Annotated in this window: 51 protein-coding genes (2 of these 51 running past the window's edge); 15 read left to right on the top strand and 36 right to left on the bottom strand. The window is 65.2% G+C overall.

Going from position 1 to position 56,424, the window contains the following annotated elements; translation table 11 throughout:
• The 13 genes from WN72_RS11245 to WN72_RS11185 all read right to left on the bottom strand — a co-directional run.
• Positions 1 to 64 carry the 5' end (the start) of a CHRD domain-containing protein gene (locus WN72_RS11245; RefSeq protein WP_051378071.1) on the bottom strand. 383 nt of this gene lie to the left of the window's left edge, so only the first 64 of its 447 coding nucleotides appear in the window; it begins with the start codon at positions 62 to 64; its stop codon lies off the left edge, out of view.
• Positions 65 to 207: 143 nt separating this feature from the next.
• Positions 208 to 492 (bottom strand): hypothetical protein, encoded by a 285-nt coding sequence (locus tag WN72_RS11240; RefSeq protein ID WP_027562182.1) that lies wholly within the window; start codon positions 490 to 492, stop codon positions 208 to 210.
• Between the two features lie 112 nt (positions 493 to 604).
• Positions 605 to 1,048: a hypothetical protein gene (locus WN72_RS11235; RefSeq protein WP_092217588.1), complete on the bottom strand. Its 444-nt coding sequence runs from the start codon at positions 1,046 to 1,048 to the stop codon at positions 605 to 607.
• A gap of 150 nt (positions 1,049 to 1,198) precedes the next feature.
• Positions 1,199 to 2,926: a chemotaxis protein gene (locus WN72_RS11230; RefSeq protein ID WP_092217549.1), complete on the bottom strand. Its 1,728-nt coding sequence runs from the start codon at positions 2,924 to 2,926 to the stop codon at positions 1,199 to 1,201.
• 5 nt (positions 2,927 to 2,931) lie between these two features.
• On the bottom strand, positions 2,932 to 4,023 hold the full coding sequence (locus tag WN72_RS11225; RefSeq protein ID WP_092217548.1) for a protein-glutamate methylesterase/protein-glutamine glutaminase: 1,092 nt from the start codon (positions 4,021 to 4,023) through the stop codon (positions 2,932 to 2,934).
• A 16-nt stretch (positions 4,024 to 4,039) separates the two neighbouring features.
• Positions 4,040 to 4,894 (bottom strand): CheR family methyltransferase, encoded by an 855-nt coding sequence (locus WN72_RS11220; protein WP_092217547.1) that lies wholly within the window; start codon positions 4,892 to 4,894, stop codon positions 4,040 to 4,042.
• Between the two features lie 139 nt (positions 4,895 to 5,033).
• Positions 5,034 to 6,839 carry a methyl-accepting chemotaxis protein gene (locus tag WN72_RS11215; protein ID WP_092217546.1) on the bottom strand — a complete coding sequence of 602 codons (1,806 nt, stop codon included), beginning with the start codon at positions 6,837 to 6,839 and terminating at the stop codon, positions 5,034 to 5,036.
• A gap of 60 nt (positions 6,840 to 6,899) precedes the next feature.
• Positions 6,900 to 7,376 carry a chemotaxis protein CheW gene (locus tag WN72_RS11210; protein ID WP_092217545.1) on the bottom strand — a complete coding sequence of 159 codons (477 nt, stop codon included), beginning with the start codon at positions 7,374 to 7,376 and terminating at the stop codon, positions 6,900 to 6,902.
• Between the two features lie 66 nt (positions 7,377 to 7,442).
• Positions 7,443 to 9,140, bottom strand: coding sequence for a methyl-accepting chemotaxis protein (locus WN72_RS11205; RefSeq protein WP_194483017.1), 1,698 nt, complete (start codon positions 9,138 to 9,140; stop codon positions 7,443 to 7,445).
• Positions 9,141 to 9,178: 38 nt separating this feature from the next.
• The gene (locus WN72_RS11200; protein ID WP_027562189.1) at positions 9,179 to 9,640 is read right to left on the bottom strand and encodes a chemotaxis protein CheW; all 462 of its coding nucleotides are present in this window, start codon (positions 9,638 to 9,640) and stop codon (positions 9,179 to 9,181) included.
• Complete coding sequence (locus tag WN72_RS11195; protein WP_092217543.1) at positions 9,640 to 11,733, bottom strand: chemotaxis protein CheA; 2,094 nt, start codon at positions 11,731 to 11,733, stop codon at positions 9,640 to 9,642. The genes WN72_RS11200 and WN72_RS11195 overlap by 1 nt, the downstream gene beginning before the upstream one ends.
• A complete protein-coding gene (locus WN72_RS11190) occupies positions 11,730 to 12,095 on the bottom strand; it encodes a response regulator (RefSeq protein ID WP_027562191.1) in 366 nt (121 codons plus the stop codon). Before WN72_RS11190 ends, WN72_RS11195 begins: the two co-directional genes overlap by 4 nt.
• Entirely contained in the window at positions 12,095 to 12,418 is a 324-nt protein-coding gene (locus WN72_RS11185; protein WP_027562192.1) for an STAS domain-containing protein, read from the bottom strand. The genes WN72_RS11190 and WN72_RS11185 overlap by 1 nt, the downstream gene beginning before the upstream one ends.
• Before the next feature lie 285 nt (positions 12,419 to 12,703).
• Between WN72_RS11185 and WN72_RS11180 the strand changes: the two genes are divergently transcribed.
• The 3 genes from WN72_RS11180 to WN72_RS11170 all read left to right on the top strand — a co-directional run bounded on the left by WN72_RS11180 (position 12,704) and on the right by WN72_RS11170 (position 16,848).
• Positions 12,704 to 13,822, top strand: coding sequence for an HD domain-containing phosphohydrolase (locus WN72_RS11180; RefSeq protein ID WP_092217542.1), 1,119 nt, complete (start codon positions 12,704 to 12,706; stop codon positions 13,820 to 13,822).
• 187 nt (positions 13,823 to 14,009) lie between these two features.
• Positions 14,010 to 14,678 (top strand): hypothetical protein, encoded by a 669-nt coding sequence (locus WN72_RS11175; protein WP_027562194.1) that lies wholly within the window; start codon positions 14,010 to 14,012, stop codon positions 14,676 to 14,678.
• 19 nt (positions 14,679 to 14,697) lie between these two features.
• Complete coding sequence (locus WN72_RS11170) at positions 14,698 to 16,848, top strand: adenylate/guanylate cyclase domain-containing protein (protein ID WP_092217540.1); 2,151 nt, start codon at positions 14,698 to 14,700, stop codon at positions 16,846 to 16,848.
• A gap of 473 nt (positions 16,849 to 17,321) precedes the next feature.
• Here the strand turns inward: WN72_RS11170 and pobA are convergent, their stop codons facing one another.
• Positions 17,322 to 18,494, bottom strand: coding sequence for a 4-hydroxybenzoate 3-monooxygenase (gene pobA / locus WN72_RS11165; protein WP_092217539.1), 1,173 nt, complete (start codon positions 18,492 to 18,494; stop codon positions 17,322 to 17,324).
• A 50-nt stretch (positions 18,495 to 18,544) separates the two neighbouring features.
• Between pobA and WN72_RS11160 the strand changes: the two genes are divergently transcribed.
• On the top strand, positions 18,545 to 19,450 hold the full coding sequence (locus tag WN72_RS11160) for a helix-turn-helix domain-containing protein (protein WP_092217538.1): 906 nt from the start codon (positions 18,545 to 18,547) through the stop codon (positions 19,448 to 19,450).
• A 16-nt stretch (positions 19,451 to 19,466) separates the two neighbouring features.
• On the opposite strand, the gene WN72_RS11155 is transcribed toward WN72_RS11160, so the two are convergent.
• Positions 19,467 to 19,850 (bottom strand): SPW repeat protein, encoded by a 384-nt coding sequence (locus tag WN72_RS11155; protein ID WP_027562198.1) that lies wholly within the window; start codon positions 19,848 to 19,850, stop codon positions 19,467 to 19,469.
• 537 nt (positions 19,851 to 20,387) lie between these two features.
• Here WN72_RS11155 and WN72_RS11150 point away from each other — a divergent pair.
• Positions 20,388 to 20,993, top strand: a complete 606-nt coding sequence (locus tag WN72_RS11150; RefSeq protein ID WP_027562199.1) for a LabA-like NYN domain-containing protein — start codon at positions 20,388 to 20,390, stop codon at positions 20,991 to 20,993.
• Positions 20,994 to 21,017: 24 nt separating this feature from the next.
• On the opposite strand, the gene pcaG is transcribed toward WN72_RS11150, so the two are convergent.
• Positions 21,018 to 21,644, bottom strand: coding sequence for a protocatechuate 3,4-dioxygenase subunit alpha (gene pcaG, locus WN72_RS11145; RefSeq protein WP_092217537.1), 627 nt, complete (start codon positions 21,642 to 21,644; stop codon positions 21,018 to 21,020).
• Between the two features lie 4 nt (positions 21,645 to 21,648).
• Positions 21,649 to 22,437: a protocatechuate 3,4-dioxygenase subunit beta gene (gene pcaH, locus WN72_RS11140; RefSeq protein ID WP_027562201.1), complete on the bottom strand. Its 789-nt coding sequence runs from the start codon at positions 22,435 to 22,437 to the stop codon at positions 21,649 to 21,651.
• Between the two features lie 104 nt (positions 22,438 to 22,541).
• Between pcaH and WN72_RS11135 the strand changes: the two genes are divergently transcribed.
• From WN72_RS11135 to WN72_RS11125, 3 genes are all read left to right on the top strand, one after another.
• Positions 22,542 to 23,462 (top strand): LysR family transcriptional regulator, encoded by a 921-nt coding sequence (locus WN72_RS11135; RefSeq protein ID WP_167380970.1) that lies wholly within the window; start codon positions 22,542 to 22,544, stop codon positions 23,460 to 23,462.
• 124 nt (positions 23,463 to 23,586) lie between these two features.
• Entirely contained in the window at positions 23,587 to 24,891 is a 1,305-nt protein-coding gene (gene pncB / locus WN72_RS11130; RefSeq protein WP_092217535.1) for a nicotinate phosphoribosyltransferase, read from the top strand.
• 235 nt (positions 24,892 to 25,126) lie between these two features.
• Positions 25,127 to 26,434: a GGDEF domain-containing protein gene (locus WN72_RS11125; RefSeq protein WP_092217534.1), complete on the top strand. Its 1,308-nt coding sequence runs from the start codon at positions 25,127 to 25,129 to the stop codon at positions 26,432 to 26,434.
• A 6-nt stretch (positions 26,435 to 26,440) separates the two neighbouring features.
• Here the strand turns inward: WN72_RS11125 and WN72_RS11120 are convergent, their stop codons facing one another.
• The gene (locus WN72_RS11120; protein ID WP_194483043.1) at positions 26,441 to 27,061 is read right to left on the bottom strand and encodes a TetR/AcrR family transcriptional regulator; all 621 of its coding nucleotides are present in this window, start codon (positions 27,059 to 27,061) and stop codon (positions 26,441 to 26,443) included.
• A gap of 665 nt (positions 27,062 to 27,726) precedes the next feature.
• On the opposite strand from WN72_RS11120, the gene WN72_RS11115 reads away from it, so the two are divergent.
• Complete coding sequence (locus tag WN72_RS11115) at positions 27,727 to 31,131, top strand: acyl-[ACP]--phospholipid O-acyltransferase (RefSeq protein ID WP_027562207.1); 3,405 nt, start codon at positions 27,727 to 27,729, stop codon at positions 31,129 to 31,131.
• Between the two features lie 45 nt (positions 31,132 to 31,176).
• Here WN72_RS11115 and WN72_RS11110 read toward each other — a convergent pair whose 3' ends face one another.
• The 5 genes from WN72_RS11110 to tcuA form a co-directional block, all read right to left on the bottom strand.
• Entirely contained in the window at positions 31,177 to 31,743 is a 567-nt protein-coding gene (locus WN72_RS11110; RefSeq protein WP_035730115.1) for a disulfide bond formation protein B, read from the bottom strand.
• Between the two features lie 10 nt (positions 31,744 to 31,753).
• On the bottom strand, positions 31,754 to 31,912 hold the full coding sequence (locus WN72_RS11105; protein ID WP_027562209.1) for a DUF5993 family protein: 159 nt from the start codon (positions 31,910 to 31,912) through the stop codon (positions 31,754 to 31,756).
• A gap of 71 nt (positions 31,913 to 31,983) precedes the next feature.
• Positions 31,984 to 33,090, bottom strand: a complete 1,107-nt coding sequence (gene tcuB, locus WN72_RS11100) for a tricarballylate utilization 4Fe-4S protein TcuB (protein ID WP_027562210.1) — start codon at positions 33,088 to 33,090, stop codon at positions 31,984 to 31,986.
• Between the two features lie 4 nt (positions 33,091 to 33,094).
• Entirely contained in the window at positions 33,095 to 34,123 is a 1,029-nt protein-coding gene (locus WN72_RS11095) for an alpha/beta hydrolase (protein WP_027562211.1), read from the bottom strand.
• Between the two features lie 27 nt (positions 34,124 to 34,150).
• Complete coding sequence (tcuA, locus tag WN72_RS11090) at positions 34,151 to 35,542, bottom strand: FAD-dependent tricarballylate dehydrogenase TcuA (RefSeq protein WP_027562212.1); 1,392 nt, start codon at positions 35,540 to 35,542, stop codon at positions 34,151 to 34,153.
• A 149-nt stretch (positions 35,543 to 35,691) separates the two neighbouring features.
• On the opposite strand from tcuA, the gene WN72_RS11085 reads away from it, so the two are divergent.
• Positions 35,692 to 36,375, top strand: coding sequence for a GntR family transcriptional regulator (locus WN72_RS11085; RefSeq protein WP_027562213.1), 684 nt, complete (start codon positions 35,692 to 35,694; stop codon positions 36,373 to 36,375).
• A 9-nt stretch (positions 36,376 to 36,384) separates the two neighbouring features.
• Here WN72_RS11085 and ybaK read toward each other — a convergent pair whose 3' ends face one another.
• The 8 genes from ybaK to mobB all read right to left on the bottom strand — a co-directional run bounded on the left by ybaK (position 36,385) and on the right by mobB (position 46,232).
• Positions 36,385 to 36,858 (bottom strand): Cys-tRNA(Pro) deacylase, encoded by a 474-nt coding sequence (gene ybaK / locus WN72_RS11080; RefSeq protein WP_027562214.1) that lies wholly within the window; start codon positions 36,856 to 36,858, stop codon positions 36,385 to 36,387.
• A gap of 201 nt (positions 36,859 to 37,059) precedes the next feature.
• Positions 37,060 to 39,828 (bottom strand): formate dehydrogenase subunit alpha, encoded by a 2,769-nt coding sequence (gene fdhF / locus WN72_RS11075; RefSeq protein WP_027562215.1) that lies wholly within the window; start codon positions 39,826 to 39,828, stop codon positions 37,060 to 37,062.
• On the bottom strand, positions 39,825 to 41,534 hold the full coding sequence (locus WN72_RS11070; protein ID WP_092217531.1) for an NADH-ubiquinone oxidoreductase-F iron-sulfur binding region domain-containing protein: 1,710 nt from the start codon (positions 41,532 to 41,534) through the stop codon (positions 39,825 to 39,827). Before WN72_RS11070 ends, fdhF begins: the two co-directional genes overlap by 4 nt.
• A gap of 248 nt (positions 41,535 to 41,782) precedes the next feature.
• The gene (locus WN72_RS11065) at positions 41,783 to 42,067 is read right to left on the bottom strand and encodes a hypothetical protein (protein WP_027562217.1); all 285 of its coding nucleotides are present in this window, start codon (positions 42,065 to 42,067) and stop codon (positions 41,783 to 41,785) included.
• Between the two features lie 92 nt (positions 42,068 to 42,159).
• Complete coding sequence (locus WN72_RS11060) at positions 42,160 to 43,815, bottom strand: OFA family MFS transporter (RefSeq protein WP_092217530.1); 1,656 nt, start codon at positions 43,813 to 43,815, stop codon at positions 42,160 to 42,162.
• Between the two features lie 314 nt (positions 43,816 to 44,129).
• A complete protein-coding gene (locus tag WN72_RS11055; RefSeq protein ID WP_092217529.1) occupies positions 44,130 to 44,393 on the bottom strand; it encodes a sulfurtransferase TusA family protein in 264 nt (87 codons plus the stop codon).
• Between the two features lie 45 nt (positions 44,394 to 44,438).
• The gene (locus WN72_RS11050; RefSeq protein WP_092217528.1) at positions 44,439 to 45,695 is read right to left on the bottom strand and encodes a molybdopterin molybdotransferase MoeA; all 1,257 of its coding nucleotides are present in this window, start codon (positions 45,693 to 45,695) and stop codon (positions 44,439 to 44,441) included.
• A gap of 9 nt (positions 45,696 to 45,704) precedes the next feature.
• The gene (mobB, locus tag WN72_RS11045) at positions 45,705 to 46,232 is read right to left on the bottom strand and encodes a molybdopterin-guanine dinucleotide biosynthesis protein B (RefSeq protein WP_027562221.1); all 528 of its coding nucleotides are present in this window, start codon (positions 46,230 to 46,232) and stop codon (positions 45,705 to 45,707) included.
• A 93-nt stretch (positions 46,233 to 46,325) separates the two neighbouring features.
• Here mobB and fdhD point away from each other — a divergent pair, with 93 nt between their 5' ends.
• The 3 genes from fdhD (at position 46,326) to WN72_RS11030 (ending at position 48,137) form a co-directional block, all read left to right on the top strand.
• Complete coding sequence (fdhD, locus tag WN72_RS11040) at positions 46,326 to 47,216, top strand: formate dehydrogenase accessory sulfurtransferase FdhD (RefSeq protein ID WP_027562222.1); 891 nt, start codon at positions 46,326 to 46,328, stop codon at positions 47,214 to 47,216.
• The gene (mobA, locus tag WN72_RS11035) at positions 47,203 to 47,838 is read left to right on the top strand and encodes a molybdenum cofactor guanylyltransferase MobA (RefSeq protein WP_035731563.1); all 636 of its coding nucleotides are present in this window, start codon (positions 47,203 to 47,205) and stop codon (positions 47,836 to 47,838) included. The genes fdhD and mobA overlap by 14 nt, the downstream gene beginning before the upstream one ends.
• Positions 47,839 to 47,918: 80 nt before the next feature.
• Positions 47,919 to 48,137, top strand: coding sequence for a hypothetical protein (locus tag WN72_RS11030; protein ID WP_027562224.1), 219 nt, complete (start codon positions 47,919 to 47,921; stop codon positions 48,135 to 48,137).
• Here WN72_RS11030 and WN72_RS11025 read toward each other — a convergent pair.
• From WN72_RS11025 to WN72_RS11010, 4 genes are all read right to left on the bottom strand, one after another.
• Positions 48,104 to 49,234 (bottom strand): FAD-dependent monooxygenase, encoded by a 1,131-nt coding sequence (locus WN72_RS11025; protein ID WP_092217527.1) that lies wholly within the window; start codon positions 49,232 to 49,234, stop codon positions 48,104 to 48,106. The two genes, WN72_RS11030 and WN72_RS11025, sit on opposite strands and share 34 nt — an antisense overlap.
• Positions 49,235 to 49,363: 129 nt before the next feature.
• Positions 49,364 to 51,313 (bottom strand): molybdopterin biosynthesis protein, encoded by a 1,950-nt coding sequence (locus tag WN72_RS11020; RefSeq protein ID WP_092217526.1) that lies wholly within the window; start codon positions 51,311 to 51,313, stop codon positions 49,364 to 49,366.
• Between the two features lie 12 nt (positions 51,314 to 51,325).
• Positions 51,326 to 52,432, bottom strand: a complete 1,107-nt coding sequence (locus tag WN72_RS11015; RefSeq protein WP_092217525.1) for a molybdopterin-binding protein — start codon at positions 52,430 to 52,432, stop codon at positions 51,326 to 51,328.
• A gap of 54 nt (positions 52,433 to 52,486) precedes the next feature.
• Positions 52,487 to 53,320 (bottom strand): ABC transporter substrate-binding protein, encoded by an 834-nt coding sequence (locus WN72_RS11010; RefSeq protein ID WP_092217524.1) that lies wholly within the window; start codon positions 53,318 to 53,320, stop codon positions 52,487 to 52,489.
• A 394-nt stretch (positions 53,321 to 53,714) separates the two neighbouring features.
• Here WN72_RS11010 and WN72_RS11005 point away from each other — a divergent pair, with 394 nt between their 5' ends.
• Together WN72_RS11005 and WN72_RS11000 are read left to right on the top strand one after the other, a co-directional pair.
• The gene (locus WN72_RS11005; protein ID WP_027562229.1) at positions 53,715 to 54,608 is read left to right on the top strand and encodes a substrate-binding domain-containing protein; all 894 of its coding nucleotides are present in this window, start codon (positions 53,715 to 53,717) and stop codon (positions 54,606 to 54,608) included.
• Between the two features lie 99 nt (positions 54,609 to 54,707).
• Positions 54,708 to 55,922 (top strand): ABC transporter substrate-binding protein, encoded by a 1,215-nt coding sequence (locus tag WN72_RS11000; RefSeq protein ID WP_092217523.1) that lies wholly within the window; start codon positions 54,708 to 54,710, stop codon positions 55,920 to 55,922.
• Positions 55,923 to 55,993: 71 nt separating this feature from the next.
• Here WN72_RS11000 and WN72_RS10995 read toward each other — a convergent pair whose 3' ends face one another.
• On the bottom strand, positions 55,994 to 56,424 hold the 3' end of the coding sequence (locus WN72_RS10995) for a TAXI family TRAP transporter solute-binding subunit (RefSeq protein WP_092217522.1). It continues 532 nt past the right edge of the window; the window shows 431 of its 963 coding nt (coding positions 533-963); the start codon falls outside the window, past its right edge; it ends in the stop codon at positions 55,994 to 55,996.

Here is a 56,424-nt window from a genome sequence, read left to right as displayed (position 1 = left end):
TCGCCGCGCCCAACAAAGCTGTTCCCACCAGCGTCACGCACGCCCGATAAGCGGCCGTCCTCATGGCATCCTCCTGCAGGCTGTATGCCCGTGCGGGTTGAAACCCCGAGGCCCAGCCAGAAATTCCGGAGGCGAATTTATGCCTGATTCGGGGCAGCCATAGCGGGAATCTCGACGCGGATCGCAATGCCCGGTCCGGGCGATCGCTTACGCCACTCCGCGCCTGCCAAGGAACTCATGCGGTGTCAGGAGTTCGGCCATCTGCCGATGCGTGGCCTGGAGCGCTGCGATGGCTCCGTCGAGATCGAAATCAGACTCGCGGACGGAGGCGAAGAACTTGGCCGTCAACGCCAGATCCAGCTTGACGCGCGTCGTTCCGTCGCGGCTCTTGCGACGGTCAAGTGACAGGTGAATGGCTCTCATTCTGGCTTCACTGCTGTCGCAGTCGCACAGTCTTCCGAGCTCGTCATAGGTCATCCAGATCTGAGGCATGTTTCTTCTTCCACCACCGTTATCGGGCTTCAGATTTAGATTTCACGTCTAAAGGCTCGGTTGCTTCAGTCCGGCTACGGCGCCTTTTCGAGGCAACAGTGTCAATGCAGTACTAAGATGCGGGAGACCTGGGAGGTCCGGGGAAGTGGCGCGGCCGGGAACGGCTGTCGGGCCCCTTGGGCAATTTGTCATTGAGCTTCACCACCGCACATCGCGTCTCGGCGGCAGGTTGATCCTCCTGGCTGTAGATCAGCGTCGCCTCGAACATCACGTCAGGCGCTTGCCTCGCCGTTCCAGAGCAGGTCGCCATCGCGCCACTGCACACGCCAGAGAGCTCGACCTCGACCTCGTCATGCCCGAACACGGTCGGCGGCCCGTCGGCATACCGCTTGGTGGTCAGGAGGGCCGTGAAGCGCTGCTCGTCGACCCGATAGGATCCGCCATAGGTGAAGAAGCTGTCGCTGCCCGAGATCCGCCCTTCGGCCAGATGTACGACGCCGGTGCCCTGGCCACGCGGGGTCCTGAACCAGGCAGCGTATTTGCCGTCTCTCAGCATGAAAAACATCCGTCGCAATTCCATGCGTATTTGCGACCAACTCTGGGGCGCGACAATGACCGATGCGACGAGCATTTTGCAACGGTTAACGCCGTGCAAAGCCAACCCGTCAAATTGCTGTAGGCGCGCGCAAAGGCGCGGCGGCGGACGTCAGAACAATTCTATGCCGTCATCCGCTGTCTCGACCGCCTCGACCCTGCGCGTGGTGGCGATCGACGCCAGCCCGAGCGTTTGCAGGAAGTCGCGGTGGACGTCCCGCTCGCGCTCCATCGTGTAGCGCGCGAAGAGATCGTCGAGCATCGTCTGATCCTGAGCTTGCGGTTGTGGCCGCTGTGCGCCCGCACTCGCAGTCTCGAGCCGCGCGGCAACCGCAGGCAATGCCGAGGAGCTCTCGCCCAGCGAGGTCATCAGGCCCTGCGCCGAATTCATCAGCCCCTCGAATTCGGCGCCTTCATCGACGAGCCGGCTCATCAGCTTGCCGAGCCGTTCGTTGCCGGCCTCGACCTCGCGCAGCGCCTGGAGGATCTGCGGCTCGAGCTTGGCAAGCTGGGTGGGATCGCCCTGCACGCGGAGCTGTTTCAGCTCCTGCGCGGAGCGTTCGATACTGTCGAGCACCGGCCGCAGGCGCCCCGCGCCCGCCGAGACCTGATCGGCGGTCGCCTTGAGCTCGTTCGCGATCACGACGAAGGCGCTGCCGCGGCTGCCGAGATGGCTGGCCTTGAGCCCGGCATTCATGCCGATCAGGGTGATGTCGACGGTCGCCTCGGCGAGCCCGGCGATCGCCTGGCGAAATTTTGCCAGCGTGTCCTCGACGATGGCGAGCGCCTCGTCGACCGCGCGGCCGGCGCTTTCGCAGGTGCCGATCAGGGTCGAGGCATGCGCCAGGGTCTGCTTGATGCGCGCCAGGAACGACGACGAGCCGCCCTCCTCGCCGCCGAACAGCGTGCGGCCGTGGCCGACGACACTGCCCGCGTCGTGCAGGATGGCGGACAGCGCGCGCACGATCTGGCCGATGTCGCCGCCGAATTCGCGCTGAGCATCCCTGAGCAGGGCCGCCTGCAACTGGCAGATCGCGCGCGCGCCGTCCTCGCTTACGACCGCTTCGGGAACGAGGCTCGTGGACGATCCCGACGCAAGGCCAAGGCCGTGACAGACATGCTCGAGGCGCTGGCGCGTGCTGTCGCCGGCCTGAAGCGAAATGATCGCGCCGCCGACCGCCTCGGCGATCTTCCTGGTGCTGGCGCTCGCGAGGTCGGCGAGCTGTCTGCCGTTGCGGCGCTGCTCGCGCATTCCGGAATAGGCCGCACCGAGCTCGGCGCTCTCGGCCACCAGCTGCCTGGCGTAGCGGCTCTCGAATTCCTTCTGCCGGCCGGACGCCGTGGCGACGGCATCCGACAGGCGCTGCTGGTCCTTCGCGCAGCCTTCGATCGAGCCCTGCACAGCCTTGCCGAGATCGTAGGCCTCCTGCGTGAAGGCGAGAAAGCCTTCGCGATCGCCGTCGAGCGAGGCCGCCTCGATCCGCGCGCTGCGCGCGATGATGGTGATCATCTGAATGTGCTTGAACAGCGGCTTGAGCAACGACGACGCCTCCGCCGTGCTCTTGCCGATCGTCTCCAGGAGCGCGCTTTCCGCCGGCAGCGCCTCTGCGAGTTCGCTGAGCCGCGCGGCGATCTCCTGCAGGGCGGTGGCGGCGCCCTCGATCTCGGCGCCGGAGAGCTCCTCCGAGAGCGTCGCAAGGCCCTGGTTCAGCTCCTTGAACATGAGGTGGCCGCGGCCGAGATCATGACCGACGCGCGCGAAGACATCCTCGATCCGCGACGAGACATCCTCGATCGCGGCGGTCGCCTCAGTCAGTGTGTTGGCCGGAATGGCGGACATTGCGATCAACCTGCCGCCGCGACATGCCCGGCCTGGTACCAGAGCATGATCTCGCGCGGGATGTGGTGCAGCGCGACCACCTTCTCGACGCCGCCATGGGCAATGGCTTCCTTGGGCATGCCGAACACCACGCAGCTCTCTTCGTCCTGAGCGCGCGTCGAAGCACCGAGCTTGCGCATCTCCAGCATGCCGCGGGCGCCGTCGTCGCCCATGCCGGTCATGATCACGCCGAGCGCATTGGCGCCCGCGTGCTGGGCCGCCGAGCGGAACAGCACGTCAACGGAGGGACGATGCCGCGACACCGGCGGGCCGTCCTTGATCGCGATCTGGTAGCGCAAGCCGATGCGCTGAAGCAGCATGTGACGGGCACCGGGCGCGATATAGGCGCAGCCCGGCAGCACCGGCTCGCCGTCCTCGGCCTCCTTGACGCGGATCTGGCAGACGCTGTCGAGACGCCTGGCAAAGGCTGCGGTAAAGCCCGGCGGCATGTGCTGGACGATGACGATGGGCGGACAATGCGGCGGCAGCATCTCGAGGACGTCGTTGAGGGCCTCGGTCCCGCCGGTCGATGCGCCGATGCACACGATGCGTTCCGTCGTCGGCCGGACCTTGCCCTGCACCGGCGGCGGAATGATCGCATCAGCCGTCAGCTTCTTCTCGATCACCCTGCGCTCGGAGCGCGGACGCACCCGCGCGCGCGCCGCCGACTTTACGGCCTCGCGCAACCGCGTCGAGCATTCGAGCAGCGCCTGGCGCGTGTCGATCTTCGGCTTCGGCACGATGTCGACTGCGCCGGCCTCGAACGCCTCGAACATCACGTTCGAGCCCTCTTCGGTGAGCGAGGAGCAGATGATCACCGGGATCGGACGCTGTGCCATGATCTTGCGCAGGAAGGTCATGCCGTCCATCTTGGGCATCTCGATGTCGAGGATGATGACATCGGGAATCTCGTTCTGGAGGCGGCGCGCCGCCGCGAACGGGTCGGACGCGGTCCCCATCACCTCGATATCAGGGTCTTCCGAAAGGATCGTCTGCAGGATTTGGCGCACCGACGCCGAATCGTCCACGATCAGTACGCGAACTTTCTCCCTCGGCATCTGGGCGGCGCTCCGATCAGACCTTGAAAATAGTTGGCTGGACTTGCTTCAGACCCGGCACTGCACTGTGAATCATCGATTCCGAATGGCCGACCAGGAGATAGCCGCCGGGCCGCAAATGGCTGCACAATTGCTCGATCACCTTGCGCTGCGTCTCGCGCTCGAAATAGATCAGGACGTTGCGGCAGAAGATGATGTCGACGTCGCGGTCGACCGGATAGGACGAATCCATGAGATTCATCCGCATGAAATGCGTCATGCGCCGCAGCTCTGGCACCACCCGCACCTCGCCGCGCAACTTGTCCCGCGACGACAGGAAGTATCGCTTCACGAAGTTTTCCGGCACCGGAGCGAGCACGTCGCGGGTATAGATCGCGGTCTTGGCAAGGCGCAGCACCGCCGTTGAAATATCTGTCCCGAGGATTCGGTACTGGAAGCGCGATCCATTCCGGGTCATGTCGTCCAGCACCATGGCGGTGGTGTAGGCTTCCATCCCCGTGGAGCTCGCCGAGCTCCAGATCTTCAGGTTCGCATTCCGGCGTCCATGCGATTTGAGCAGGGCCGGAACCGCCACGTCACGCATGAACGTGAAGTGCTGGGGTTCGCGGAAGAAGTCGGTCTTGTTGGTCGTCACCACATCGATGAGATGGGTGAGCTCGGTGTCGAAATGCTCGGCCTCGAACAGGTTCTCGACATATTCGTTGAGGTCGGAGAAGTTAAGCGCGCGTACGCGCTTGTGCAACCGTCCCTCCAGCATCAGCCGCTTGCCCTGCGGCAGCTTGATGCCGACCTGGCCCTCGATCAAGTCGGCGATGGTCCGGAAGTGGCGGTCGGACAGATGCACCGCCGTATCCTGCATGGCGGGCATCATCGCTGCATGCCCCCAACCGGGATGGCCGCCGCCTGCACTGAATGTCGGGCCGAACGGGCCATCTTGAATCCCACGCGTTTACGCAATTGCTGACGAGAGACCGGCCCACCGGGAAGTGGGCCGATTCCCTCGGAGAGCCCTAGCGCTGGAAATCGGCGTCGCGATCGTCCTCGCCGTCGTTCATGTCGAAAGCGAAGCCGCCGCCGCCGGCCGCCTTCAGGGCGCGCGCGGGCCTCGCCTGCGGCTTCTTGGCCGGACGCTCGGCCGCCGCCATCGTGGCCGCCTTGGCACGCAGCTGATTGACCGCGCGATCGATCGGCGCCGGCGCCTGGCTCTTTGCGCCGTGGTCGATGCGGAAATAGGCGATCGTCGACTGGAGCTGCTCGGCCTGCGAGGCGAGCTCTTCGGAGGTCGAGGACACCTCCTCGGAAGCACTGGCGTTCTGCTGGCCGACCTTGTCGAGCTGCTGGATCGCCTGGTTGATCTGGGCCGAACCGACGTCCTGCTCGCGGCAGGCCGCGGTGATCTCCTCGACGAGCTCCGCTGTCCGCTTGATGTCGGGGACGAGCTTGGAGAGCATGGAGCCTGCCTCCTGCGCCACCTTGACGGTCTCGGCCGAGAGCGTGCCGATCTCGGCCGCAGCCGCCTGGCTGCGCTCGGCGAGCTTGCGCACTTCGGAGGCGACCACCGCAAAGCCCTTGCCGTGCTCGCCGGCGCGCGCGGCTTCGACCGCGGCGTTGAGCGCGAGCAGGTCGGTCTGACGTGCGATCTCCTGCACGATCGTGATCTTCTCGGCGATGGTCTGCATCGCGTTGACGGCGCGACCCACCGCGGCGCCGCTGGCTTCGGCGTCCTTGGCGGACTGCGCGGCGATCTTCTCGGTCTGGTTGGCGTTGTCGGCGTTCTGCTTCACGTTCGAGGCCATCTCCTCCATCGAGGAGGAAGCCTCTTCCGCAGACGAAGCCTGCTCGGTCGCGCCCTGCGAGAGCTGCTCGGCGCTGGCCGAGAGCTCCTGGCTGCCGGCGGAGACGTTCTGCGCCGCGGTCAGGGCTTCCGACACGATCTGGCGGAGCTTCTCCACCATGCGCTCGAGCGCGAGGCCGAGCGTGTCCTTGTCCGACAGCGGCTTGGCCTCGACCGTGAGATCGCCCTGCGCGATCTGGTTGGCGAGCGCCGCCGTCGCGTTCAGGTTCACCGTCATCGCATTCAGCGACTTGATCAGGTCGCCGATCTCGTCGTTGCTGGACGACTCGATCTTGTGGCTGAGATCGCCGATCGCCACCGCATCGGCGAGGCCGACGGCCTGCGCCAGTGCGCGGCTGATGTTGAGCGCGATCCAGGTCGCTGCAGCCGCGGCGATCAGCAGCGAGGCGATCACCAGGCTCATCAGGATCATCTCGGCGCGGGCGCCGTCCTGCTTGGCCTGTTCGGCCTGCTCGGCCATGTTCTTCCTGACGTTCTTGATGTAGCCGTCGGCCGCTTCGATCGCGTCCGCAACGACCTTGCGGCCGTCATGCATGGAACGGTCCAGCGCCTGCGGCTTGTCGGTCTTCGCGAGGCGGACCGTCTCGTCCTGATAGGCGTTCAGCTTGGCGAACGCGACATTGAAGCTCTCCATCAGCTTCTTGCCGCTCTCGCTGGCCGCCGCGTAGATCTCGTCCTTGGACTTGGCGACCGCTTCGCGGTTCTTGATCAGGTCAGCCCGGAACTGCTCGTGCTCTGCGTCGGACGCTGCGAGGATGGAATTCTTCTCCGAGCGCACGAGGAAGAGAATGCCTTCCTTCAACTCGGCGGCCTTTTCCATGCGGCCCGAACGACTGACCAGCAACTCGGTGGTGCCGACCATGTCGGCGAGCTTCATGTAGCCGACCGCACCGGCAATCATGGACAGCAGGATGACGACGCCGAAGGCGCTGGCAAGCTTGGCTTTGACGGTGAATCTCATGTCAGTCTCGTTGGTTCGAATTGGGGTGCTTACGCTTGTCCACGCTTCACTCTTGCAAACTCAGGCGGCGCGGGGCGCATCGCGCCCTTCCGGGATCTCGTCATGCGCCATCAGCTTGGCGAGGTCGAAGATGACGACGAACTTCTCGCCCTTGCGGCCGATGCCGGCGGCGTAATCGGACTGCCATTTGCCGCCGACCTCGGGGATCGGCTCGATCGCCTGCTCGTCGATGTCGGTGACCTCGAACACGCAGTCGGCGACGAAGCCGACACCGAACAGGCGGTCCTTCATCGGCACGTCGAGGATGATGATGCGGGTCGCCTCGGTGGCCGCCACGCTGGGCAGGCCGAGCTTGGTCCGGAGGTCGACGATCGGATAGCCGCTGCCGCGCACGTCGATCATGCCAAGCAGGAAATTCGGCGCATGCGGCAGGCGCGAGATCGGCCGCATGTCGAGGATTTCACGGACGTTGCGGATGCTGATGCCGAACGTCTCGCCGGCGAGCCCGAGCGTCAGATATTGCGAGGTTGCGGCCATGTTGCAGTCCAGGGATCCCAGGTTTCGTGAAGTGCGCGGTCCGGCTCGGGGCCGGACCGGCTTTGATCAGCGTTGAAACTCGGCGTCGCGGTCGTCTTCGCCGTCATGCATGTCGAACGCGAAGCCGCCACCGCCGGCGACCTTCGTCGCGCGCGCGGGCTTGCGGGCGGGCGCGGGTTTCTTCGCCCCGCGATCCGCCGCCGCCATGTGCGCGGCCTTGGCGCGGAGCTGGCCGACCGCGCGGTCGATCGGCGCGGGGGCGGCACTCTCACTGCGTCCGCCCTGCTCGATGCGGAAGAACGAGATGGTCGACTGGAGCTGCTCGGCCTGCGAGGCGAGCTCTTCCGAGGTCGAGGACACCTGCTCGGAGGCGCTGGCGTTCTGCTGGCCGACCTTGTCGAGCTGCTGGATCGCCTGGTTGATCTGGGCCGAACCGACGTCCTGCTCGCGGCAGGCCGCGGTGATCTCCTGGACCAGTTCGGCGGTCTTCATGATGTCGGGCACGAGCTTGGCCAGCATGTCGCCGGCTTCCTGCGCGACCTTCACGGTCTCGGTCGACAGCGTGCCGATGTCGGCTGCCGCCGCTTGGCTCCGTTCGGCGAGCTTGCGCACTTCGGAGGCCACCACCGCAAAGCCCTTGCCGTGCTCGCCGGCGCGCGCGGCCTCGACCGCGGCGTTGAGCGCGAGCAGGTCGGTCTGACGTGCGATCTCCTGCACGATCGTGATCTTCTCGGCGATGGTCTGCATCGCGTTGACGGCGCGGCCGACGGCAACGCCGCTGGCTTCCGCATCCTTGGCCGACTGCGCCGCGATCTTCTCGGTCTGGTTGGCGTTATCGGCGTTCTGCTTCACGTTCGAGGCCATCTCCTCCATCGAGGACGAGGCTTCCTCGGCGGACGAGGCCTGCTCGGTCGCGCCCTGCGAGAGCTGCTCGGCGCTGGCGGAGAGCTCCTGGCTGCCGGCCGAGACATTTTGCGCGGCGGTGAGAGCTTCGGCAACGATCTGCCGGAGCTTCGCGACCATCACGTTCAGCGACCTGACGAGATCGCCGATCTCGTCGTTGCTCGCGGAGGGAATGGTCTGGTTCAGATCGCCATCGGCCACCGCTCCGGCAAGGCTGACGGCGCGGCCGAGCGAGCGGCTGATCGAGATCGAAATCCACAAGGCTGCCGCGATCGCGACCATCAGCGAGACACCAAGAAGCGACAACAGCATGAACTGCGCCTGATGCCCCTCTTCCTTCGACTGGATGGCCTGGTCAGCCATCTGTTTCTTGGTGTTCTCGACATAGGCACCCATGGACTCGAGCGCCTCGTTCACGAGCTTGCGCCCCTCGTTGGTCGAGCGGTCCGTCGCCTTGGCCTTGTCGGTCTTCGCGATCCGGATCGTCTCTTCCTGATAGGCATTCATCTTGGCGTAGGACACCGCGAAGCCGTCGAGCAATTTCCTGCCGGCTTCACTGGCGAGCGCGTAGACCTCGTCCTTGGTCTTGAACGCAGCCTCACGCCGCTTGGCGGCATCGGCGGCGGCCTGCTCGACCTCGCTCTCATTGCCGATGATGGCGTTCTTTTCCGCGCGGAGCTGGAGGAGGACGTCCTTCTCGATCTGGGTCGCCTTCTCCATCCGCTTGGCGCGGAGGACCATGCTGTCGGCCGTCGCCATCATGTCGCCGAGCTTCATGTACGCCACGCCGCCGGCGACCATGGACAGGACGATGACCAGGCCGAACGCACTGGCCAGCTTTGCCTTGACCGTAAATCTCATCTTCAGCCCCTCGTCAGTCTCGCCCCCGAGACCTGCTCTCAATTCAGAATGCGTTCCATGTTGGGAACGATGACGAACTCTTCGCGCCATTTGGCGATGAAGCGAATGAACTCCGGTTTCCAATGCATGCCGACGCGCGGCGTCTGCTGCACATCGGTCTGCGAAATCTCCGTGACCTCGTAGACCTTGTCGGCAGTGACGCCGACCAGGACCGGCTCGCCGTCGAGCTGCAGCTCGATGACGACGATGCGGGTGTCGCCTGAATCGGCGAGCTGCGGCATGCCGAAACGGATGCGCAGATCGGCGAGCGGAATGACGTTGCCGCGCACGTTGATCACGCTGGGAACGAACGCGCGCGCTCCCGCGACCTTGGTCACGGGCACGGGATCGATGATCTCGCGCACGAGGCCTGCGTCGAGTGCGAACTTCTCCTCGCCGAGGCCGATCATCACGACCTGCATCGCGCCCGCCTGGTGCTCGCCGGCTTGCCCCTCGTTCATCACGCCGCCTCGCTGATGTGCTGCTTCTCGACCTTCGACTGCGCCAGCGTGACGAGCTGGGCGACGTCGAGGATCAGCGCTGCCGTGCCGTCACCCAAAATCGTCGCGCCGGAGAAGATCGTGACGTCGGAGTGCAGCTTGGAGAGCGACTTGATCACGGTCTGGTGGTTGCCGATGATCTGGTCGGCGACGAGGCCGACGCGGGTCTCGCCGGTCGAGATGATGATGGTCTTCTGGTGCCGGTCGGGCGATCCCGACGCGGTCAGCAGCTCGCGCAGGCGCAGGAACGGAACGAGATTACCGCGTACGTTGAGGAAGTTGCGGCCGCGCGAGCGCTCGTCCTCGGCGGTCAGCTCGACGCATTCCTCCACCGCCGACAGCGGGATGATGTAGCGGCCTTCGCCGACGCGGATCAGGAGACCTTCGATGATTGCCAGCGTCAGCGGCAGGCGCAGCGTCACGATCGTGCCCTGGCCCGGCTTGGTCGACAGGTCGATCGTGCCGCGCATGTTCTCGATGGTGCGCTTGACCACGTCCATGCCGACGCCGCGGCCCGACAGCGCCGAGATGGTCTGCGCGGTCGAGAAGCCGGGATGGAACAGGAACTGGTGGATTTCGTGATCGGTCAGCACGGCGCCGGCCGCGATCAGGCCCTGCTCTTCCGCCTTGGCGCGGATGCGCGCGGTGTTGAGGCCGCCGCCATTGTCCTTGACGGTGACGAGCACCTGCGCGCCGGAATGGACGGCGGCGAGCTCAATCCGGCCCTGCTCGGTCTTGCCGTTGGCGGCGCGCGTTGCGGTGTCCTCGATGCCGTGGTCGATCGCGTTGCGGATCAGATGCACCAGCGGATCGGCCAGGCACTCGATCATGGTCTTGTCGAGCTCGGTGTCCTCGCCCGAGGTGACGAATTCGACCGGCTTCGACAGATCGCGCGAGAGGTCATGCACGAGGCGGCGGAAACGGCCGAACAGCGAGCCGATCGGCACCATGCGGGCGCCCATCGTGGTGTCGCGCAAGGAGGAGGCGAGGCGCTCGATTTCCTCGGCGATCATCTTGATCGAGAGGTCGGAGCCGGAGGCGGCAAGCTGGCTCAGCCGCGCCTGGGCGATGACGAGCTCGCCGACGCGGTCCATCAGTTCGTCGAGGCGCTCGGCCTGGACGCGGACGGTGGCGATGCCGCGCTCTTCGCGCTTGGCCTCGACCTTCGGTTCAGGCTTCGCTTCGGGCTTGATTTCGGGCTTGATTTCGGGTTTGGGCTCCGCCTTTGCGGCGGGCGGCTCCGCGACGGGCGCGGCAACGGCCTCGGCCACCGGCGCGGGCATCTCGGCGACCGGCTCCTCGTCGAGGAGCTGGAACAGCGGCGCCGGGGCCGGCGCTTCGACATGCTCCAGCGGCGAGAGCGTCAGCTTCATCTCGTCCTGGACGAACATGAAGACGTCGTCGATCGCGTCCTTGTCGCAGGCGGCGTGCAGCTTGACGTCCCACTTCAGATAGCAGTCCTCCGGCTCCATCTCGTCGAGGAACGGGATGCCGTCGGTGATGGGCACGACGAAGCAGGGACCGAGCTTGCAGAGGTCTTCCAGCAGGTCGAGCGGATTCGAGCCGTTGCGCAGGATGTGGGATTCGAATTCGAGATAGAGGTGCCAGCCGGCCTGCTTGCTCTCGGTCGGAGCCAGCGGCGGCGCTTCCACGGCCGCGGCGATGGGAGCTGCGGGCTGATCCGACGACACGAAGCGCTTGAGATCGTCGAGGATGGCGTCGCCGATGATGTCGTCGGTCGACTGCGGATCCTCGATCAGCGCGCGGATATAGTCCTTGGCGGCGAGCGCGACCGAGATCAGCTCCTGGCTTGGCTTGATCTCGCCCTTGCGGACGCGGTCGAAGGCGGTCTCGAATTCATGGGTGAAGGAGGCGACCTTGTCGAAACCGAACATCGCGCCCGAGCCCTTGATCGTGTGCAGGGCGCGGAAGGCGGAATCGACCAGCTCGCGGTCGTCGGGACGCTGGCCGAGGTCGAGCAGGGCTCCTTCCAGGACCTCGAACAGCTCGCTGGCTTCCTGGCGAAAGACCTCGGTCGGGTCCATCACGTTCATGCGCGCACCAGCTTGCCGACGACGGCGAGCAGCTGCTCGGGCTTGAACGGCTTGGTGATCCACCCGGTGGCGCCGGCGCTCTTGGCTTCCTGCTTCACCGCGTCGTTGGATTCGGTGGTGAGGAACACGATGGGCATGCCGACCGCGCTCGGCAGCTTGCGCAGTGCCCGGATCAGCTCCAGCCCGTTCATGACGGGCATATTCAAGTCGGTGATGACGAGATCGAGCTTGCCGGCCTGGGCCTTGGCGAGCCCTTGCGCGCCGTCGCCGGCCTCGATCACGTTGTGACCGGCCGGCTCGAGCACGACCTTGATCATCTGCCGGATGCTGGGCGAATCGTCGACCGTGAGAATCGTGGCCATCAGGTGCCATCTTTCTTTTGCGGGAAATGCTGATCGATCATCGCCTCGCTGGTGAAGCCGGCACGGCGAAGGGTGTTGCGCAGAGACTGGGAGAATGATGTGAGCACCACCGGGCGGCCCTGGGCCTCGCCCGTCTTGGCGGTCGACAGCAGAAGCTGGATCGAGGTCACGTCGGCCTTGTCGACGCTCGAACAATCGATCTCGAGCCGGTCCTGCCGGCCGAACGCCTCGCGGATCAGGTCATAGACATTGCGGATCGCAGCGATGCTGCAATCCGCCGGCAGCCGTAGGGACCACTTCGGCTCGGTGACATCAGACGACATTCGTCCCCCAAATTTCCCCGAGACTCACTGCACGCATGGCGCGAATCTCGCGCGACGACTATTCGGTGTGGAGAGTGTGCAAACCCCTAATGGACATCCCCGTACAACTACGGGTCACAATCCCTAGAACTTCGCCTGTGCATGCAAGCATGCATGGCCTGCCCGAATCTCATGCGCTCCGCGCAGTCTTCAGGCTGCGTGATGCCGGCGAAACGTTTGCTCCGCGTTAAATCGCAAAGGCTATGTCGAGGTCATGCCTCGCCATCCGAACGAGCCCGGCCGCCGATGCTGACCCAAGCGCTCCTGGTTGATGACAGCCGCTCCGTCCTCAACTTCCTGAAACGCCACATCGAAGCCGAAGGTCTGGTCGAGGCCACCACCTTCCTCGATCCCGTGGAGGCGCTGGCCTGCGCGCGAGAGCGCGTGTTCGATCTCGTGCTGGTCGACTACGAGATGCCGCATATGGACGGCATCAGCTTCATCCGCACTTTGCGGACCCTGCCGGGCTGCGCCGACATCCCGATCGCGATGATCACCTCGCGACAGACCGATGACGTCAAGATGGAAGCGCTGCAGGCCGGTGCAACCGATTTCCTGCCCAAGGCACCGCAGAGCGTAGAGATGACGGTGCGCCTGCGGAATTTGATTCAGCTTGGTGCAGCCGTACGCAAGCTCAACGACCGAGCCGCGCATCTGGCGAGCGAAGTCGCGGCCGCGACGCGGAAGCTCGGCGAGCGCGAGGAGGAGATCATCCTGCGGCTCGCGCTCGCGGTCGAATACCGCGACAACGACACCGGCGAGCATACGCTGCGGGTCGCCCGCTACAGCCGCATCATCGCCGAGCAGCTCGGCCTGCCGGCCCGGCTCTGCCGCGACATCTACCTCGCCGCGCCCCTGCACGACGTCGGCAAGGTCGCCATCCCCGACAACATCCTGCTCAAGCCCGGCAAGCTGACCGACGAGGAGATGGCGGTGATCCGGACCCATGCGACCATCGGCGAGAGGATCCTGGCGGACTCCAGTTGCGAGCTGATCCAGCTCGGCGCGCAAATTGCCGCAGGCCATCACGAGCGCTGGGACGGCGCCGGCTATCCGAGCGGCCTCAAGGCCGACGAGATCCCGGTCGCCGCGCGCGTGGTCGCGGTCGCCGACGTCTTCGACGCCCTGACGACGCGGCGCCCATATAAAGAGCCGATGCCGCTGGAGGCCGCGCGCAACTACCTGGTCGAGCATCAGGGCCGTCAGTTCGACCCGGCCTGCGTCGAGGCCTTCCTGTCGCGCTGGGACGAGGTCGTTGAGATCGCCGTCGGGCAGCAGGCGACGCCATATCAGAAGACCGAGGCGACGCTCGTTCCTAATATAGAGAGTGCGGCGCAGAGCCGTCCGCCCATCCCGGCGGCCTGATATTATCCATTCGGCCAACGGCTTGCCGCGGCTCCGTTTTCTCCGGTCGCCGGGTTGAACCTGTTCCTGCTAAAGTGGCACCAATACTAAGAGTGATTCTGGTCACACATGCCTGGGCGCGCCGCTGCTAAGCATCGGACCAGGACGGGGACCGGTAGAGCATCGGTCGAACTGGATGAGCATTCCCATGAAAAGCCTGATCGGCGCCGCTGTCGGCGCGTTCTGCCTTGCGGCCCCCGCTTTGGCGGAGACGCCGGCCGCGATCGTCGAAGACGTCCAGGGCAAGGTCGACGGCGTCGCGTTCATGGACTATGTGGCGCCGGGCAAGATCATCAAGCTCGGGCCCAAAGCGAGCATCACCCTCAGCTATCTCAAATCCTGCCAGCGCGAAACCATCAGCGAAGGCGTCGTCCTGGTCGGCGCCGAGCAGAGCACCGTGCAGCTCGGCGAGGTCAAGCGGGAAAAAGTGCCCTGCGATACCAACGCGGCGAAACTGTCGGAGCGCGAGGCGAACCAGAGCGCCGCGACCACCTTCCGCACCATGCGCTCGGACGCCAAGGGCGCGCCATCGAAGCTGCCGACGCTCTACGGCACAGCGCCGCTGGTGCAGGCCAAGAGCGGCAGCACGCTGGTGATCGAGCGCACCGACGGCAAGGAGCCCACGATCAGCGTGCCGCTCAAGACCGAGATCATGGTCGGCGGCAAGTTCTACGACTTTGCCAAGGCCGGAAAGACGCTCACCCCCGGCGGCAGCTATCTCGCCATTCTCGGCGCCAAGCGCTACGCCTTCCAGGTCGACGCCAGCGCCACGTCATCGCCGACGCCGATCGTCGGTCGCCTGCTGCGGCTCGAATAGGCGACCAAGCGACGGGGCGATGCGGCGGATCGGCAGACGGGACATCGTTGCGGCGATCCTGATCGCGCTCCTTGCGGGCGCGGTCTTTACGTCCCCGCCGCTTCGGTCGCTGCAAGGTCTCTCGCTTGATATCCTCACGGCGCTGCGCGGCAAGATCGTCGGCGACCGCCGCGATCCCGCGACATCGCCTGTGGTCGTCGTGGCGATCGACGGTGAGACCTACGACACCCCACCCTTCAAGGGATCGCCGACACAGACCTGGACGCGCGAAATCGGCCGGGTGCTCGGCAGCATCACCGACGGCGGCGCCAAAGTGATCGGCTTTGACGTGATCTTTCCGAGCTCGATCGAGCAGTCCGAGATCCCCTTCGGCGACGCGCCGCTCGGAAGCCGCATGAGGGGTTTTGATCGAGACTACCTGATCGCGCTGCGACAGATCTCCGATGGCGGCAAGCTGGTGCTCGGCGAAATCCTGAGCAACGACCACCCGGACACGCCGTACACCGCGCAGCGGGTGGCGGTGCGAAACAACATCCGCGCGCTCAACGTCCACACCGACGCGGACGATGTCATCCGGCGGATGCCGCTCAGCTTCTCCATCGATGGCAAGCCGGTCCCGGCGATGGCGGTCGAGCTCGCCGCACGTGCGGTCGGAGCGAAGGTCGAGCTTGCACCGTCAGGTGCAACCGAATTGTCCGGCTACACGATCCCGAGCGCGGTACCGAATACATTGACGCTCAACTTTCGTGGGCTCGGCCGCGACGTACCGGCCTATTCGTTCGCCGATCTGCGGGCCTGCGTCGAAAAAGGCGACCGTGACTTCTTCCGCCGCGCCTTTGGCGGCAAGGTCGTGCTGCTCGGCACCGCGCTGAATTTCGAGGACCGCAAGCTGACCTCGATGCGCCTTGCGAGCGGCTATGACGGCGCGCCGGGCGTGCGGTGCGCCCTGCCCGCACCCGCAAGCACCGCGCAGAATGCGCGCAGTGACGTCGCCGGCGTCTTCGTGCACGCGACCGTGGTGCGGAACCTGATCGAGCGCGATGCCGTGACCGAGCTCGGTTTTCCCATGCGGACCGTTCTGACAATCGTGTTCGCGGCGATCATCGCCTGCGCCGCCTGCCTGCTTGCACCGGGCGGCGCGCTGATCGTGTGGCTAGCCCTCACCGCCATTTACACCGCCGCGGCTGTCGGCGCATTCGTGCATGCGATGGCGCTGCCGCTGACCGAGCCCGCGCTCGCGAGTCTTGCTGCACTGGCGATGATGATCGGTTACCGCTTCGTGCTGGCCGATCGCGACGAGCGTTTCCTGCGCAAGAGCTTTGCGCTTTATCTCGCCCCCGAAATCATCGAGACCATGGTCGCTTCCGGCAAGATGCCGGAGCTCGGCGGCGAGATGCGCAACGTCACCATGTTCTTCTCCGACCTCAGCGGCTTCTCCTCGATCGCGGAGACGATGACGCCGGGCGAGCTGGTGAAGCTGATGAACGAATATCTCTCCGCCATGACCGATATCATCGAGAGCCATGGCGGCTATGTCGACAAATATATCGGCGATTCCATCGTCGCCATGTTCGGCGCGCCCGCCGACGATCCCGCCCATGCGCGCAATGCCGTCCACGCCGCTCTGAAGTGTCACGAGAAGCTCGCGGGGCTGAACGCCAGCAATGCCGCCTTCGTCGGTCACGGCCTGTCGCACCGCATCGGTCTCAACAGCGGCGAAGCCGTGGTCGGCAATATCGGCTCGCGCCGCCGCTTCAACTATACCGTGATGAGCGACACCGTGAACGTCGCCTCGCGGCTCGAAGGCGCGAACAAATATTACGGCACCGCGATCATGGCCTCGGAGGCGACCGTGGCGCAAACCGGCGATACCTTCGCCTGGCGCGAGCTCGATGCGATCAGGGTGATGGGACGCGGCGAGGCGATCAAGGTGTTCGAACCGCTGGCCAACAGGGGCGCGCAGAGTGCGAAGCAGGCGAAGGTGGCAGCAGCGTATGCGGAAGGCCTGGCCTGCTGGCGCGCCCGGGAGTTCGCGAAGGCGGCTGACGCGTTTGCGAAGACGGCGAATACCGATCCAACGTCAGCGCTGTTCGCAAAGCGCGCCCAAGCTCTCGCGGCCAATCCACCGCCGCCGGATTGGACACCGGTCAACGCGCTGGAAGGGAAGTAGTTGCCGCCGCGGCCCGGTGCGTCTTTCAACTGGCGCAAATGCGCCATGTTAGCTCGGATAGGTTCGCCTGCCCAAGGTCGAAGAAACGGGCTAAGGTTGCAGCCCCATCGAGGGCAAAAAGGCAAGTTCGATGTCCCCAATCAAGCTCTTGTCGATTGGATTGATCGCGATCGCCATGCTCACAACGTCCGCTGTGGCTCGCGAGAAGCGACGCGTCATAATACGCGCGCCCTTTGATATAAACCATTCCGCCACCGCCGGCCGGTCCTACAAGCTTCCGCTTGAACCGGATGGCCGTTGGATTTTCTGGGACGGCATTCCAATATGGTTCGGTCCGTCGGTCCGGGGCTGGCCCGGTCACATTTGCGACTGGGGCGACAATGGGCGGATTTGCTGAGTCATTTGATGCCGGTCTGACGCATCAATTTTTCTTCACGCGCGCGACGGATTTGTGAGCGGGCAGCTGCCACTAGCTAAAACGGCAGCCCCACGTAATTCTCCGCAAGCAGGCGCTGCGCGGTCTCGGACGAGAGCAGGTAGTCCAGTTCGGTCTGCTGCAGCCGGTCCTCATATTCGAGCCGGTCGGGGAAACGATGCAGCATCATCGTCATCCACCAGGAGAAGCGCTGCGCCTTCCAGATCCGCGCCAGCGCCTTGGCGGAATAACCCTCAAGGCCGGAATCATCGCCGCGCTGATAGTGCGCGAGCATCGCATGATAGAGGTAATAGATGTCGGAGGCGGCGCTGTTCAGCCCGCGCGCGCCGGTGGGCGGCACGATATGAGCGGCATCTCCGGCAAGGAACAGGCGGCCATAGCTCATCGGCTCGGCGACGAAGCTGCGCAGCGGGGCGATGCTCTTCTCGATCGAGGGCCCCGTGATCAGCCGGCCTGCGACCTCGTCCGGCAGACGGCGCTTCAGCTCGGCCCAGAACGCATCGTCGCTCCAGTCCTCGACCTTGTCGGTGAGCGGCACCTGGACGTAGTAACGGCTGAGCACCTGCGAGCGCAGCGAGCAGAGCGCAAAGCCGCGCTCGTGCTTGACATAGATCAGCTCGGGCGACACCGGCTTCGTGCGCGACAACACACCAAGCCAACCGAACGGATAGACCTTCTCGTATTCGCGCAGCACGTCCTTAGGGATCGATTTGCGGCTGACGCCGTGAAAGCCGTCGGCGCCGACGATGTAGTCGCAATCGACGCGGAGGGTCTCGCCGTTCGCGCGGTACGTCACGTAGGGCCGGTCCGAGGTCAGATCATGCGGCGTCACGTCTTCCGCATTGTGCACGACCTTGCCGCCGAGCCGATCGCGCGCTTCGTAGAGATCGCGCGTGAGCTCGGTCTGGCCGTAGACCAGCACCGAATTGCCGCCGGAATGCTTGTGCAGGTCGATATGGGACAGCCTGCCGTCATGGGCGATCTCGAATCCACCGTGAATCTCGCCCTCGCGGTCCATCCGCTCGCCGCATTGAGCCTCTCGCATCAGCTTTGCAAAACCATGCTCGAGCACGCCGGCGCGAATCCGGGCCAGCACGTGGTCGCGGCTGTATTTCTCCAGCACGATCGTGTCGATGCCCTTCAGATGAAGGAGCTGGGACAACAGCAGCCCGGACGGCCCACCGCCGATGATGCAGACCTGAACTTTCATTTTTGCGTCCTCCCGTCGGCACTTTTTTGCAGATTCAATCCCGCAAACCGATGGAGGGTTTCGTCTTTGTCTTGTACTATTCGAACATGAGACACGCAGCCCCTGCCCCGGCGATCCGGGTCTATAATCTGTTCGGCGAGTCCGGCGATCTGCCCGACGTCGTGCATTGCGAGACGATCGCGTCCCGCTCGGTGCTGCACGATTGGACGCTGGCGGTGCACCGCCACGCCCGGCTGCACCAGGTGCTACTGATCGAACGCGGCGGCGGCGAGGCGACGCTCGACGGGCGGGTGGTGCCGCTCCGGCCGATGCAGATCGTCAACGTGCCGGTCGGCCATGTCCACGGCTTCCGCTTCGAGCCCGATACGCAAGGCTGGGTGCTGACCATCGCCGCAGAAATCCTGGACGAGGCGCTGCTCGCCGCCGAAGGCCTGCGCGGGGCGCTGTCACGATCGGCCGTGGTGCGCGGCACGCCGCAGATCCGCACGACCATGAAGCAGATTTTTGCCGAGCACGCCGCGCGCGATTTCGGCCGCGCCCATGTGCTGCGCGCTCTGTCGTCGGCCATGATCGGGCTGGTGGCTCGTGCGCTCACCGGCGAGAGCGGCGGTGCGGGCACGGCGGAAAGTGGACTGTTCCGCCGCTTCGAGGCGCTGCTGGAGCAGCATCATCTGGAGCGCTGGAGCGTCGCGGACTACGCCCGCGCGCTGTCGATCACGCCGACCCATCTCAACAGGATCACGCGGGCGGCGACCGGCGATACCGCCTCGCACCTGATCCTCAACCGCCTGATCCGCGAGGCGCGGCGCAACCTCGTCTACACCAATCTGCCGGTCTCGACGATCGCCTATGCGCTCGGCTTCGAGGACCCCGCCTATTTCAGCCGGGTCTATGCCGCGGCCACGGGACTGTCGCCGCGCGCCTTTCGCGCGCAGCTCCATGGCGGCGAGGGCTGAGGAGGCCTCGGAAGAGCTATTGGTGCGCCGCCCTCTCCTGCTCTGTTTCCATCTCCGGATGCCTCTTCTGGTAATGCAGGAAGAGATCGAGCAATGCCAGGAGCATGATGGCGACGCCGAAGCCGATGCTGAGATGCATCGCTCGCGTGTGCGGGAATCCAAGCAGCCAGGGCGAGGCGATGAGCCAGACGCCCATCAGGACGTTGATCCACTCCTCCCAGTCGCGATAGGCGATGATGGCCGCCAGCGAGAGGATGACGATGATCGCGCTCGTCACCCAGAGGTCGATCTTGCCCTGGCTGTTCGTCAGCTTGAACAGCCACGGCGATAGAAAGAGGACAGCCGCGAGAAACAGATTGTAGACGTCAGGGGCGGTTTCGCGCTCTTGCAGTCTGCTCATGACAGACCCTCCGCGGGAAGACGTACCGAAACAAATGTTGAGAAACACCTCTGTTCCCGACCGGTAGGGACCTTCTGCGTAGACTTTGGTCTCACTCAGGAACCGAAGCGACGGCGATATCCCTGAGCCGCGATGGCCAGCACGCGCAAGAAGAGCGGCGCATGGTCCGACCCGAAGCCGCAATGCCGGGATATCCCCTTCATCGGCAGGCGCGACGGCATCCGCCGCGCACCGCGATTGCGTCTGTTGCCGGCGCAGGCACTTACCTTCGTATATGGCGTCCCATCCTTTGGATAGCGGCTGTTTACCTCCGTACAATTGAGCCGGGTCTGCGCCGGCCCTAGCGTGGCGGCATTCGGCGCCCTGGCGCTGGTGGCATGGATCCTCCCTAACCTTGGCGCAAGGCGGCCTACCCCTGTCCGGTTGCCTGCGCCGCCTTTTTCGGCAAGCTATCGGCGCATTCAGTGTTTTCCGGCCGACGCACCGCCATTCGGCTGGACCGTCCGGCTTTCGTGCGGAACTGGGGATTTGTGCCTAATGTCTTCAATTGGGAAGATCGCGCTCTTTATCGATGGCCCCAATCTCTATGCCACCTCCAAGGCGCTCGGCTTCGACATCGACTACAGGCGTCTGCTCGGCGAATTCCAGAGCCGCGGTACGCTGTTGCGGGCCTTCTACTACACGACCGTCATCGAGGATCAGGAGTATTCGTCAATCCGCCCGTTGATCGACTGGCTCGATTATAACGGATATACCGTCGTCACCAAGCTCACCAAGGAGTTCGTCGACGCCAACACCGGCCGCCGCAAGGTGAAGGGCAGCATGGATATCGACCTCGCCGTCAGTGCGATGGAGCTCGCCGAACACGTCGATCAGATCGTATTGTTCTCCGGCGATGGAGACTTTCGGTCGCTGGTGGAAGCCCTGCAACGCCGCGGCGTCCGCGTGACGGTCGTCTCCACTCTCTCCACCCAGCCGCCCATGGTCGCCGACGAGCTGCGCCGACAGGCGGACGTCTTCATTGATTTGGCGGAGCTGAAACCGAAAGTGGGGCGCGATCCGGCCGACCGGCCGCGCGAGCTGCGCCAGCCGCCGCAATTCCTCACGCGCGGAACGATCAAACGCGACGACCGGGTGGAGTGACCCCGCCAGACGACCGCCGGATATTCACACGTCGAAGAACACCGTCTCCTCCGGCCCCTGCAAATTGATCGTGAAGGAATACACGACCTTGCCGGCGCGCTCGCTGCGCGTCGCAATCAATGTCTTGCGGCGCAGCGGCGGCTCGACCAGATTGAGCACGGGATCGACGGCATTGGCGGCCTCTTCGTCCGAGAAATAGATGCGCGTGTTGAGGCCGATATTGATGCCGCGCGCGACGATCCAGACATTGACGTGCGGCGCGCATTTGCGCCCCGCCTTGTCGATGATGGCGCCGGGCTTGATGGTCTCGAAGGTGACGAGGCCGCTCTCGAAGTCGGAGCCGGCCCGGCCCCAGCCGCGAAACGCCTCGTCCAGCGCGCCGGCCGAGCGGTCGGCCGGATGGTTGTAGCGGCCGCTGGCATTGGCCTGCCAGATCTCCAGCAGCACGTCGCGCAGCACCGTGCCGCTGCCGTCGAGCACCTTGCCTTCCAGCGTGATGCGCTCGCCCAACGTGTTCGGCGTCACCAGCACGTTGGAGAAGTTCTTCTCGAAGACGTCGAAGCCGGCCATGGCCGGGATCAGGCCGATATGGACGTAGGGCCCGGCGGTCTGCGAAGCGGTTTCCTTGAGGTAGTTGAGCGGCTGCGGCATGGGCTCAGTTTCCTTCGGGGCGATTTTCAAAATAGGTGGAACGCTGGCCGCGCAGCACGATGTCGAAGCGGTACGCGAGCGAGTCGAACGGCGTCGAGGCATTGAGGTCGAGCGGCGCCACGAGGCGATCCAGCGCGTCCTTGTCCGGGATCGTCGTCAGGATCGGGCAGACCGGGATCAAGGGATCGCCCTCGAAATACATCTGCGTGATCAGCCGCTGCGCAAAGCCGGAGCCGAACACCGAGAAATGGATGTGGGCGGGACGCCAGCTGTTGACGAAGTTGCGCCAGGGATAGGGGCCCGGCTTCACGGTGCGGAAATAGTAATAGCCGGTGTGGTCGGTCAGGGCGCGGCCGCAGCCGCCGAAATTGGGATCGATCGGCGCCAGATACGTGTCCTTCTTGTGCCGGTAGCGGCCACCGGCATTGGCCTGCCAGAACTCGACCAGCGTGTTCGGCACGCCGCGGCCGGTCTCGTCGAGCACGCGGCCGTGGACGATGATGCGCTCGCCGACGGGATCGCCATCCTTGGCGTAGTTGCGGATCAGGTCGTTGTCGAGCGGGCCGAGATCGTTGTGGCCGAACACCGGTCCCGTGATCTCCGAGACCGAGTTCTCCAGTGACAGCAGCGCCTGGCGCGGCGAGCGCAGCACCGAGGATTTGTAGCCGGGCGCATGTGCCGGCGGGTGGATCGAGCGGTCGCGCTGAAAAAAGCCGCCATCGCGGGGCGTGAACGGTTCGGGGCGGTTGAGGCGGGGATCCTGCAAGGCTGGAATCGGAGCCTGGGCATTCATCGGCGTTGTCTCTCCCTGTGGCGCCCGGGTCCGGGCACGCGGCTTATCGGGAGATCATGGGGCGACCTATTCTCAAGATAAATAGATGGATTATAATACATTGCATGAAAGAAATCGATCATTTGGCGCTCGACGGCCACGCCCTCGAGCTGTTCCTCTCCGTGCTGGAGGAAGGTTCGGTCACGGCGGCGGCGACGCGGCTCGGCCTGACGCAGTCGGCCGTCAGCCACGGCCTGAACAAGCTGCGGCGGATCGCGGGCGATCCGCTGTTCGCCAAGTCCGGCCGCGGCATCGTCGCCACCGCGCACGCGCAGGCACTGGCCGCCAAGGCGCGCGCCCTGATCGACGAGATGCGCAGCTTTGCCGGCGGCGTCAGCTTCACCCCGGCCACGGCGCAGCTCTCGCTGACGATCGCCGCCAACGATTTCCAGCGCGACCTGCTGCTGCCGCGGTTCTTCGATCATGTTGCGGGACAGGTAAAGGGCCTGAACCTGCGCGTGATCCCCTCGCAATCGCCCTCGCCCGCGATGCTGCGCGAAAACCGCTGCGATCTTCTGATCACGCCGCTGCCGCCGTCGGGCATCGACATCGTGCAGAAACGCCTGCTGAGCGATCACTATGTCTGCTATTTCGATCCCAGGGCGCGCACTGCTCCGTCCGGCCGCAGCGCCTATCTGGCGGCGCGCCACATCACCGTGGTCTACACCGACAATGAGCGGCTCGACTTCGACCGCCGGCTGGCCGCAAGCGGATTCCACCGCGACATCGCGATCTCCGTGCCGAGCTTCTCCGGCGTGCCATCCTTCCTGCGCGGATCGCAGATGCTGGCGAGCATGCCGAGCCTGCTCGCTTCCGGCGTGATGCACGGTTTCGCGCAAACGCGGATTCCGCTGGCCTCGCGCACGCGAACGCTCGCCGAGTTGCCGATGTTCATGGTCTGGCACCAGCGCTACCAGAAAGACCCGGCCCACCGATGGGTCAGGACTCAGCTCGAGATTGTCGCAACGACGGCAGCCGGCGGCTGACCGCATCGACTGCGTTCGAGCGGGCCCGGATCGCGCACGGCCATGCTCGGGACTGGTCACGGCGACGCCCAGCCCCTCGCCAAACCCACTGGTTGGGCGCGGGCGACCACGCTAGAATTCGGCCATGACAGTGACCGACATTGCGAGCCGAACCTACAATCACAGCTGGCGGCTGGATCCCATCATCCGCAGCCTGCTGGATACCGACTTCTATAAGCTATTGATGTTGCAGATGATTCGGGAAGATTACCCGGATCAGCAGGTGACCTTCTCGGTCATCAACCGGTCGCGCCATGTGCGGCTCGCCGAGACCATCGATGAGGGTGAGCTGCGCGCCCAGCTCGACCATGCCCGCACCATCCGCTTCACCAAGAAGGAGCTGATCTGGCTCGCCGGTAACACATTCTACGGCAAGACCCACATGTTCTCGGCGGACTTCATCCGCTGGCTCGCCGAATTCCGCCTTCCCGAATACGAGCTGCGCAAGGTCGAGGGTCAATACGAGCTGCATTTCCACGGACCCTGGACCCACACCACGATGTGGGAGATCCCGGCGCTCGCCATCCTCAACGAATTGCGCTCCCGTTCGGCGATGAAGGGCCGCGGCCGTTTCGAGCTCGACGTGCTGTATGCCCGCGCCAAGGCCAAGCTGTGGACCAAGGTGGAGCGGCTGCGCAAGCTGGAGAATTTGCGGTTGTCGGACTTCGGCACCCGCCGCCGCCACGGCTTCCTGTGGCAGCGCTGGTGTGTCGAGGCAGTGAAGGAAGGCCTGGGCTCGTCCTTTATCGGCACCTCCAACGTGCTGCTCGCGATGGATAACGATCTCGAAGCCATCGGCACCAACGCGCACGAGCTGCCGATGGTCGCGGCAGCGCTCGCCAAGGACGACGAGGAATTGCGCTGGGCGCCCTATCGCATTCTCGACCAGTGGCGCCAGACCTATGGCGGCAATCTGCTGATCGCGCTGCCCGACGCCTTCGGCACCAAGGCGTTCCTGCGCGATGCGCCGGAATGGGTCGCCGACTGGACCGGCTTCCGTCCCGACAGCGCGCCGCCGATCCAGGCCGGCGAAGAGATCATCAAATGGTGGGAGAAGAAGGGACGCAATCCCAAGGACAAGCTGCTCGTCTTCTCCGACGCCATGGATGTCGGCTCGATCGAGGAGACCTATCACCATTTCGCCGGCCGCGTGCGGCTCTCCTTCGGCTGGGGCACCAATCTCACCAACGACTTCGTCGGCTGCACGCCGGACGGCTCGTTCAACCTCGATCCGATCTCGCTGGTCTGCAAGGTGTCGTCGGTCGACGGCCATCCGGCCGTCAAGCTCTCCGACAATCCGGAGAAGGCGACCGGAATGCCCTCCGAGATCGATCGGTACTTGCGCGTCTTCGGTGACGCCGGTCGCGTGCGCAAGCCGGTGCTGGTCTAGAATTCTCTCGATCGGGTAAATCGCACGCGACGAATGCGAGGCATCGGCTCGCCGACGCTGCGCCAGTTCCGATCTTCCGGCATTTGAAGCGATCTGCACCCATCCACTTCACAGCGCCTTCACTCTGCGACGCAGTCCCTATCGCTTTCAGGTCGAGTTAAGCAACCATCTCCTCTACTTGGCGTTGCAGGCGCAACGCTCCGCTGGGGTCGTTGATCGATTTGGGGAACGCAGGGTGTTTCGCAGAACAGCGTCTTCGACGAAGGGACACAGCTTCCTTCATGTCATCAAGCTCGTCTCGCCTTTCGTCATGGTCGTCGTGCTCCAGGCGGCGATCGCGGGATTCAGTCTCGAAGTGATGTCGTCGGTCCGCGCCTATGTCGCGGGCGAAGCGTTGTGGTCGCGCTCGCAGAAGAACGCCGTCTATTTCCTCAATCTCTATCTGCATTCGGGCAAGGCCAGCCAGTTCACGCAATACCAGGCCTCGCTCGCCGTTCCGATCGGCGACGAGTTCGCACGCTGGGCGCTCGAGCGCGATCCGATCGACGTCGAGGCCGCCCGCATCGGGTTTCTGCAAGGCGGCAACCATCCCGACGATGTTCCGGGCTTGATCTGGCTGTTTCGCTACTTCAATGGCGTCAGCTTCCTCCAGGAGGCGATCCGCGAGTGGGCCGCGACCGACCCCATGCTGCTGGAGCTGAGCGTGTTCGGCGAGGTGATCCGGTCCGAGCTGGAGAGCGGCCCGGTTCAGGACAAGGACCGCCTGCAATTCCTGTCGTCGCGGCTCTCGGACCTCAACGCTCAATTCACGGTGCATGCCAATCGCTTCTCCACCGTGCTCGGCGAAGGCTCCCGCGCCATCAAGGTGACGCTGACTTGCATCAACATCGTCACTGCGGTGATGCTGATCGTGCTCCTGGTCTGGCACACGCGGCGATTGGTGCTGCAACGACAGGCATTCGAGGACGCCTTGCATGCCGAGAAGGAGCGCCTCGCCTTTCAGGCTTCGCACGACTGGCTGACCGGCCTTTCCAACCGCCGCGCCTTCGAAGCGCGCCTGCAAAGCGAGCTGGACAACACCGCGGCGGGTTCGCTCGCATTGATCCTGCTCGACCTCGACCAGTTCAAGAGCGTCAACGACAGCTGCGGCCATCTCGCCGGCGACCGCCTGCTTTGCCAGGTTTCGCAGCTGCTGCAACAGGATCGGCGGCGGCATGATCTGGTGGCCCGGCTCGGCGGCGACGAATTCGGCCTGATCCTGCCGCAGTGCTCGCCCGCGAACGCCGTCGATATCGCCGAACGGTTGCGCCGGTCGCTCGAGATGTTCAGCTTCGCCTGGGACGATCGTTGCTTTACTGTGACCGCGAGCGTCGGCGTCACCTGCATTGCCGATCGCGACACCACGCTCGAAGACGCGATGCGGCGCGCGGACGCCGCCTGCTATCGCGCCAAGGAAAAGGGACGCAACCGGGTCCAGGTCGACAGTGCGAAAGCGGACGTCGTCCTCGTTGCGTCCCGGCCGCGCGAGGTTGTCCGCGCCTGACGCGGCTCATCGCCGGCTGGGGATCCCAAGACCGGCGAGATGCGCGTCCAGGAACTGTTCGACCTGCTGACGCAGCATCTGCGATGGCACGGCCACCATGCGCTCCTCGAGGCCGAGCGAGATGATGCCATGCACGGCCGAAAACAGCGTGCGCGACAGCAGCGCGATCTTCACGTCGTCCGCATCCGGTAGCACCCGCACCAGGGGCGGATGCATCAGCGCAAACGCATCCATCACCATCTGGAGGATGTCGTCGGGATAAGGACGGTCGTCCTCCATCCGGTGCTCGAACAGCGAACGCAGCAGATTGGCGTGCTCGGCGAAGAAGTCGAGATAGGTCTCCGCCAGCCCATAGAGCTGGCGAACCGGATCCTCGGCCGGAACCCCTTGCAGTCGCAGCGTCAGCGCCTGAACCGTCTCCCGATTGACGGTCAATATCACCCCGTCGAAATCGCCGAACTCGTTATAGACGCTGCCGACCGAGCAGCCGGCAGCTTCCGCGACGTCCCGAACCTTCAATGATCTCAATCCCTTAGTCGCGATAATGCTGCGGGCGATCTCCAGGATCTGGAGCCGCCGCCGATTTTTTTTCTGGTCTCGCAGCGATTCTTCTTGAACATTGTTCATTTTCAAGCTACTCACGTGAACATTGTTCAAATTAACCCGGAGACCCGCAAAATGCAAACCCTCGCTGTTGATATCGCCTCCACTTTCGTTGATGACGCCGCCGCTCTGGCGACCGGCCTCGGTCGCGCCCTGCTGCGGTTCGCCATGGCTCCGATTGATCGCATCGCCAATGCCTGCGACATTGCCGGCGTGCTGGCCGAACGGCGCGCGACCTTCCGCATGTGGCGGGCCAGTCGCACCCGTGCCCGTCACGACGGCCGCCGGTTCAGCATGATCCGCCGCTTCTCGCCCTTTCGCCATCTGGCCCATCTCACCTGAGGCAACGGTTCGGAGCGGCTAGAATGCAAGGGCCGGTTGCAACAAAGGACTCACCATGTCCCGACATTCGCAGCCCATCCCGCGATCCTCGGCGATGCGGTTCACTTTTCCTCATCGACCGGCGCGATATCCCCGACAGGTGCGGCCCTTCCGCCCGAAGTGCGGCCGTGACCAGATATTTGCGAACCTAACGAGATCACTTGGAGACCAACAGGATCGGAGGACCGGGGGACAGAGCAGGCGGTGACCGTCGTCACCCCGCAATCGTTCGCCCCATATCCTTCCGGTCGTGACTTTTCACTAACAGCGTAACAACCTCAGGCTGCCTTTCCAAAACAGGACTAGTCATGATCAGGGATTTGATGTCGTCACGCCGCTTTGCGCCGCTGTTCTGGGCGCAGTTCTTCTCGGCGCTCAATGACAACGTGCTCAAGAACGCACTCGTCATCATCCTGCTTTACAGCGCCGCAACCGGCCACGGCGATGCCCTGGTGACGGTGGCAGGCGCCGTCTTCATCTTCCCCTATTTCATCCTGTCCGGGCTCGGCGGCCAGCTCGCTGACAAATACGTCAAATCCGTCGTCGCAAGGCGGCTCAAATTCGCCGAGATCTTCGCCGCGGCCTTTGCCGCCGCCGGCTTCTTCCTGCATTCGGTGCCCCTGCTGTTCGCAGCGCTGGCGCTGTTCGGCATCATCGCCGCCCTCTTCGGCCCCGTGAAATATTCGATGCTGCCGGACCAGCTCGAGCTCGGCGAGCTCGCGACCGGCAACGCGCTGGTCGAAGGCGCGACCTTCATGGCCATCCTGCTCGGCACCGTCGCCGGCGGCCAGTTCGTCGCCGGCTCCGCGCACATGGGCTGGGTCGCATCGGCCGTGGTCGTGCTGGCGCTGTTGTCCTGGGCCTTCGCCTCGCGCATTCCCGCGACCACGCCGTCCGCGCCCGATTTGCCCGTCAACGCCAATCCCTGGACCTCGACGCTGAGCCTGCTGAGGACGCTGCACGCCGACCACCGGCTGTGGGACGGCACCGTGATCGTCTCCTGGTTCTGGCTGGTGGGCGCCATCGTGCTGTCGCTGCTGCCGGCCCTGATCAAGGAGGTCGTCGGTGGCACCGAGGGCGTGGTGACGCTGTGCCTTGCGGTCTTCGCGATCGGCATCGCCATCGGCTCGCTGTTCGCGGCCAGCCTGAGCCACGTTCGCCCGAATCTCGCGCTGGTGCCGATCGGCGCCATCATCATGGGCTGCGCCGGCCTCGACCTCGCCTGGGCCATCGCCGTGACCGCCAAGGGTCAGGACATCACCGCGGCCAGCTTCGCGACCTCGTTCGCCGGCCTGCGTATGCTCGCCGACTTCGTCGCCTTCGCCTTCGGCGGCGGCCTGTTCGTCGTTCCCTCCTTCGCCGCCGTGCAGGCCTGGTCGGCACCGAACGAGCGCGCCCGCATCATCGCTGCCGGCAACGTGCTGCAGGCCGCCTTCATGGTGGTCGGCTCGCTGTTCGTCGCGCTGCTCCAGGCGGGCGGGCTGCATGTCGGCTGGATCTTTTTCGGCCTCGGCATCGCCAGCTTCGGCGCGGTGTGGTTCGTGCTCAATAAATGGGGCAAGGAAGGCGTGCGCGACTTCGGCTCGCTCTTGTTCCGCGCACTGTTCCGCACCGAGGTTCGCGGGCTCGAGAACCTGCCGCCTCCCGGCACGCGGATGCTGATCGCGCCGAACCATGTCAGCCTGATCGACGGCCCGCTGCTGCACGCCGTGCTGCCGATCGACGCGAGCTTCGCGGTCGATACCGGCATCTCCAAGGCCTGGTGGGCCAAGCCCTTCCTGCGCGTGGTCAAGCACTACACCATGGACCCGACCAAGCCGCTCGCCGCACGCGACCTGATCAAGCTGGTCGCCGCCGGCGAACCGGTGGTGATCTTCCCGGAGGGACGCATCACCGTCTCCGGCTCGCTGATGAAGGTCTATGACGGCACCGCGATGATCGCCGACAAGGCCGACGCCGTGGTCGTGCCGGTCCGCATCGAGGGCGCGCAGCGCTCGCATCTCAGCTACCTCAACGGCAGCCAGATCAAGCGTTCGTGGTTCCCGCGCGTGACGGTCACGATCCTGCCGCCGGTCAAGCTCCCGATCGATGAACAGCTGAAGGGCAAGGCACGCCGCAATGCCGCGGGCGCCGCGCTCCAAGACGTGATGATCGATGCGATGGTCAAGAATGCCATGCTCGATCACACCCTGTTCGAAGCGCTCGGCCACGCCTATCGCGACCGCGACACCGGCAAGGTCATCATCGAGGATGCGCTCGGCACCACGCTGACCTATCGCAAGCTGATCCTCGGCGCGCAGGTGCTGAGCAGCAAGCTCGAAGCCGGCACGTCGGCCGGCGAGAATGTCGGCGTGCTGCTGCCGAATTCGGCGGGCGTTGCTGTCGTGTTCATGGCGCTGCAGAGCATCGGCCGCGTCCCGGCGATGCTCAACTTCTCCGCCGGCCCGGTCAACGTCCTCGCCGCCATGAAGGCCGCGCAGGTCAAGACCGTGCTGACCTCGAAAGCCTTCATCGAGAAGGGCAAGCTCGACAAGCTGATGACCGCGATCTCCGCGGAAGCGCGCGTGGTCTATCTCGAGGACGTCCGCGCCTCGATTGGCACGGCCGACAAGATCAAGGGCCTGCTCGCCGGCACCGCGCCGCGCGTCGCCCGTCAGGCAAACGATCCGGCCGTGGTGCTGTTCACGTCGGGCTCGGAAGGCACGCCCAAGGGCGTGGTGCTGTCCCATCGCAACATCCTCGCCAACGCCGCGCAGGCGCTGGCGCGGGTCGATGCCAACGCCAACGACAAGGTGTTCAACGTGCTGCCGGTGTTCCACTCCTTTGGGCTCACTGGCGGAATGATGATGCCGCTGCTCGCGGGCATTCCGATCTACATGTACCCTTCTCCGCTGCACTACCGCATCGTGCCCGAGCTGATCTACCAGACCGGCGCCACGATCCTGTTCGGCACCGATACGTTCCTCACCGGCTATGCGCGCTCGGCGCATGCCTACGACTTCCGCACGCTGCGCCTCGTGATCGCCGGCGCCGAGGCGGTCAAGGACCGCACGCGCCAGGTGTTCATGGAGCGCTACGGCATCCGCATCCTCGAAGGCTATGGCGTCACCGAGACGGCGCCGGTGCTGGCAATGAACACGCCGATGGCCAACCGTCCCGGCACCGTCGGCCGCCTGTCGCCGCTGATGGAAAGCCGCCTCGATCCGGTCCCCGGCATCGAGGAAGGCGGACGTCTCTCGGTGCGCGGACCGAACGTGATGCTCGGATACTTGCGGGCCGAAAATCCCGGCGTGCTCGAAAAGCTCGCCGAGGGCTGGCACGACACCGGCGACATCGTGGCCATCGACTCCGCCGGCTTCATCACCATCAAGGGCCGCGCGAAGCGCTTTGCCAAGATCGCGGGCGAAATGGTCTCGCTGTCGGCGGTCGAGGCCATCGCGACGACGCTGTGGCCGCAGGCCGCCTCGGTCGCGGTGTCGATCCCCGACCAGCGCAAGGGCGAACGCATCGTGCTGCTGACCACGGAGAAGAGCGCCGAGCGCAGCGCGATGCAGGCCCAGGCCAAGACGATCGGCGCCTCCGAGCTGACCGTTCCCGCGACGATCATGGTGGTCGACAAGGTACCGCTGCTCGGCACCGGCAAGACCGACTATGTCACCGCAACGACGATGGCCCGCGAGCAGGCGCCCGCGCCGGAGCGCGAGGTGGCGTGAGGCTCATGATCGTCGCACCGGCGAATGCCCGGTGCGACGATCCCGTCACTTGAGCAGGAGATAGCGGACCGGGTTGTCGTCACACTGCCCTGCTCCGCACTCCAGCACGGTCGACAGCAGATTTGCGGCAACCAGAACTGCGAAGATCGCGAACACCGCGTTCGATGCCGGACCGTTCAGAGGCACGGCGCCATCGCGGTCGTCCGTCACGTCCTTCAGGACGAAGACGAGCGCGACATAGCAGACGATTCCGACCGCCGCGATCAGCGCCCAGGTGTAGAAATGCAAGCCCAGCAGCGTCGAACCGTAGCCGGGATCGCCGGGCGCGAGATGCAGCGACACCTGCCGCATCGAAATGAAGCCGGTAACGAGGCTCGCAATGAGGATCATCGCATAGTGCGACGGACGCTCGCCGAGACGCATGTTGAACAGGAATCCCATGCCGATCGCGATGAACCCGGCCCGTTGCAGCAGGCAGAGCGGACAGGGCAACTCGCCAAGCGCAAGCTGATAGAAGAATGCGACAGCCAGGATCAGCGAGATCCCGAGCAGCCCCAGCATATTCAGGATCGCCCCGACCGACCGCCGTCCGCTCACCTCTGTCGCGCCCATCTCGTCACCCTCAGAACGAGAATTTCAGCGGATCGGTCGCGTGGTGGAAGAACCATGCGATGGCGACGACCATGGTTGCGCTCCAGAGCGCATAGCTCAGCCCCGCGCGCGAACGCCAGACCGACGCGCAGCCTGCGAGCGCCAGCAGAAAGGGCAGAAACATGTACATCAGCGTGGGCTCCCCAAGCGATTCGCGCATCGCGCGAACAGCCCCAGAGATACGTCAGCGCCGCATGCCCCTCAAGAGCCGGCTTCGCTGCGCCGCTCCTGCGCATAACGCACCAGGGCCACGAAGCGATAGATGCCGTGCACGAACTTGCCATAGGGCATGGTGATGAACAGCGCGAACACCGCGCCAAGATGCAGCGCCAGCAGCGGCCCCATGGCAGAGGTCTCGCGTAGGACGAGAAGCAGCATGCCGGTAAGGCCGGTCAGCAACAGCATGGCGATGAAGCCGACATCCATGCCGTAACGGTTCTCGTCGAGCAATGCCGGATCGCGCTGGGTCTTGGCCGTGAACAGGCCGATCGGACCGACAATGAGGCCGATGCCACCGAGCGTGCCGAGCACCACGGGCAGATCCCACCACGGATACGGCGCCTCGCGGCCGAGCAGATAGTGGTACAGCGTGGCCACCGAGGTCGCGGCAAAGCACAGCAGGAAGCCGTAGAACGTCAGATGGTGATACAGCTTGCGCCGGTCAGTCGGCTTGTCGTCCTCATTGTAGCAACCAACGCCGCCGCCATGGAGATAGCGCAGCTCGCCGGCGTCGCGGACCGCCTGGAAGATGGAGCCGCCTTCGGCGCGGCCGCCGATGGGTGAGCCGATGTCGCGCCAGAACGCACGCACGCTCATGACGAGGGCCAGGATGGCATAGAGGAAGGCGGCGCTGAACAAGGCGGCCATCGCATTGTGCGGCATCAATTTGTAGAACGCCCCGGGGCCGGTGTGGATGCCGAACAACACGCTGCGGTCGTTCAGGGCTGCGAAGCCGAGGATGAAGGCTGCCATGCTGAGCGCGGCGATGATGCTGATGACGAGACCGTTGCGCGCGAACGCTCCGGACAGCGCCTGCGGCCAGGCATAGGCCGCATAGGATTCGGCACGCGCAACCGCCAGCGTCTTGGGGACGTTGACGTTGAACTCGTGCGGCGGCGAGAACTGGCAATCGACGTAGCAGGCGCCGCACGAATGGCAGAGGTTGGCGAGGTAGTTGAGGTCGCCATCAGAGAAGGCGCGACGCATCTCCATCGCCGGAAACACCGCGCAAAGACCCTCGCAGTAGCGGCAGGAATTGCAGACCGTCATCAGACGGTCGGCCTCGTCCAGAATTCTGGTTCCGTGCATGGCGTTACTTCGTCAGGCCCTTGGCCTCGAGCCATTTCTGGATCAGGCCTGCGACCTCGAGGTTGTTCTTGTCCATCATCACCATGTGGGAATTGCCCTTGATGCCGGCTTGTGGGAGGTCGACGATGTCAACGCTGCCTCCGGCCGCCTTGATGGCATCCGCGAAGGCGATGCCGTTGGCGCGGATTTTTGGCCAGCGCGAGTCGCGCTCGATATAGTCGCCATAGATGATCAGGGTCGGGATGTTCTTCAGCACAGCCGCCTTGGCGAGATCGCCGATGCCGGCCGGCTCGATCGCGATCAGCGCCTTGACCTTGTCGGGCCGGGCCTGCGCGACCTTGAAACCGAAGGTGCCGGCCTGGCTGTGGAACAGGATCACCGATGGGCCGACGCGATCGATCTCGGCAATATAAGCGGCGATGGTCGCATCATCCGTCGTGGTCCAGCGCGGCACGTTCTGCTTGACGAAATTCTCGTAGCCCTCGACGGGAAACTGGTTGCCCGGCAGCACTTTCCGCTTCGCAGGATCGGGATCGTAGGAGTTTGGCCCATCGCCGATGCGGAAGCGCTCGAACGGATTGGCCGTGGTCAGGAAGACCGGCTCGCCTTTGAAGATGTCGGGGTACTGCGCCCAGCCCGCGCGTCCGCGCTCCACCGCGTCTGAATTGTAGACAGCCCATCCCTTGCGCAGGAAATAGTTCAGCCAGCCTTCGCGTCCGTCGGGTGTCGTCTCGTAGGTGACGCCGGTCAGTCCACCGCCGTGCCACATCAGCAGCGGGTATGCGCCCTTCTCGTTGGCCGGCAGGAAATACTGCACGTACATCTGCTCGACCTGATAGGTGCCGTTGGGATCGACCTTGGCCGGCACGCCGCCAGGCGCAAACACAACCTCCCTCACCGGCTTGCCGGAGATTTCGACGAGACGCCCGCCGACATGGAACGAGCCCATGTCGCGCAGGGTGATCGGCTCGGCGGCGCGGGCGTGGCCGATCATCAGCAACGCCGCGGTCGAAGCAATGGCAAGGCGTGACATGGTTGCTCCCTTTATCTTTTCTTTGCCCTAGTTCTTGGCGTGGCGCGCCGCTTCCCGTCCTGCGATGCGTCCGAACACGCTGCCGATGGTCATGCCCATGCCGGCAGCATAGCCCTTGCCGAGCACGTTCCCGGCCATGATCTCGCCCGCCGCGAACATGTTGGCCGACGGCTTGCCGTCAGCCATCAGCATCCGCGCCTCCTTGTTCACGCGCGTGCCGAGATAGGTGAAGGTGATCCCGGGCCGCACCGGATAGGCGAGATAGGGCGGCGTCTCGATCTTGCGCGCCCAGTGCGTCTTTTGCGGCGTGATGCCTTCGGTGCGGCAGTCGTCGAGAATGGTGTGGTCGAACGTGCCTGATAGCACCGCGGCGTTGAACTCGGTGATGGTCTTTTCCAGCGCAGCCGGATCGAGCTCGAGCTTGCCCGCGAGCTCGGCAATGGTCTGCCCCGCGATCGGCGGGAACAGCGTCGGCATGAAGCTGGTAACAACAGTCGAATCGAAAATGATGTAGGCGATCTGGTCGGGCTGCGCCGCGACGAGGCGGCCCCAGATCGCGTAGCGCTTGGGCCAGATGTCCTCGCCCTCGTCATAGAAGCGCTGGGCGTGCTTGTTGACGACGATGCCGAACACGACCGAGTCGTGCCTTGTGATGATGCCGCCGTCGAATTTCGGCGCACGGGCGTCGATCGCGACCGCATGGCACTGGGTGGGATCGCCGACCTCCTGCACGCCCTTGTCGAGCAGCATCTTCAGGATCGAGCCGCGGTTATAGGGTGTGCCGCGGATCAGGAAATTGTCGGCGGCCTCGCCCCAATATTGCTTCAGCCATTCGATGTTGGCCTCGAAGCCGCCGGCCGCGGCCACCAGCGAGGTCGCGCGGATCTCGGTCTCGCCCTTGATCGGCCGCTTCAGGTGCGCGGCGAGGAACATACCGTGCTCGATCACGAGGTCGGTGACCTCGGCATCGTATTCGACCTCGACGCCGAGCTGCTCGGCGGTGAGATAGAGCGCGTTCAGCATCGCGCGGCCGCCGCCGAGGAAGAAGGAATTGGTGCGGCCGAGACTCAGCGTGCCGCCGAGCGAGGGCTGCCAGCGCACGCCCTGCTCCACGATCCAGTTCAGGATGTCCTTGGACTCCCGGATCATGTGGCGGGCGAGAACCTCGTCGGTCTGCCCGCCGGTGACGCGCAGCAGATCCTCCCAGAACTCGTCTTCGGTGTAGGGGCCGGTCAGGATCTCGGTGGCCGCGTCATGGGCGCAACGCATATTGCGGGTGTGGCGGGTATTGCCGCCGCGATAGAATTTTGGCGCGCCTTCGAGCACCAGCACCGAGGCGCCGCCGCGGCGCGCCGAGATCGCCGCGCACAGCGCCGCGTTGCCGCCGCCGATCACCAGCACGTCGTATTTGCTGCCCATGCCGTCTGCCCGATGCGACGAAGTTGGAGACATTCTGCCCGCCGGTGGCTTCGATCAATGCCGCCGCCATTGCGCACTTTTGTATACAAAGATATACAAAAGACACGCAAGCGGCATCTCTGCATGGGCAGGATGCGTGTTGAGGGACCATGGCCAGACGCCCGGCAAAGGCAGGCGGATCGATCGCGCGCGGCGCCGGCGTCGCGCTGGGCGAGGCCGTGTTCCGCTCGCTCTGCGAGGCGCTGCAGGCCGGCAGCTACCGCGCCGGCGACCGGCTGCGCGAGGAAGAGGTCGCCCAGCGGCTCAAGGTCAGCCGCACTCCGGTGCGCGAGGCCCTGGGACGGCTCGCGGCGCGCGGCTTCGTCGAGCCCGCCGGCGGCCGCGGGCTCATCGTACGCAACCTCGACATCTCCGAGGTGCTCGAGCTCTACGCCATGCGCGAGATCATGGAAGGCGCCGCCGCGCGCCTTGCCGCCGAGCATGCCTCGGCGCCCGAGGTCGATGCACTCAGGGATATCGAGCAAGCCTTTGTCGAGGCGTCCGCGACCGACGCCGCCGAGATGGCGAAGCTCAACCGCGCCTTCCACGAAGCGATCTGCCGCGCCGCGCGCAACCGCTATCTCGACAACGCCTCCCGTGAATTGCAGGACTGGATCGCCCTGCTCGGCCCGACCACCTTCACGGTCACGGGCCGCCCCTCGACCAGCCATGGCGAGCACCAGGCCATCGTCGAGGCCATCGCCACGCGCGACGGCGACAAGGCCGAGCAGCTCGCGCGCGCACATATCCGCGAAGCGCTGCGTTGCCGGCTGAAATTGTTGCAGAAGCAGTAGCCGGAACGCTTAGGCCAGCACGTCCGCAACGACCGCTTTCGCGACATCCCGCACGTCAGTGGGCTTGAGCCGCACCTGCAAGCCGCGCTGGCCGCCGTTGAGATAGACAAGGTCATGGGCGAGCGCGCTCTGCTCGATCACGGTGCGGACCGGCTTGCGCTGCCCGAACGGGCTGATGCCGCCGACCTTGTAGCCGGTGACGCGCTCGGCTTCGGGCGGCTTCATCATCTGCGCCGACTTGCCGCCCACGGCCGCGGCGAGCTTCTTCATGGACACTTCCTGGTCGGACGGGACGATCACGCAAACCGGCTTGCCGTCGACCAGCGCCATCAGAGTCTTGAGGACGCGCGCCGGATCCTCGCCGAGTGCGGCCGCGGCCTGAAGGCCAATGCTCTCGGCGTCGGGATCGTAGTCGTAGCTGTGGACGGTGAAGGCGACGCGGGCGACTTCAAGCGCGCGGGTGGCGGGGGTGGCTTTGGACATGGGCCACACTTACCACCGCCATTGCGAGGAGCGAAGCGATGAAGCAATCCAGAAGCCCGCCAAGGAGGCAGCCTGGATTGCTTCGCTTCGCTCGCAATGACGGTGTTGGGCACAGTTGCCCGCCCCCCTCGGTGTCGTCCCCGCGTTCGCGGGGACGACAGTGGAGTTTGGAGGTGTTACGCCGTCAGACTCGACAGGACCCTACTCCGCCGCGTCCCGCATCTCCACGCGCTCGGCCCTTGCTGCGCAGAACTTGAACTCCGGGATCTTGCCGAACGGGTCGAGCGCCGGATTGGTCAAGAGGTTCGCCGCCGCCTCCGCGTAGCAGAACGGCATGAACACCATGTTCTCCGGCACGTCGCGGTCGGAGCGGACCTTGACCTCGACGGCACCGCGGCGGGTCTCCAAGCGAATGAAATCGCCCGGCGCAAGCTTCTTCCTGCGCATGTCCTTCGGCGACATGAACGCCACCGCCTCCGGCTCGATCTGATCGAGCACCTGGGCACGGCGCGTCATCGAGCCGGTGTGCCAGTGCTCCAGCACGCGGCCGGTCGAGAGCACCATCGGATACTCGGCGTCGGGCAACTCATCCGGCGGGACGACCTTGGCCGGCACGATCTTGCCGCGGCCGCTCGCGGTCGGAAAGCCCGTGGTGAAGATGATCTCGTTGCCGGGCTTGTTCGGATCATCGGCCGGATAGGTGACGGCGCCTTCGCGCACCAGCCGTTCCCAGCTGATGTTCTTGAGCGACGGCATCAGTTCTGCCATCTCGGTGTAGACGTCGCCGGGGCCCGAATAATTCCACGGCAGGCCCATGCGCTTGCCGATCTCCTGGATGATCCAGAGATCCTGCCGCGCATCGCCCGGCGGCTTGATCACCTGGCGCGCGAGCTGCACGCGGCGATCGGTGTTGGTGAAGGAGCCCTCCTTCTCGGCGAAGGCCGAGGCCGGCAGGATGACGTCGGCGTGGAACGCGGTCTCGGTGACGAACAGATCCTGCACCACGAGATGATCGAGCATCGCGAGCGCCTGGCGCGCATGCTGGAGATCGGGATCGGACATCGCGGGGTTCTCGCCCTCGATATACATGCCCGTGATCTCGCCGGCGTGGATCGCGTTCATGATCTCGACCACGGTCAGGCCGCGGACAGGATCGAGATCCTGCTGCCACAGCTTCTCGAAGGCGCCGCGCATGTCGTCGCGGCCGACCGGCTGATAGTCCGGCAGGAACATCGGGATCAGGCCCGCGTCGGACGCTCCTTGCACGTTGTTCTGACCGCGCAGCGGATGCAGGCCGGTGCCGGGACGGCCGACCTGGCCGGTGATCAGCGCGAGCGCAATCAGGCAGCGCGCATTGTCGGTACCGTGGACGTGCTGGCTGATGCCCATGCCCCAGAAGATGATCGACGATTTTGCCCGCGCATAGGTGCGCGCGACCTCGCGCAGCGTCTGCGCCGGGATGCCGCAGATCGCCTCCATCTTCTCCGGCGTGAACTCCTTGATCTTCTCCTTGAGGTCCTCGAACCCCTCGGTGTAGCCGGCGATGTACTGGTCGTCGGTCAGGCCTTCGGTGATGATCGTGTTGATCATCGCGTTCAGCATCGCGACGTCCGAGCCCGGCTTGAACTGCAAATGCTTGGTCGCGTGACGCGACAGCGACTGCCGGCGCGGATCCATCACGAACAGCTTTGCGCCGTTCTGCTTGACCGCGTTCTTGATGAAGGTCGCGGCGACCGGATGGTTCACGGTCGGATTGGCGCCGATCACGATGATGACTTCGGCATCCATCGCGGCCGAGAACGGCGCCGACACCGCGCCCGAGCTCAGACCTTCGAACAGCGCCGCGACCGACGAGGCATGGCACAGGCGGGTGCAATGGTCGACATTGTTCGAGCCGAAGCCGGTGCGCACCAGCTTCTGGAACAGATAGGCTTCCTCGTTCGAGCCCTTAGCCGAGCCGAAGCCGGCCAGCGCCTTCACGCCCTTCTCGTCGCGGATCTTGACGAGGCCCTTGGCGGCGATGTCGAGCGCCTCCTCCCAGCTCGCTTCACGGAAATGCGTGAAGGGATTGGCCGGGTCGACCTGGTCGTTGGAATCCTTCTTCGCATTCGGCAGCCGCACCAGCGGCTTGGTCAGGCGATGCGGATGGTGGATGTAGTCGAAGCCGAAGCGGCCCTTGACGCAGAGACGGTTGTGATTGGCGGGACCGTCGCGGCCTTCCGCATAGATCACCTTCTCGTCCTTGACCTCATAGGTCACCTGGCAACCGACGCCGCAGAACGGGCAGAGCGAATCCACCTTCTTGTCGGCGTAGACGACGCGCGTCTGCTTCTCGTCGAGCATCACGGCCGGCATCAGCGCGCCGGTCGGGCAGGCCTGCACACATTCGCCGCAGGCGACACAGGTGGACTCGCCCATGGGATCATCGAAGTCGAACACGATCTTGGAATCGTGATTACGATAAGCCATGCCGATGACGTCGTTGACCTGGACCTCGCGGCAGGCGCGCACGCACAGGCCGCACTGGATGCAGGCATCGAGATTGACGCGCATCGCCGGATGGCTGGCGTCGGTCTCCCAGCGCTCGGCAGCGGGGAAACGGCTCTCGGTGACGCCGGTCGTCTCGGCCCAGTGCCAGAACTTCGAATCCGGATCGTGGCTGGTCTCGCGCGCCGGCTGGTCGGCGACCAGCAGCTCCATCACCATTTTTTGCGCAGCAGTTGCGCGCGCGGATTCGGTCTTCACCTTCATGCCGACCGACGGCGTGCGCTTGCACGACGCAGCCAGCACGCGCTCGCCCTCGATCTCGACCATGCAGGCGCGGCAATTGCCATCGGGGCGATAGTCGGGCGCCGGCGAATAGCAGAGATGCGGGATGTCGCGGCCCTGGCGTTTTGCGACCTGCCAGATCGTCTCGCCGGGCTTGGCCTCGACCTGCTTGCCGTCGAGCTCGAACGTAATTTTCGTCATTCGGCCGCTTCCTTGAACTCGTCAGGGAAATATTTGATCACGGAGGACAGCGGATTCGATGCCGCCTGTCCGAGCCCGCAGATCGAGGCATCGCGCATCGCCTGGCTCAATTCTTCCAGCAAGGCACGGTTCCAGACCGGCTTCTGCATCAGCAATGCCGCTTTCTGGGTTCCGACGCGGCACGGCGTGCACTGGCCGCAGCTCTCGTCCTCGAAGAACTTCATCAGGTTGAGTGCGGCTGCGCGCACGCTGTCCTTCTGCGACAGGATCACGATCGCGGCCGAGCCGATGAAGCAGCCGTATTTCTCCAGCGTGCCGAAATCGAGCGGGATGTCGTCCATCGATGCCGGCAGGATGCCGCCCGACGCGCCGCCCGGCAGGTACGCATAGAATTGATGGCCGTCGGCCATGCCGCCGCAATACTCATTGATCAGCTCGCGCACGGTGATGCCCGCAGGCGCGAGCTTCATGCCCGGGTTCTTGACGCGGCCCGAGACCGAGAAACTGCGCAGGCCATGACGCTCATGGCGGCCATGGCCCTTCCACCAGTCAGCGCCCTTTTCGACGATATCGCGCACCCACCACAGCGTCTCGATATTGTTGATCAGCGTCGGCAGGCCGAACAGGCCGACCTGGAATGGATAAGGCGGCTTGTGCCTAGGCAGGCCGCGCTTGCCCTCGATGCTTTCCAGCAGCGAGGATTCCTCGCCGCAGATATAGGCGCCGGCGCCGCGGCGCATGTGCAGCGTCGGGCCGCCCGGCGGGAGCTTTGCGATCTCGCGCTCGAGGATCTCGCGCGAGGCCGGATATTCGTCGCGCAGATAGATGTAGACGTCGGAGGCCTGCACCACATGCGCGCCGATCAGCATGCCCTCGATGAAGCGATGCGGATCGGTTTCGAGATAATAGCGGTCCTTGAACGTGCCGGGCTCGCCCTCGTCGCCATTGATCGCCATCAGCCGCGGACCGGGCTCGCCCAGCACCGCGCGCCATTTGCGTCCCGTCGGGAAGCCGGCGCCGCCGAGGCCGCGCAGCGAGGCATCGTCGAGCGCCTTGAGCAGATCGTCCTTCGACAATTCGCCGGAGCGCACGCGACCCAGCAACTTGTAGCCGCCGCCGGCGACGTAGGCGTCGTAGTCGGTATAATCAGGCAAATGCGCGTGGGTATCGCCGGCCTTCGCCGCCGCCATGACATTCGCAACGGTGGCATGATCGACGAAGTTGTGGCCGACCTCAGCCGCCGGCGCCGTATCGCAGCGGCCGACACAAGGCGCGCGCACGACGCGGATGCCGGGACCGGAGGCGTCCTGCAAATCCGCGAGCAGCTTTTCGCCGCCGAGCATCGCGCAGGTCAGCGAGTCGCAGACACGGATCGTGAGCGGCGGAACATTCGGCTCGCCTTCCTTCACTACGTCAAAATGCGCATAGAAGGTCGCGGTCTCGAACACTTCGGCGAAGGCGAGCTTCATCTCGTCGGCAAGCGCGGCAAGATGCGCGGCCGAGATCTGGTGGTACTTGTCCTGGATCAGGTGGAGATATTCGATCAGGAGATCGCGCCGCCGCGGGCGGTCGCCGAGCAATTGCTCGATCTCATGCGCGGCGGTCGGATCGACCTGCCGGCCCTTGGGCGTGGCCTTGGCGCGTCGGCGCCCCTCGCCCGGATGCTCGAATTCCCTGACCTTCTGAACGTCGTCGTTGCTGCTCATGGAAACGTCGCGTTCTCCTCAAAAGCGCGATGACCTCAGGCGGGATCGCCATCGCGATCCCCCCATTTCCAGGCCTGATGGACCGGGAACCGCGTCGTCCGCACCCCCTGAGTCAGGCCTCATTCCAGGCAACTCTAGCCTCTGGTATACCAGGTGCCAAGTAAATTTAGAACGTGTCTATAGTCATTTAGGGACGGGCAGCCGCCCTGCCGCGCCCCTTTACGCAAACTGTTCGCGGGAACCTTGCCTCAGGTCTTGCTCATGCACTCCTCGATGTAGAACCAGCGATCGTCGCCGGTCAGACCCTTGGACTTAACCTCACCGCGGCAGGCCTTCAGCTTGGGCTTGTTGGCGGACCACTTCGCCTTCATGTCCTTCAGCTTCTGCATGGTGAGCTTGATCTTGCCCGGCGGCTTGGCGGCGGTCGTTGCCGCCGGCGCCGAAGTTGCGGGCGCCGTTGCGGTCTGTGCGGAGGCGGCGTGAAGGCCTGCGGCCAGCAGCATGGCAGCAAGGCAGATACGGGTACGAAGCATAAGAATCCCCCTAGATCCCATTCTTGACTTGAAAGACGAGCATCGCGGGAATGCCGGGCAGCCGGCACCCCGCGATGATGTAGGTTCAAAGATCAGAAGATCTTCACCGCGCTTTCCAGCGTCTTGTACACGCCATAGGCCAGCGGGATGGCGACGAAGGCCCAGAACAGCGCGGCCTTGGCGTCGAGACCGCCCGTGCCGATCCCGAACGAGCCGGTCTGCTGCGCAGCGTTCGCGCCTGCGCTCGAGGCTTGCAGCTTCGCCACCTCGGCTTCGCTCATGTACCACTTCGGATCGACCGGCTTGACCAGATAGTTGCAGATCAGGCCCGCGATCAGCATGGCGCAGAGGATGTACATGGTGGTGTTGTAGAGCTGGTCACGCGGCACGCCCGCCGCGAGCTGGAACTCGCGGATGTAGTTGACCACGACGGGGCCGATGATGCCCGCAGTGGACCAGGCGGTCAGCAGCCTTCCATGGATAGCGCCGACGAACTGGGTCCCGAACATGTCGGCGAGATAGGCCGGCACGGTGGCGAAGCCGCCGCCATACATCGACAGGATGATGCCGAAGCCGAGCACGAAGAGCAGCTTCGAGCCCATTGCCGCAAAGGTCGGCGCCAGCGCGTAGAGCACGATGCCGAGGATGAAGAACGTATAGTAGGTGTTCTTGCGGCCGATATAGTCCGACAGCGAAGCCCAGACGAAGCGGCCGCCGATGTTGAACAGCGACAGCAGGCCGGCAAAGCCCGCCGCGATGCCGGCGATCTGCGCCTTCTGCGCGGCGTTCAGCGCGTTGAAGCCCACATCAGGCAGGCCGATCAGCTTGCCCGCGAAGATTTCCTGCAGCATCGGCGAGGCCATGCCGATCACGCCGATGCCGGCGGACACGTTCAAGCACAGCACCCACCAGATCAGCCAGAACTGCGGCGTCTTGTGTGCGTTGTCGAGATGGACGTGATGCTCGGAGATCATCGTCTTCTTCTCGCTCGGCGGCGTCCAGCCCTCAGGCTTCCACCCCGTCGGCGGCAGGCGATAGCGGAAGGCGCCGATCATCATGAAGACGAAATAGATCGCGCCCATGGTGAGGAAGGTTTCCCAGACACCGACCGAGGTCGGGCTCTTGAACACGTCCATCAGCCAGTTCGCCAGCGGCGCGCCAATCATCGCGCCGCCGCCAAAACCCATGATCGCCATGCCGGTCGCCATGCCGCGCCGGTCGGGGAACCATTTCACCAGCGTCGACACCGGCGAGATGTAGCCGAGACCGAGGCCGACACCGCCGATCACGCCGGAGCCGAGCCACATGATCCAGAGCTGATGGAGGTAGATGCCGATGGCGCCGAGCACGAGGCCGCCGCACCAGCACAGCGCCGCGACGAAGCCAGCCTTGCGCGGTCCGGCACGCTCGAGCCAGCCGCCCCACAGCGCGGCGGAGACTCCGAGCACAACGAAGAACAGCGTGTACATCCACCCGAGGCTTGCGACCTTCCAGTCGCAGGTCGTGGTGAACAGCTCCTGCCACAGCGAGATGTCCGGGCAGGCCTTCGGCGCGGTCAATCCGATCGCGCGCGACAGCGGCAGCCAGAACACCGAGAAGCCATAGGCCATGCCGATGCAGAGATGGATGCACAGCGCCGCCGGCGGCACCAGCCAGCGATTGAAGCCGGCGGTCGCGATGGTCCGCTCGCGATCAAGAAAACCTGCGCCGGCGCCCGATATCGTTCCAGCGCTCTCAATAGTAGCCATACATTCCTCCCCTAAGCCGCCCTTCTGAACAGCCTGCCGCAAAGATCCTGATCCTCAGCCCGTTGCGGGGCAGCCAATTGTCCCTGCTGCTCCGCTCAATCATCCGACGCGCGCCAGGATCGTTGCGCGCATCCCAAAAGTTAACCCCGCAAGCGGGGCGCTATGCCGATACGACGTGCAAGCTTCGTGTGGCCCCTTGATCCGCGTATCGCAGACAAGACTCAACCTCCGCGCCTGCACGGAGATTGTCAATTGGGGCAGAAGCCGTGATCGATGTCGATAGACAAATGGTCGGTATCAGCGCGGTAACGTCCTCAAGGACGCAGCGCAGCATTGATGCTTTCTATTGGACCATTTGTCTTTTCTATCAAGAACACGATGCGCGCGTCGTTGCGCTCGGTGATCTCCACCGTGTCGCCCGTCTCGCGGATCAGGTTCGGGATGTCAATCACCGACAGCGGATCGGTGCAGTGCACTTCGAGCTGATCGCCCGGCAGTAACGGCTTCAGCGCCTTGCGCGTTTTCAAGGCAGGCAGCGGGCATTTCAAGCCGGTGAGATCGAGCGTCGTTTTGGTCATGGGCGCAACATGGCGAGGCGAAGCGTTGGCGTCAACGAAGGAGCGTCAGAGCAAATCCGCATAGGACAGAAAACCTACACTCTGGCCGGGCTCGACCCGAATGATGTCCTCGCCGAGCTCGATGAGGCCGTCGGTCTCGACCAGCGAGGACAACAGGCCGGCACCTTCACGCGGGAACTTGACCGCCTCCAGCGCACCATCCTCTCCGCGCCGCAATGACGCGCGAACATATTCGCGGCGGCCGATCTTCTTCTTGTAGGTGAACGCGGCGCGCACCGGGATCGGGAACAGCGGCTCGGGCAGGCTGCCGGCGAGCGCCAGCACCGTCGGCCGCACCACATGGACGAAGGTGACGAAGCTCGCGACGGGATTGCCGGGCAGACCGATCAGCGGCGTTCCGCCGATGATGCCCATCGCCACGGGCCGTCCGGGCTTGATCGCCATCCGCCACAGCACGAGGGAGCCGATGCTTTCGACCGCTGCCTTGACGTGGTCCTCCTCGCCGGTCGAGACGCCGCCGGTGGTGAGGATCAGGTCATGGTCACCCGCGACCTGCTTCAAGCCGTTCGCGAGGGAAGTGCGATCGTCGCGCAAAATGCCGAGGTCGCTGACCTCGCAGCCGAGCCGGCGCAGCATCGCCATCAGCATGAAGCGGTTGGAATCGAACAGCTGCGAGGCGGCGCGCGGCTCGCCGGGCGAGGCCAGCTCGTCGCCGGTCGAGAACACTGCGACGCGGATGCGCCTGACGACGTCGAGCTTGGTCAGGCCAAAGGCCGCAGCAAGCGCAACATGCTGCGGCCGCAGGCGCTGGCCGGCGCGCAGCGCGATGTGCCCTTGAGGGATGTCCTCGCCCGCAGGACGTACATTGGCGCCGGGCTTCAGCCCCGCCGGCAGCACGATCTTGCCTGTTGCATCGATGCGGACATCTTCCTGCATGAAGACGGTCTCTGCATCCGGCGGCATCGGCGCGCCCGTGAAGATGCGCGCGGTGTGGCCCGGTTTGATCGGCGCATGCGCGAGGCCACCGGCCTGGATGCGGCCATCGAGCGGCAACGCTTGCTCCGCACTTTGCGGAAGATCGGCATTGCGCACGGCGTAGCCATCAACCGCCGAGTTGGTGAACGGCGGAAGCGGCAGGGGCGCCGCGATATCGTGCGCCAGCACGCGGCCATCCGCATCGACAAGCGCGACCGTTTCGAGATCAGTGATCGCGTTGACACGGGTCGTGATCAGGCCAACGGCCTCGTCGACCGACATCATCGGTCCGCCGAAGGCAAAGCAATCGTCAGACAGTTGCGCCATGGTGCCTCGTCAGCGCATCGCGGCGCTTTTGGCCACCGCTTCCTCGACCGGCATCGCCGCCCGCAGCATCAGCGCCGCGGCAGCCTCGATATCATCGAGATGGACAGTCGGCAGCCGCGTGTCAATCGCAACGTCGGTCGCGATCCCGGCGATGCCGGGATCGTCGGGAAACAGCAGCGGCTTGCCGTTGGCGGCGCGGTGCACCTCGATCTTGCGATGCGGCTCGCGCTTGAAGCCCTCGACCACGACGAGATCGACGGCGGACAGCTTGCTCAATAGTTCCGGCAGCCGCGGCTCCGCCGCTCCGCGCAATTCATGCATCAGGGCCCAACGGTTTGACGAGGCCACCAGCACCTCGGCCGCGCCTGCCTCGCGATGGCGCCAGGAATCCTTGCCGGGCACGTCGACGTCGAACTGGTGGTGCGCGTGCTTGATGACCGAGACACGCAGGCCCTGCGCGTTGAAATGCGGGATCAGCCGCGTCAACAGCGTGGTCTTGCCCGCACCGCTCCAGCCTGCAAGGCCGATGACTTTCATCGTAACTCGATCTCCGCGGCCGGAACCGCCTTCTCCATCATAGTGACCATGCTTATATCGGCTTGACCCGAATGTCATGCTAACGTCACGGCCATGATGAAGATCGACAAAGCCCCGGTACCCCTGATCGTCCCCAACCCGGACGACCCGCGCCTGACCCAGAGCGTGACCGGGACCGACCAGACCGGCGCCCAGGTCGAGATCAAGGTGCCGATGGAACGGCCGCTGACGCTCTACCTGAATGCCCAGGAGATCGTCACCATGATGACGATCGGCGACTATCCGGAATACCTGGCGCTCGGCTATCTGCTGAACCAGAACATGCTGAAATATAATGACGCCGTCACCGAGGTCGAATACGACGACGACCTCCAGGTGGTCGTGGTGCGCACCGAGCACCACACCAATTTCGAGGCCAAGCTGAAGAAGCGCACGCAGACCTCGGGCTGCGCGCAGGGCACGGCCTTCGGCGATCTGTTGGAGGCGGTCGAGAGCGTCGCGCTGCCGAAGGCCGAGCTGCGTACCTCCTGGCTCTACCAGATGACGCAGACCATCAACACCATGCCCTCGCTTTATCTCGAGGCTGGCGCGATCCACGGCTGCGTGCTGTGCAAGGAAGGCGAGCCGCTCTGCTACACCGAGGACGTCGGGCGCCACAACGCCGTCGACAAGATCGCGGGCTGGATGTACCGCCACGGCGTCGATGCCAGCGACAAGATCCTCTACACCACGGGACGCCTCACCTCGGAGATGGTGATCAAGACGGTACGCATGGGCATTCCGATCCTGGTGTCGCGCTCCGGCTTCACCGCCTGGGGTGTCGATCTCGCAAGACAGGTTGGCCTGACGCTGGTTGGCCGCACCCGCGGGAAGCGCTTCATCGTGCTCGCAGGCGAAGAGCGGATCGTCTACGATCAGAACCTCGCTTACGTCGAGGAGGAATCGGCCAAGCACAAGCGCAAGGGTGAAGGTGGTGACGACTGACATTCCCGCCACGCAAGGTGTGTTGCTCGCCGGCGGTCTGGCGCGCCGCATGGGCGGTGGCGACAAGCCTATGCGCACCATCAGCGGCCGCACCATTCTGGAGCGCGTGATCGCGCGCCTTTCACCCCAGTGCAGCGGATTGATCCTGAACGCCAACGGCGATCCCGCGCGTTTCGCTTCGTTCGGCTTGCAGGTCATCGCCGACGACGTGCCCGGCTTCCCCGGCCCGCTCGCCGGCATTCTGGCCGCGCTCGACTGGACCGCTGCGAACCGTCCTGACATCGAGTGGGTGCTCAGCGCTGCCGGCGACTGCCCGTTCCTGCCGCGCGATCTCGTCGCGCGCCTGCACGAGGCGCGAACACGGGAGAACGCCCAGCTCGCGGTCGCCGCATCCGGCGATCAGTCGCATCCGGTGATCGGATTGTGGCGCGTCGCCTTGCGCAACGAGCTCCGGCACGCGCTGGTCGTCGAGGACCTCCGCAAGATCGACCGCTGGACCGCGCGCTATCCGCTCGCGACGGTGACCTGGCCGGCCGCGCCGCTCGATCCGTTCTTCAATGCCAACACGGTCGAGGACATCGCCGAGGCCGAGCGGCTGGCGGCGCTGGATGACGCGTCGTAGGGCGCCGCTTTGAGCTCCTGGCCGTGAACCGGGCCCCGCACGGGAACGACCAATGATCGGTACGTTGCCCCGGATGAGCCATGGCCGACTCCCTTTTGGATGTCATATTCGAAGTTGTCGATTTCGCCATCGATGTTTCGGATACGATCGATCGCACGAAACGGCTTAGCAAGCCTGACATCGTCGAAGTCCCGCCCGACCCGAAGCCGCTGCCGCCCGCCGCGCAGCGTGCACTGGCCGAGGCGGAGGAACGCGAGCGCGCCGCTCAAGCCGCGAGCGGCACCGACCAGGCATCGTAGCCGTAGACCCAACTCGTGTCGGTCCGCTCTCTCAGCCAGATGTTGGCACGCGAGGTTTCCTGGACCCGTGTCGTTCGCTCCTTGCGCGTCGCCTCGAAGCGGCGGAATGCGTCCGCGACACCGTCGCGGTCGACGCCGTCGAGGCAGCGCGACAGCACCGCGGCGTCCTCGATGGCCATCGCCGCGCCCTGCGCCATGTAGGGCGTCATGGGATGGCAGGCATCGCCGAGCAGCGTCACATTGCCGTCGGCCCAGCGCTCCAGCGCGTCGCGATCCATGATCGCCCATTTGTGCACGTCGGGACACGCCGCGAGCACGTGACCGACCTGCGGATGAAAGCCTTCGAATGAGGCGCGCAGATCGCGCACGTCACCCTTCGCCGACCAGGACTCGATGCGGAAATCCGGCTCGGGCTGGCTGGTGACGAGATAGACCTCGCTGCGATCAGGCTTGACGTAATAGATCACGATGTGGCGGTCCTCGCCCCACCATTTGGTGCAGTCGTCGATCTCTGCGCCGCCGAGCAGCGCTGCCGGATAGGTGGTGCGATAGGCGATGCGGCCGGTGAACCTGACCGGCGCGGTGTCGAACAGGGTATCGCGCACGGTCGAATGCACGCCGTCCGCGCCGACAACGGCATCGGCAACGGCGCTGGTGCCGTCGGCGAAGCTGAGCCGGACGCCCTCGCCCGTCTCGTCGAGACCGGCCAGCTTGTGGTTGAGCCTCACGAACTCATCCGGCACGGCGCTCGCCAGCGCCGCATGCAGATCCCCGCGATGGGCGAGCAGATAGGGCGCGCCGAACTTCTCCTCCGCGCTCTCGCCAAAGATCATGTCGAATTTGATGTCGCCGCTCTTCCAGTCGCGATTATTCCAGGAGCGTGGATAGAACGACTGGCTGCGCATCCGTTGCTCGAGCCCCAGTGCGCGCAGCACCTTCATCGCGTTGCAGCCGATCTGGATGCCGGCGCCGATGCGGGCGAACTGCGAGGCCTGCTCGTAGACCATGACGTCGACGCCGACGCGCCTGAGCGCCGCGGCTGTCGCGAGCCCACCCATGCCGGCACCGACGATCGCAACCGAAAGCGGCCTTGCCATCGCGTCCCCACCCCCCTGCCGCGCGGCTTGAGCGCCGCGTCGTCGATCTAGAGCATGATCCGGAAAAGTGTGAAGCGGTTTTCCGAACAAATCATGCTCGAACAAGAATCTAAAGCGCGTTCACGCGCTTTAGGCGGGCCGGAAGCCCGCGTGCTCCAGTGCGGCGCGCGCCTCGTCCGAGCCGAGCGCATCAAGAAAGGCCTGCACCGCCGGCCGCTGCTTGCGCGCCGTCACCAGCGCGAAGTCATAATGCTCTTCCGCGAACGGAATGAAACCAAGGCCGACCGCATGGGCGACCGGCGCAATGGTCATGCCCCAGTCGGCGCGGTGCTGCGCGACGGCCGCGGCCACCGCATTATGCGAACGCGGCTGGTTCCAGTAGCCTTCGGGGCGCGCGCCGTTGAGCAGCCGGTCGATCAGGATGCGCGTGCCGGCGCCCTGGTTGCGGTTGACCATGATGCAGGCGGGATCGCTGAGCGCAGCCGCGACCGCCTCTTTCGCGCCGAGGCCTTCGAAACGCTTGTCGCCCTTGCGAAAGACGATGCCCTGCATCCGCCGCCAGCCCGGCACGAGCTCAAGCCCCTCGACGAGATAAGGTGTGTTGTAGGTCTCGCTCTTGTCGTCGAACAGATGGATCGGCGCGAGATCGCATTCACCGCGCTTGGCCGCCGCAAGCCCGCCGAGGCTGCCGACCGCGATCGAACGCACGGTGAGCCCGGCATGCGCGAGCTGCGCGGTGACGAGATCGAGGCCAGTGCAGTGGCTGCCGACGATGACGAGATCGGGCACACGCACATGCGGCGTGACCAGCGTCACCTCGGCCTCGGTGCCGGCCGGCATCTGGTCGGCGAGCGCATCGATGCGCAGAAAACCATCGGCCTGCGCAAAGGACGTGATCGCACCGGAGCCCTTGCCGGATGGATAGGCGATCAAGCCGTCCTTGCCCTCGACCAGCGAGACCATGACGAATTCGGTGCGGCCGAGCTCGGACGCGATGCGGACCGGTACCGTCGCATTCACCTTGGCGTCGGAGCGTGGCGGCAGTCCGGCCACTTTGCGCAACACCGGCACGATCATGTCGTGGAAGGTGAACATTGCCGAAGTCGGAAAGCCCGGCAGGATCACCACCGGCTTGCCGTCGCACACCGCAAGGCACAGCGGCTTGCCCGGCTTGAGCGCAACACCATGCGCGATGATGCCGGGTGCCCCGAGCCGGCCGATGATGCGGTGTGACAGGTCGCCGGCGCCCTTCGACGTACCGCCGGAGAGGACCAGCATGTCGGCGTCCGCCAGCGCGCTGCGCATGGCGGCTTCGAGCTTTGCCTCATCGTCGGGAATGGCGCCGAGGAAGACCGCCTCACCACCATTCTCGTTGATCGCCGCGGTGACGATCGCACCATTGGTATCGTAGATCGCGGCCGACGCGAGCGCTTCGCCGGGCTGCACCAGCTCGTCGCCGGTGGAGATCACGGCAACGCGCGGCTTGCGTGCGACTTTCACCTCGGCGATGCCGCAGGCCGCCAGCATGCCGATCTCGCGCGACCCGATAACCGTGCCGGCGCGCAGCAGCGCCTCGCCGCGCGCGATGTCGGAACCCGCATAGGAGACGAACTGGCCGGGCGATGTCGCGCGGCGGACGTCGATCGCATCCGAGCCGGTCGGCTGGGTATGCTCGACCATGACGACGGCGTCGGCGCCGCGCGGCAGCGGACCGCCGGTCGCGATCGCCGTTGCGGTTCCCACTGCGACTTGTAGCGCCGGCGCGGTGCCGCAATGGATGGTCTCGCCGTTGAGCGCAAGGCGAACAGGCGCGCCTTCGCCGGCCGCGGCGAGGTCGGACGAGCGCACGGCAAAGCCATCGACATTGGAGCGGTCGAACGGCGGCACATCGATCGGTGCCGTGACGTCTTCGGCGAGTGCCGCGCCGAGCGCAGCACCGAGCTTGCAAACCTCATTCGGAAGCGCACGCGGGAACAGCGCCGCCTCGAAGCGCGCCAGCGCCTCCTCGCGCGAAAGGATCTTGAGGAACTGCTCCTGTTCGAGCGCGCTGCGGTCTGGCGGTTTTGGGATCATGGTCATGCCGGAACCATATCACTCCCGCATGAGATAAGCATCGACCGGCACGCCCGCCGCAAATCCTTCGTGGCTGCCGGGAATGAGCAGCCATGCATCCGCGCGGGCGATCGCCTGGAGCGGCCACTCGCCGACCGCAATCGGCATCCATGTTTCATGTTCCCTTGCGAGCAGCGCGATCTCGGCGATGCCGACGCTGGATGCGATTTTTCGCGCGAGCGGCAAGGTCACCTGTCGGCGCGGCTGCCGCGCCGACAGACGATCGATCAACGGAAGCACCAGCGCGAACCAGGCCGCGAGCGCATGATCCGGCGATCCCGGCAAGGCGACGGCGGGAACCTTGCCGACCCGCGCCACCGCCGCGGTGCGTCCGGGCTGGAGCGCGAGACCATGAGCGAGCACATCGCCGCACTGGGTCAGCGCAGTGATGGCGGCATCCTGGCGACCAACGCCGCTGCCGCCGACGGTCAGCAGCGCATCGCAGGAGGAGGCATCGAGCACAGCGGCAATCGATGCTTCGTCACGCGCGCCGGCCTCGAGCGTCGTCACGTCCAGTCCCGCTGTGCGCGCGATCCCGGCGATCATATGCGCCGTCGCCGTCGCGTCCGGCACATTGACGATGCGTAGCCGCGGCTGCCGCACGCCGAGCTTTTCCAAACCCGCGACGCGCGCGATGAGCAGATCGGCTGCACTGACCGGATGTCCCTGTCTCCCGGCAGGCGCGCGGTCCGCGATATCGCTGCCGGCGCGCCTGACGCCCTGCCCGGGCACGCCCTCGGCCAGCACCTGCACGAGCGGCCCCGACACCTCGACTGCATCGGCGTCGAGCACGCAGTCGCATCCCCCAGGTATCGCGTCACCGGCTTCGACCCACGTAGGCGCCGCAAGCAGAGGCAGCGGTGAATAGGCGGACGCGCCGACGAGATCATTGGCGCATAGCGCCCAGCCGTCGGTGGCGGCAACGTCGTGAGACGGACAGGCCGGAAGCAGCGGAGTGCCCGCCGCGATGCAGCCGGCCGCTTCGGTCACCGGCAATTCCACCGGCGCAAGCGGATCAACGCCGCGCAGCAACGCGGCGAGCGCGACGTCGAGCGATGTGAGCGAGGGCGGCAGGCGCTGGGTCATGCGCCATGATGGACCATGCATCGCCCGGTTTGGCAACCGCCGACGATGCAGCCATCAGCCGCCTGACCTGTCGGCATTCGGAAAAAACAGCTGCTGTCCGTCGACCTTGTAGCCGGCGATCGCGGTCTGTCCCTCCGGTGAGGTCAGCCAGTCGACAAAGGCCTGCCCCAGCTCCTTCTTCACGTCCGGGAATTTTTCAGGATTGACCAGCATCACGCCGTACTGGTTGAGCAGCCGCTTGTCGCCTTCGACGACGATGTCGAGATCGCCGCGCTCCTTGAAGGCGATCCAGCTACCGCGGTCGGACAGCACATAGCCATTCGCAGCGCGCGCGGCCTCGAGTGCCGCGTTCATGCCTTGCCTCGCCTCGCGATACCAGGCGCCCTTGGCACTTGCGATGTCGATGCCGGCGACGATCCACAGCGCGAGCTCGGCTGCGTGGGTGCCCGAGCGATCGCCGCGCGTCACGAACGGCGCGCCCTTGGCCTCGATCGCCTTCAGCGCGGTCGCGATGTCCTTGCCCTTCACGCCGGCGGGGTCGCTCTTCGGGCCGATCAGCAGATAGTCGTTGTACATCACGTCGTAGCGTTTCGATGCAAAACCGTCGGCGACGAATTTCTCCTCCTGCGGCCGCGCATGCATCAGCACCACGTCGGCTTCGCCCCGTCGCGCGCCGTCGAGCACCTCATCGGCGCGCCGCGCAATCACCGTGACGTCGATGCCGGTCCTGTCGCGGAAGATCGGCAGGAGATAGTCGAGCAGGCCGGACTCCTGCGTCGATGCCGTCGTCGCCAGCACGATCGCGCGGTCCTCCGCGGACGACGCCACGACGCCTGCGGCAAGGCCGCAGAGAAGCGCAAGCAGAGCGGACAGGCGGCGAACGGCCATGAGCGGGTTCCCTCGGATATGACGCGGTCATGATGATGATCGATTGCGCCGCACTCGTGACGCATTGTCGCTTCGCGGCGCGGGTCCTGACAACGACAGATAGAGCTGACATCTGATCACCACCAGCAGCAGACTTCGCCGCGCCGGCGCAACCGTTCAAAGGCGTGACACTCGGGAAAGTTCGGCAAGGCTGCGGCGCTCATCTCGATCGCGATCGCAACCCTCGCGTCATGCGCGCGCAACAGGATCGTTCACCAAAGCAAAAATCGCGCGCGAGGATGTGTTGCAAAGCAGCGAGATCATCGTGCATGGTTCCGATGAACACAAATTGAAATGCAGAATTCCACCTGCGTCGAACGTCAAAAAGAAGCAAGAATTTGCATAGGAATGCAGGATGGAATTCCTGACGACCAGCGAAGCCGCCGACTATCTCCGGCTCGGCGAACGCAAGCTCTACGAACTCGTCACCAACGGCGCGATCCCCTGCACCAAGGTGACCGGCAAGTGGCTCTTCCCGCGGCACGAGCTCGACCTCTGGGTGCTGTCGGGCCTCGCGCGTCCCGCCGGCATGCTGATCGCGGAGCCGCCGCCGGTCGTGGGCGGCAGCCAGGACGAGCTATTGGATTGGGGCCTGCGCGAATCCGGCTCGGGCTTGGGATCGATGAGCGAGGGCAGCGCGCGCGGGCTCGAGCGCTTGCAGCGCGACGAGGTGATGGCGGCTGCGGTGCACTTCCACAGCCTCGATGCCGACGGCAATCTTGCCGCCGACGCCAGTGCGACGGCGCTGCGCGACGCGCCGGACCTGCATGATGCGGTGCTGGTCGCGTTCGTGCGCCGCGAGCAGGGCCTCGTGCTGTCGCCGGGCAACCCGAAGCGGCTGCGCGGCCTCGCCGACGTGCTCGCGCTCGGCGCCAGGATGGCGATGCGGCAACAGGGCACGGGCGCGCAGATGCTGCTCGACGTGCTGCTCAAGCGCGCCGGCGCCTCGACGCGGGATGTGCACCGGGTCGAGACGCCGGCCCTCACCGGCCCGGACCTCGCCGAGATCGTGCGCGCGGGACAGGCGGACTGCGGCGTCGCGACGCGGGCGGCGGCGCGCTCGGCCGGGCTCGATTTCGTGCCGCTGGTCTGGGAGAATTTCGATCTTGCGATGCGGCAGCGCAGCTATTTCCGCCCCGCCATGCAGGCCCTGATCCGGTTCCTGAACGAACGGCGGCTGCGCCAGCGCGCCGAGGAGCTGACCGGCTACGATCCCTCGCCCGCAGGACAGATCCGCTTCGCAGCCTGACATTGACGCCTGCCCCCTAATAGTTGCAAAAGAAACCAATTCAGCCGGGCCATACCCGGGGCAACACCGGCCAACGCGCCGGATCAGGGGAGGACAAGCGTGAATCCAGCGAGATTTGGACTGCCGGTCGCGGCTGCCTTGGCGGCAGCGCTATTGCCGGGTGCCGCAATGGCGCAGGTGTCCGACAATGTCGTCAAGATCGGCGTGCTCACCGACATGAACGGCCCCGCCTCCGCGCCGACGGGCCAGGGCTCGGTGACCGCGGCGCAGATGGCGATCGACGATTTCGGCGGCACTGTGCTCGGCAAGCCGATCAGCATCGTGATCGGCGACCACCAGCTCAAGGCCGACATCGGCGCCGGGATCGCGCGGCGCTGGTACGACGTCGACCAGGTCGATCTGATCGTCGACGTGCCGGTCTCCGCCGTTGGCCTTGCGGTGCAGAACATCGCCAACGAGAAGAAAAAGCTGTTCATCACCCACTCCACCGGCACCGCGGATTTCCACGGCAAGTTCTGCTCGCCTTATGCGATGCAATGGGTGTTCGACACCCGCGCGCTCGCGGTCGGCACCGCGGATGCCGTGGTGAAGCGCGGCGGCGACAGCTGGTTCTTCATCACCGACGACTACGCCTTCGGTCACTCCCTCGAACGCGACGCCTCCAGCGTCATCACCGCCAATGGCGGCAAGGTGCTGGGCTCGGTGAAGCCGCCGCTGGCAACACCCGATCTCTCCTCCTTCGTGCTGCAGGCGCAGGCCTCCAAGGCCAAGATCATCGGCATTGCGGCAGGCCCGCCCAACAACATGAACGAGATCAAGACCGGCTCGGAGTTCGGCGTGTTCAAGGGCGGCCAGCAGATGGCGGCGCTGCTGGCGTTGATCACCGACATCCACGGTCTCGGCCTGCAAGCAGCGCAAGGCCTGCTCCTGACGACGTCGTTCTATTGGGACATGGACGACAAGACCCGCGAGTGGTCGAAGCGCTATTTCGCCAAGATGAACAAGATGCCGTCGATGTGGCAAGCCGGCGTCTATTCGAGCGTGATCCACTATCTCAACGCCATCAAGGACGCCGGCACCGACGATCCGCTGAAAGTCGCGGCGAAGATGCGCGAGAAGCCGGTCGAGGATTTCTTCGCCCGCAACGGCAAGATCCGCGAGGACAATCTGATGGTGCACGACCTCTGGCTGGTGCAGGTGAAGACGCCGGAGGAGAGCAAGTACCCGTGGGATTATTACAAGATCCTCACCACGATCTCCGGCGAGAAGGCGTTCGGGCCGCCGGACCCGGCGTGCGCGCTGGTGAAGAAGTGATGATGGCGAGTGGCGAATAGGGAGTGGCGAATAGGGGATGCCTGCATTCGCGACTCGCGACTCGCCATTCGCTATTTCATCACCCCGATCTCGCGAAAATACTTCATCACACCCGGATGGATCAGCTCCGCCTTCGGCGCGGCCGCCACCGTGTTCGCGGCCGTGGTCTCGCAGGCCTGCGCGAGCTGCTTGCAGAAGGTGGCCTCGACGCCGTGCAGCGTCTTCGCCAGGCGATAGGCGACATCGTCGGGCAGGTCCTCGCGGGTGAGGACGAAACTCCAGGAGCCGAGCGAGGCGATCGGCTCGCTCTGCTTCGGATAGGAGCCCGCCGGCACCGTGAGCGGTTTCAGGAACGCATGCTTGGCGCGGATGCGCGCGATCTCCTCCGCGCTGGGCGCGATGAAGCGCGCGCCTGCTGCGCTCGACGCCACCGCGGCAAAGCCGGGCCAGCCGATGCCGGCGCCCCAGAGTGCGGCCACGCGGCTGTCCTCGACCATCGCAG

Origin of the sequence: Bradyrhizobium arachidis (assembly GCF_015291705.1) — a bacterium.
Taxonomy (GTDB): Bacteria; Pseudomonadota; Alphaproteobacteria; order Rhizobiales; family Xanthobacteraceae; genus Bradyrhizobium; species Bradyrhizobium arachidis.
This window is presented reverse-complemented; position numbering and strand designations above follow the sequence as displayed.

What these genes read in the sequence shown, in the direction of transcription:
- WN72_RS11240 (WP_027562182.1), bottom strand. Translation starts at nt 492, where the DNA reads ATGCCTCAGATCTGGATGACCTATGACGAGCTCGGAAGACTGTGCGAC.
- WN72_RS11235 (WP_092217588.1), bottom strand. Translation starts at nt 1,048, where the DNA reads ATGCTGAGAGACGGCAAATACGCTGCCTGGTTCAGGACCCCGCGTGGC.
- WN72_RS11230 (WP_092217549.1), bottom strand. Translation starts at nt 2,926, where the DNA reads ATGTCCGCCATTCCGGCCAACACACTGACTGAGGCGACCGCCGCGATC.
- WN72_RS11225 (WP_092217548.1), bottom strand. Translation starts at nt 4,023, where the DNA reads ATGCCGAGGGAGAAAGTTCGCGTACTGATCGTGGACGATTCGGCGTCG.
- WN72_RS11220 (WP_092217547.1), bottom strand. Translation starts at nt 4,894, where the DNA reads ATGATGCCCGCCATGCAGGATACGGCGGTGCATCTGTCCGACCGCCAC.
- WN72_RS11215 (WP_092217546.1), bottom strand. Translation starts at nt 6,839, where the DNA reads ATGAGATTCACCGTCAAAGCCAAGCTTGCCAGCGCCTTCGGCGTCGTC.
- WN72_RS11210 (WP_092217545.1), bottom strand. Translation starts at nt 7,376, where the DNA reads ATGGCCGCAACCTCGCAATATCTGACGCTCGGGCTCGCCGGCGAGACG.
- WN72_RS11205 (WP_194483017.1), bottom strand. Translation starts at nt 9,140, where the DNA reads ATGAGATTTACGGTCAAGGCAAAGCTGGCCAGTGCGTTCGGCCTGGTC.
- WN72_RS11200 (WP_027562189.1), bottom strand. Translation starts at nt 9,640, where the DNA reads ATGAACGAGGGGCAAGCCGGCGAGCACCAGGCGGGCGCGATGCAGGTC.
- WN72_RS11195 (WP_092217543.1), bottom strand. Translation starts at nt 11,733, where the DNA reads ATGAACGTGATGGACCCGACCGAGGTCTTTCGCCAGGAAGCCAGCGAG.
- WN72_RS11190 (WP_027562191.1), bottom strand. Translation starts at nt 12,095, where the DNA reads ATGGCCACGATTCTCACGGTCGACGATTCGCCCAGCATCCGGCAGATG.
- WN72_RS11185 (WP_027562192.1), bottom strand. Translation starts at nt 12,418, where the DNA reads ATGTCGTCTGATGTCACCGAGCCGAAGTGGTCCCTACGGCTGCCGGCG.
- WN72_RS11180 (WP_092217542.1), top strand. Translation starts at nt 12,704, where the DNA reads ATGCTGACCCAAGCGCTCCTGGTTGATGACAGCCGCTCCGTCCTCAAC.
- WN72_RS11175 (WP_027562194.1), top strand. Translation starts at nt 14,010, where the DNA reads ATGAAAAGCCTGATCGGCGCCGCTGTCGGCGCGTTCTGCCTTGCGGCC.
- WN72_RS11170 (WP_092217540.1), top strand. Translation starts at nt 14,698, where the DNA reads ATGCGGCGGATCGGCAGACGGGACATCGTTGCGGCGATCCTGATCGCG.
- pobA (WP_092217539.1), bottom strand. Translation starts at nt 18,494, where the DNA reads ATGAAAGTTCAGGTCTGCATCATCGGCGGTGGGCCGTCCGGGCTGCTG.
- WN72_RS11160 (WP_092217538.1), top strand. Translation starts at nt 18,545, where the DNA reads ATGGAGGGTTTCGTCTTTGTCTTGTACTATTCGAACATGAGACACGCA.
- WN72_RS11155 (WP_027562198.1), bottom strand. Translation starts at nt 19,850, where the DNA reads ATGAGCAGACTGCAAGAGCGCGAAACCGCCCCTGACGTCTACAATCTG.
- WN72_RS11150 (WP_027562199.1), top strand. Translation starts at nt 20,388, where the DNA reads ATGTCTTCAATTGGGAAGATCGCGCTCTTTATCGATGGCCCCAATCTC.
- pcaG (WP_092217537.1), bottom strand. Translation starts at nt 21,644, where the DNA reads ATGCCGCAGCCGCTCAACTACCTCAAGGAAACCGCTTCGCAGACCGCC.
- pcaH (WP_027562201.1), bottom strand. Translation starts at nt 22,437, where the DNA reads ATGAATGCCCAGGCTCCGATTCCAGCCTTGCAGGATCCCCGCCTCAAC.
- WN72_RS11135 (WP_167380970.1), top strand. Translation starts at nt 22,542, where the DNA reads ATGAAAGAAATCGATCATTTGGCGCTCGACGGCCACGCCCTCGAGCTG.
- pncB (WP_092217535.1), top strand. Translation starts at nt 23,587, where the DNA reads ATGACAGTGACCGACATTGCGAGCCGAACCTACAATCACAGCTGGCGG.
- WN72_RS11120 (WP_194483043.1), bottom strand. Translation starts at nt 27,061, where the DNA reads ATGAACAATGTTCAAGAAGAATCGCTGCGAGACCAGAAAAAAAATCGG.
- WN72_RS11115 (WP_027562207.1), top strand. Translation starts at nt 27,727, where the DNA reads ATGATCAGGGATTTGATGTCGTCACGCCGCTTTGCGCCGCTGTTCTGG.
- WN72_RS11110 (WP_035730115.1), bottom strand. Translation starts at nt 31,743, where the DNA reads ATGGGCGCGACAGAGGTGAGCGGACGGCGGTCGGTCGGGGCGATCCTG.
- WN72_RS11105 (WP_027562209.1), bottom strand. Translation starts at nt 31,912, where the DNA reads ATGTACATGTTTCTGCCCTTTCTGCTGGCGCTCGCAGGCTGCGCGTCG.
- tcuB (WP_027562210.1), bottom strand. Translation starts at nt 33,090, where the DNA reads ATGCACGGAACCAGAATTCTGGACGAGGCCGACCGTCTGATGACGGTC.
- WN72_RS11095 (WP_027562211.1), bottom strand. Translation starts at nt 34,123, where the DNA reads ATGTCACGCCTTGCCATTGCTTCGACCGCGGCGTTGCTGATGATCGGC.
- tcuA (WP_027562212.1), bottom strand. Translation starts at nt 35,542, where the DNA reads ATGGGCAGCAAATACGACGTGCTGGTGATCGGCGGCGGCAACGCGGCG.
- WN72_RS11085 (WP_027562213.1), top strand. Translation starts at nt 35,692, where the DNA reads ATGGCCAGACGCCCGGCAAAGGCAGGCGGATCGATCGCGCGCGGCGCC.
- ybaK (WP_027562214.1), bottom strand. Translation starts at nt 36,858, where the DNA reads ATGTCCAAAGCCACCCCCGCCACCCGCGCGCTTGAAGTCGCCCGCGTC.
- fdhF (WP_027562215.1), bottom strand. Translation starts at nt 39,828, where the DNA reads ATGACGAAAATTACGTTCGAGCTCGACGGCAAGCAGGTCGAGGCCAAG.
- WN72_RS11070 (WP_092217531.1), bottom strand. Translation starts at nt 41,534, where the DNA reads ATGAGCAGCAACGACGACGTTCAGAAGGTCAGGGAATTCGAGCATCCG.
- WN72_RS11065 (WP_027562217.1), bottom strand. Translation starts at nt 42,067, where the DNA reads ATGCTTCGTACCCGTATCTGCCTTGCTGCCATGCTGCTGGCCGCAGGC.
- WN72_RS11060 (WP_092217530.1), bottom strand. Translation starts at nt 43,815, where the DNA reads ATGGCTACTATTGAGAGCGCTGGAACGATATCGGGCGCCGGCGCAGGT.
- WN72_RS11055 (WP_092217529.1), bottom strand. Translation starts at nt 44,393, where the DNA reads ATGACCAAAACGACGCTCGATCTCACCGGCTTGAAATGCCCGCTGCCT.
- WN72_RS11050 (WP_092217528.1), bottom strand. Translation starts at nt 45,695, where the DNA reads ATGGCGCAACTGTCTGACGATTGCTTTGCCTTCGGCGGACCGATGATG.
- mobB (WP_027562221.1), bottom strand. Translation starts at nt 46,232, where the DNA reads ATGAAAGTCATCGGCCTTGCAGGCTGGAGCGGTGCGGGCAAGACCACG.
- fdhD (WP_027562222.1), top strand. Translation starts at nt 46,326, where the DNA reads ATGATGAAGATCGACAAAGCCCCGGTACCCCTGATCGTCCCCAACCCG.
- WN72_RS11030 (WP_027562224.1), top strand. Translation starts at nt 47,919, where the DNA reads ATGGCCGACTCCCTTTTGGATGTCATATTCGAAGTTGTCGATTTCGCC.
- WN72_RS11025 (WP_092217527.1), bottom strand. Translation starts at nt 49,234, where the DNA reads ATGGCAAGGCCGCTTTCGGTTGCGATCGTCGGTGCCGGCATGGGTGGG.
- WN72_RS11020 (WP_092217526.1), bottom strand. Translation starts at nt 51,313, where the DNA reads ATGACCATGATCCCAAAACCGCCAGACCGCAGCGCGCTCGAACAGGAG.
- WN72_RS11015 (WP_092217525.1), bottom strand. Translation starts at nt 52,432, where the DNA reads ATGACCCAGCGCCTGCCGCCCTCGCTCACATCGCTCGACGTCGCGCTC.
- WN72_RS11010 (WP_092217524.1), bottom strand. Translation starts at nt 53,320, where the DNA reads ATGGCCGTTCGCCGCCTGTCCGCTCTGCTTGCGCTTCTCTGCGGCCTT.
- WN72_RS11005 (WP_027562229.1), top strand. Translation starts at nt 53,715, where the DNA reads ATGGAATTCCTGACGACCAGCGAAGCCGCCGACTATCTCCGGCTCGGC.